Source organism: Rhizobium viscosum, from assembly GCF_014873945.1.
Classification (GTDB): domain Bacteria; phylum Pseudomonadota; class Alphaproteobacteria; order Rhizobiales; family Rhizobiaceae; genus Rhizobium; species Rhizobium viscosum.
Genome location: NZ_JADBEC010000002.1, coordinates 111,407 through 168,331 on the forward strand (window position 1 = coordinate 111,407; position 56,925 = coordinate 168,331).

General features: G+C 56.6%; 52 protein-coding genes and 2 pseudogenes (2 of these 54 only partly in view). 28 read left to right on the plus strand and 26 right to left on the minus strand.

What is annotated here, in order from left to right:
• The 3 genes in view from H4W29_RS21560 to H4W29_RS21570 are tightly spaced (at most 48 nt apart) and all read right to left on the minus strand, a layout consistent with a single transcriptional unit that may run on beyond the window.
• A protein-coding gene (locus H4W29_RS21560; protein WP_192730920.1) for a serine O-acetyltransferase crosses the window boundary here: on the minus strand, positions 1-93 show its start. The gene continues 459 nt to the left of window position 1, outside the view; 93 of the gene's 552 nt are visible here — the first part of the coding sequence; the start codon lies at positions 91-93; the stop codon falls past the left edge of the window.
• Between the two features lie 19 nt (positions 94-112).
• The gene (locus H4W29_RS21565; RefSeq protein ID WP_192730921.1) at positions 113-1,549 is read right to left on the minus strand and encodes an oligosaccharide flippase family protein; all 1,437 of its coding nucleotides are present in this window, start codon (positions 1,547-1,549) and stop codon (positions 113-115) included.
• Between the two features lie 48 nt (positions 1,550-1,597).
• Positions 1,598-2,605, minus strand: coding sequence for a glycosyltransferase family 2 protein (locus H4W29_RS21570; RefSeq protein WP_192730922.1), 1,008 nt, complete (start codon positions 2,603-2,605; stop codon positions 1,598-1,600).
• Between the two features lie 17 nt (positions 2,606-2,622).
• On the opposite strand from H4W29_RS21570, the gene H4W29_RS21575 reads away from it, so the two are divergent.
• Complete coding sequence (locus tag H4W29_RS21575; RefSeq protein WP_192730923.1) at positions 2,623-3,789, plus strand: alginate lyase family protein; 1,167 nt, start codon at positions 2,623-2,625, stop codon at positions 3,787-3,789.
• An 8-nt stretch (positions 3,790-3,797) separates the two neighbouring features.
• On the opposite strand, the gene H4W29_RS21580 is transcribed toward H4W29_RS21575, so the two are convergent.
• Positions 3,798-4,292 (minus strand): acyltransferase, encoded by a 495-nt coding sequence (locus H4W29_RS21580; RefSeq protein WP_192730924.1) that lies wholly within the window; start codon positions 4,290-4,292, stop codon positions 3,798-3,800.
• A 440-nt stretch (positions 4,293-4,732) separates the two neighbouring features.
• Here H4W29_RS21580 and H4W29_RS21585 point away from each other — a divergent pair, with 440 nt between their 5' ends.
• The 4 genes from H4W29_RS21585 to H4W29_RS21600 all read left to right on the plus strand — a co-directional run bounded on the left by H4W29_RS21585 (position 4,733) and on the right by H4W29_RS21600 (position 11,457).
• On the plus strand, positions 4,733-5,476 hold the full coding sequence (locus tag H4W29_RS21585) for an endonuclease/exonuclease/phosphatase family protein (protein WP_192730925.1): 744 nt from the start codon (positions 4,733-4,735) through the stop codon (positions 5,474-5,476).
• Between the two features lie 157 nt (positions 5,477-5,633).
• On the plus strand, positions 5,634-8,012 hold the full coding sequence (locus H4W29_RS21590) for a calcium-binding protein (RefSeq protein WP_192730926.1): 2,379 nt from the start codon (positions 5,634-5,636) through the stop codon (positions 8,010-8,012).
• 367 nt (positions 8,013-8,379) lie between these two features.
• Positions 8,380-10,152 (plus strand): type I secretion system permease/ATPase, encoded by a 1,773-nt coding sequence (locus H4W29_RS21595; RefSeq protein WP_246517397.1) that lies wholly within the window; start codon positions 8,380-8,382, stop codon positions 10,150-10,152.
• 45 nt (positions 10,153-10,197) lie between these two features.
• Positions 10,198-11,457 carry an HlyD family type I secretion periplasmic adaptor subunit gene (locus H4W29_RS21600; RefSeq protein ID WP_246517398.1) on the plus strand — a complete coding sequence of 420 codons (1,260 nt, stop codon included), beginning with the start codon at positions 10,198-10,200 and terminating at the stop codon, positions 11,455-11,457.
• 175 nt (positions 11,458-11,632) lie between these two features.
• Here H4W29_RS21600 and H4W29_RS21605 read toward each other — a convergent pair whose 3' ends face one another.
• Positions 11,633-12,886 (minus strand): glycosyltransferase family 4 protein, encoded by a 1,254-nt coding sequence (locus tag H4W29_RS21605; protein WP_192730929.1) that lies wholly within the window; start codon positions 12,884-12,886, stop codon positions 11,633-11,635.
• 71 nt (positions 12,887-12,957) lie between these two features.
• Positions 12,958-14,223 (minus strand): nucleotide sugar dehydrogenase, encoded by a 1,266-nt coding sequence (locus H4W29_RS21610; protein WP_192730930.1) that lies wholly within the window; start codon positions 14,221-14,223, stop codon positions 12,958-12,960.
• Between the two features lie 1,035 nt (positions 14,224-15,258).
• On the opposite strand from H4W29_RS21610, the gene H4W29_RS21615 reads away from it, so the two are divergent.
• From H4W29_RS21615 to H4W29_RS21625, 4 genes and pseudogenes are all read left to right on the plus strand, one after another.
• Complete coding sequence (locus tag H4W29_RS21615; protein ID WP_192730931.1) at positions 15,259-16,113, plus strand: calcium-binding protein; 855 nt, start codon at positions 15,259-15,261, stop codon at positions 16,111-16,113.
• A 659-nt stretch (positions 16,114-16,772) separates the two neighbouring features.
• Positions 16,773-17,972, plus strand: coding sequence for an O-antigen ligase family protein (locus H4W29_RS21620; RefSeq protein ID WP_192730932.1), 1,200 nt, complete (start codon positions 16,773-16,775; stop codon positions 17,970-17,972).
• 458 nt (positions 17,973-18,430) lie between these two features.
• Positions 18,431-18,532 (plus strand): annotated as a pseudogene (locus tag H4W29_RS34805) (twin-arginine translocation signal domain-containing protein); the annotation flags it as partial.
• A 57-nt stretch (positions 18,533-18,589) separates the two neighbouring features.
• A complete protein-coding gene (locus tag H4W29_RS21625) occupies positions 18,590-19,921 on the plus strand; it encodes an SGNH/GDSL hydrolase family protein (RefSeq protein ID WP_246517399.1) in 1,332 nt (443 codons plus the stop codon).
• Between the two features lie 254 nt (positions 19,922-20,175).
• Here the strand turns inward: H4W29_RS21625 and H4W29_RS21630 are convergent, their stop codons facing one another.
• The 3 genes from H4W29_RS21630 to H4W29_RS21640 form a co-directional block, all read right to left on the minus strand.
• Positions 20,176-21,492, minus strand: coding sequence for a UDP-glucose dehydrogenase family protein (locus H4W29_RS21630; RefSeq protein ID WP_192730934.1), 1,317 nt, complete (start codon positions 21,490-21,492; stop codon positions 20,176-20,178).
• A gap of 104 nt (positions 21,493-21,596) precedes the next feature.
• Positions 21,597-23,024 carry a mannose-1-phosphate guanylyltransferase/mannose-6-phosphate isomerase gene (locus H4W29_RS21635; RefSeq protein WP_192730935.1) on the minus strand — a complete coding sequence of 476 codons (1,428 nt, stop codon included), beginning with the start codon at positions 23,022-23,024 and terminating at the stop codon, positions 21,597-21,599.
• Between the two features lie 47 nt (positions 23,025-23,071).
• Positions 23,072-24,496: a phosphomannomutase gene (locus H4W29_RS21640; protein ID WP_192730936.1), complete on the minus strand. Its 1,425-nt coding sequence runs from the start codon at positions 24,494-24,496 to the stop codon at positions 23,072-23,074.
• A gap of 300 nt (positions 24,497-24,796) precedes the next feature.
• On the opposite strand from H4W29_RS21640, the gene ung reads away from it, so the two are divergent.
• From ung to H4W29_RS21655, 3 genes are all read left to right on the plus strand, one after another.
• The gene (gene ung / locus H4W29_RS21645) at positions 24,797-25,489 is read left to right on the plus strand and encodes a uracil-DNA glycosylase (protein ID WP_192730937.1); all 693 of its coding nucleotides are present in this window, start codon (positions 24,797-24,799) and stop codon (positions 25,487-25,489) included.
• Positions 25,490-25,618: 129 nt separating this feature from the next.
• Entirely contained in the window at positions 25,619-26,551 is a 933-nt protein-coding gene (locus H4W29_RS21650; protein WP_192730938.1) for a VOC family protein, read from the plus strand.
• 14 nt (positions 26,552-26,565) lie between these two features.
• The gene (locus H4W29_RS21655; RefSeq protein ID WP_192730939.1) at positions 26,566-27,174 is read left to right on the plus strand and encodes an alpha/beta hydrolase; all 609 of its coding nucleotides are present in this window, start codon (positions 26,566-26,568) and stop codon (positions 27,172-27,174) included.
• A 65-nt stretch (positions 27,175-27,239) separates the two neighbouring features.
• Here the strand turns inward: H4W29_RS21655 and H4W29_RS21660 are convergent, their stop codons facing one another.
• Positions 27,240-29,507, minus strand: a complete 2,268-nt coding sequence (locus tag H4W29_RS21660; RefSeq protein WP_192730940.1) for a polysaccharide biosynthesis tyrosine autokinase — start codon at positions 29,505-29,507, stop codon at positions 27,240-27,242.
• Between the two features lie 604 nt (positions 29,508-30,111).
• On the opposite strand from H4W29_RS21660, the gene H4W29_RS21665 reads away from it, so the two are divergent.
• A complete protein-coding gene (locus H4W29_RS21665) occupies positions 30,112-30,945 on the plus strand; it encodes a metallophosphoesterase (protein WP_192730941.1) in 834 nt (277 codons plus the stop codon).
• 9 nt (positions 30,946-30,954) lie between these two features.
• Here H4W29_RS21665 and H4W29_RS21670 read toward each other — a convergent pair whose 3' ends face one another.
• The 4 genes from H4W29_RS21670 to H4W29_RS21685 form a co-directional block, all read right to left on the minus strand.
• The gene (locus tag H4W29_RS21670; protein WP_192730942.1) at positions 30,955-31,725 is read right to left on the minus strand and encodes a hypothetical protein; all 771 of its coding nucleotides are present in this window, start codon (positions 31,723-31,725) and stop codon (positions 30,955-30,957) included.
• 150 nt (positions 31,726-31,875) lie between these two features.
• On the minus strand, positions 31,876-32,496 hold the full coding sequence (locus tag H4W29_RS21675; protein WP_246517400.1) for a hypothetical protein: 621 nt from the start codon (positions 32,494-32,496) through the stop codon (positions 31,876-31,878).
• A 118-nt stretch (positions 32,497-32,614) separates the two neighbouring features.
• Positions 32,615-33,823, minus strand: coding sequence for a polysaccharide biosynthesis/export family protein (locus H4W29_RS21680; protein ID WP_192730943.1), 1,209 nt, complete (start codon positions 33,821-33,823; stop codon positions 32,615-32,617).
• 255 nt (positions 33,824-34,078) lie between these two features.
• Positions 34,079-35,512 (minus strand): O-antigen ligase family protein, encoded by a 1,434-nt coding sequence (locus H4W29_RS21685; RefSeq protein WP_210332349.1) that lies wholly within the window; start codon positions 35,510-35,512, stop codon positions 34,079-34,081.
• Positions 35,513-35,837: 325 nt separating this feature from the next.
• On the opposite strand from H4W29_RS21685, the gene H4W29_RS21690 reads away from it, so the two are divergent.
• Positions 35,838-36,431, plus strand: coding sequence for a transglutaminase-like cysteine peptidase (locus H4W29_RS21690; RefSeq protein ID WP_192730944.1), 594 nt, complete (start codon positions 35,838-35,840; stop codon positions 36,429-36,431).
• A 99-nt stretch (positions 36,432-36,530) separates the two neighbouring features.
• On the opposite strand, the gene H4W29_RS21695 is transcribed toward H4W29_RS21690, so the two are convergent.
• Positions 36,531-37,577 (minus strand): substrate-binding domain-containing protein, encoded by a 1,047-nt coding sequence (locus H4W29_RS21695; RefSeq protein WP_192730945.1) that lies wholly within the window; start codon positions 37,575-37,577, stop codon positions 36,531-36,533.
• Positions 37,578-37,861: 284 nt separating this feature from the next.
• Here H4W29_RS21695 and H4W29_RS21700 point away from each other — a divergent pair, with 284 nt between their 5' ends.
• The 6 genes from H4W29_RS21700 to H4W29_RS21725 all read left to right on the plus strand — a co-directional run bounded on the left by H4W29_RS21700 (position 37,862) and on the right by H4W29_RS21725 (position 44,002).
• Positions 37,862-38,896 (plus strand): Gfo/Idh/MocA family protein, encoded by a 1,035-nt coding sequence (locus H4W29_RS21700; RefSeq protein ID WP_192730946.1) that lies wholly within the window; start codon positions 37,862-37,864, stop codon positions 38,894-38,896.
• 11 nt (positions 38,897-38,907) lie between these two features.
• On the plus strand, positions 38,908-39,810 hold the full coding sequence (locus tag H4W29_RS21705; protein ID WP_192730947.1) for a sugar phosphate isomerase/epimerase family protein: 903 nt from the start codon (positions 38,908-38,910) through the stop codon (positions 39,808-39,810).
• A 65-nt stretch (positions 39,811-39,875) separates the two neighbouring features.
• Positions 39,876-41,108 (plus strand): ABC transporter substrate-binding protein, encoded by a 1,233-nt coding sequence (locus H4W29_RS21710; protein WP_192730948.1) that lies wholly within the window; start codon positions 39,876-39,878, stop codon positions 41,106-41,108.
• Positions 41,109-41,208: 100 nt separating this feature from the next.
• The gene (locus H4W29_RS21715; RefSeq protein ID WP_183743004.1) at positions 41,209-42,111 is read left to right on the plus strand and encodes a carbohydrate ABC transporter permease; all 903 of its coding nucleotides are present in this window, start codon (positions 41,209-41,211) and stop codon (positions 42,109-42,111) included.
• A complete protein-coding gene (locus H4W29_RS21720; protein WP_192730949.1) occupies positions 42,108-42,935 on the plus strand; it encodes a carbohydrate ABC transporter permease in 828 nt (275 codons plus the stop codon). Before H4W29_RS21715 ends, H4W29_RS21720 begins: the two co-directional genes overlap by 4 nt.
• Positions 42,932-44,002: an ABC transporter ATP-binding protein gene (locus H4W29_RS21725; RefSeq protein ID WP_192730950.1), complete on the plus strand. Its 1,071-nt coding sequence runs from the start codon at positions 42,932-42,934 to the stop codon at positions 44,000-44,002. Before H4W29_RS21720 ends, H4W29_RS21725 begins: the two co-directional genes overlap by 4 nt.
• Positions 44,003-44,127: 125 nt before the next feature.
• Here the strand turns inward: H4W29_RS21725 and H4W29_RS21730 are convergent, their stop codons facing one another.
• The 3 genes from H4W29_RS21730 to H4W29_RS21740 form a co-directional block, all read right to left on the minus strand.
• Positions 44,128-44,319, minus strand: coding sequence for a hypothetical protein (locus H4W29_RS21730; protein WP_192730951.1), 192 nt, complete (start codon positions 44,317-44,319; stop codon positions 44,128-44,130).
• A gap of 106 nt (positions 44,320-44,425) precedes the next feature.
• Positions 44,426-46,036, minus strand: a complete 1,611-nt coding sequence (locus H4W29_RS21735) for a DHA2 family efflux MFS transporter permease subunit (RefSeq protein ID WP_192730952.1) — start codon at positions 46,034-46,036, stop codon at positions 44,426-44,428.
• Between the two features lies 1 nt (position 46,037).
• Positions 46,038-47,051 carry an HlyD family secretion protein gene (locus H4W29_RS21740; protein ID WP_246517401.1) on the minus strand — a complete coding sequence of 338 codons (1,014 nt, stop codon included), beginning with the start codon at positions 47,049-47,051 and terminating at the stop codon, positions 46,038-46,040.
• Positions 47,052-47,054: 3 nt separating this feature from the next.
• Between H4W29_RS21740 and H4W29_RS34430 the strand changes: the two genes are divergently transcribed.
• From H4W29_RS34430 to H4W29_RS21750, 3 genes are all read left to right on the plus strand, one after another.
• Positions 47,055-47,402 carry a hypothetical protein gene (locus tag H4W29_RS34430; protein WP_246517402.1) on the plus strand — a complete coding sequence of 116 codons (348 nt, stop codon included), beginning with the start codon at positions 47,055-47,057 and terminating at the stop codon, positions 47,400-47,402.
• 329 nt (positions 47,403-47,731) lie between these two features.
• Entirely contained in the window at positions 47,732-47,953 is a 222-nt protein-coding gene (locus tag H4W29_RS21745) for a hypothetical protein (RefSeq protein WP_192730954.1), read from the plus strand.
• Between the two features lie 137 nt (positions 47,954-48,090).
• Positions 48,091-48,393, plus strand: a complete 303-nt coding sequence (locus H4W29_RS21750; RefSeq protein WP_192730955.1) for a hypothetical protein — start codon at positions 48,091-48,093, stop codon at positions 48,391-48,393.
• A 6-nt stretch (positions 48,394-48,399) separates the two neighbouring features.
• Here H4W29_RS21750 and H4W29_RS21755 read toward each other — a convergent pair whose 3' ends face one another.
• A complete protein-coding gene (locus tag H4W29_RS21755; RefSeq protein ID WP_192730956.1) occupies positions 48,400-48,642 on the minus strand; it encodes a DUF6074 family protein in 243 nt (80 codons plus the stop codon).
• A 225-nt stretch (positions 48,643-48,867) separates the two neighbouring features.
• On the opposite strand from H4W29_RS21755, the gene H4W29_RS21760 reads away from it, so the two are divergent.
• On the plus strand, positions 48,868-49,647 hold the full coding sequence (locus H4W29_RS21760; RefSeq protein ID WP_192730957.1) for a DUF1194 domain-containing protein: 780 nt from the start codon (positions 48,868-48,870) through the stop codon (positions 49,645-49,647).
• A gap of 16 nt (positions 49,648-49,663) precedes the next feature.
• Here the strand turns inward: H4W29_RS21760 and H4W29_RS21765 are convergent, their stop codons facing one another.
• Positions 49,664-49,900, minus strand: coding sequence for an LLM class oxidoreductase (locus tag H4W29_RS21765; RefSeq protein WP_192730958.1), 237 nt, complete (start codon positions 49,898-49,900; stop codon positions 49,664-49,666).
• 109 nt (positions 49,901-50,009) lie between these two features.
• Positions 50,010-50,153: a hypothetical protein gene (locus H4W29_RS21770; RefSeq protein ID WP_192730959.1), complete on the minus strand. Its 144-nt coding sequence runs from the start codon at positions 50,151-50,153 to the stop codon at positions 50,010-50,012.
• Positions 50,154-50,575: 422 nt separating this feature from the next.
• Here H4W29_RS21770 and H4W29_RS21775 point away from each other — a divergent pair, with 422 nt between their 5' ends.
• On the plus strand, positions 50,576-50,722 hold the full coding sequence (locus tag H4W29_RS21775; protein WP_183725306.1) for a DUF1127 domain-containing protein: 147 nt from the start codon (positions 50,576-50,578) through the stop codon (positions 50,720-50,722).
• 565 nt (positions 50,723-51,287) lie between these two features.
• Here H4W29_RS21775 and H4W29_RS21780 read toward each other — a convergent pair.
• On the minus strand, positions 51,288-52,217 hold the full coding sequence (locus H4W29_RS21780) for a transglycosylase SLT domain-containing protein (RefSeq protein ID WP_376776586.1): 930 nt from the start codon (positions 52,215-52,217) through the stop codon (positions 51,288-51,290).
• A gap of 93 nt (positions 52,218-52,310) precedes the next feature.
• The gene (locus H4W29_RS21785) at positions 52,311-52,574 is read right to left on the minus strand and encodes a DUF982 domain-containing protein (RefSeq protein ID WP_007823346.1); all 264 of its coding nucleotides are present in this window, start codon (positions 52,572-52,574) and stop codon (positions 52,311-52,313) included.
• 317 nt (positions 52,575-52,891) lie between these two features.
• On the opposite strand from H4W29_RS21785, the gene H4W29_RS21790 reads away from it, so the two are divergent.
• From H4W29_RS21790 to H4W29_RS21800, 3 genes and pseudogenes are all read left to right on the plus strand, one after another.
• Positions 52,892-53,662, plus strand: a complete 771-nt coding sequence (locus H4W29_RS21790) for a siderophore-interacting protein (protein ID WP_192730960.1) — start codon at positions 52,892-52,894, stop codon at positions 53,660-53,662.
• Between the two features lie 133 nt (positions 53,663-53,795).
• Positions 53,796-53,978: a hypothetical protein gene (locus H4W29_RS21795; protein WP_192730961.1), complete on the plus strand. Its 183-nt coding sequence runs from the start codon at positions 53,796-53,798 to the stop codon at positions 53,976-53,978.
• Positions 53,979-54,019: 41 nt separating this feature from the next.
• Positions 54,020-54,244, plus strand: a pseudogene (locus H4W29_RS21800) (DUF2934 domain-containing protein); the annotation flags it as partial.
• Between the two features lie 18 nt (positions 54,245-54,262).
• Here H4W29_RS21800 and H4W29_RS21805 read toward each other — a convergent pair.
• The 3 genes from H4W29_RS21805 to H4W29_RS21815 form a co-directional block, all read right to left on the minus strand.
• On the minus strand, positions 54,263-54,637 hold the full coding sequence (locus H4W29_RS21805; RefSeq protein ID WP_192730963.1) for a hypothetical protein: 375 nt from the start codon (positions 54,635-54,637) through the stop codon (positions 54,263-54,265).
• A 66-nt stretch (positions 54,638-54,703) separates the two neighbouring features.
• Complete coding sequence (locus H4W29_RS21810; protein WP_192730964.1) at positions 54,704-54,922, minus strand: hypothetical protein; 219 nt, start codon at positions 54,920-54,922, stop codon at positions 54,704-54,706.
• Between the two features lie 170 nt (positions 54,923-55,092).
• Positions 55,093-56,925: the 3' portion of an aldo/keto reductase gene (locus H4W29_RS21815; RefSeq protein ID WP_192730965.1), read on the minus strand. 171 nt of this gene lie beyond the right edge of the window; 1,833 of the gene's 2,004 nt are visible here — the last part of the coding sequence; the start codon falls outside the window, past its right edge; its stop codon occupies positions 55,093-55,095.

Genomic DNA, 56,925 nt, shown 5'->3' on the forward strand with positions numbered 1-56,925 from the left:
GCTTCCATATCTGTGGAAAGCAAGTGCCCAAAAACCCTGTGCAATCAAGGCTCTCTTGTGGCTTCGATAATCTTGGGCAATTTCTCTAAACATGACGCGCTCTCCTCGGAAATTACGCTTGTTTCCAGGCTCTAATTTTTCTTGCCTTATTCAGCCAACTACGCAGCGCGTCTCGATCAAGCACCCCAATAGCTGCGACATAAACCATCACGAAGAGGGGTGCCAGGATTACCGCCCGCAGCAGTGCGGGCGAGGCGGGCATCGCATAGGCTCTTACCAAATAAACCACGGCCAGGCCGGCGAAGGATGCCAGGAAAAACGAGCCACACTTACCGAACATCGTCTTCAGTGAAACGTGGGTTTTTCGCGATCCGTAAAGAATACCTATCGATATGACGACGATGTGGCAGCAGACGTAAACTGTGACAAGCGTAAACACGGTGCTGTGCTGAAGCACCGTCAGCATGATCGCAATGAGCACTGCCGCGCAAACCTGCATGCGCAAAACGATACGTGGCAGGCCCCATGCGTTGAGCATGACCTCATTGCTATAACCGATCGACTGGGCAGCGCCCAGTATGGCGGCCGGGAACATAATGAGCTCTGAATCGATCCCGTTACTGCCAAAGCAAATTCGGGCAATTTCCGGAGAAAGCGCCGCAATGGAGATAAAAGCGGGAGCGGAAATCATCGAAAGCGAGCGTAAGCTTGAATAGAACGCTTCCTTCATTTGCGGAGGATTATCAACCAGACGCGATAAGTGAGGAAGGTTGACGTCCACCATCACGGCCGTCAGCATCTGCGCTACCACAGCTGGAACGCGCGAGCCCATGATGTAGAGGGCAAGCGCCGCCGGCCCGAAGAAGATCGGAATAACGATCTCGATCATTCGCAGGGAAGCATAATTCAGAACCCGCGACCCAAAGACGCCGAAGGCAAAATGTAGAATATGACCGATTCCGGTGAACTGGGGAGATGCTGGCCGCAAGACCACAGGGTACCACAGGAAGACGACGTTTATCACCGTCGTTGCCAGCAGCTGGCCAACCATGCTGTAGACGCCGAACCCCAGGAACGCCATTGCCAGCCCAGTCAGCGCACCGATGACGGTTGATGCCAAAGAGCGAAAGGCGAGGCGTTTGAATTGAAATTCCTTGCGTAGCAAGGCCTGCGGGACATAGCCGAAGCTGTTCAGGATCAGCGACAGCCCCACGAGCTGCAACACCGGTTCAATGCCGGTAACGCCAAGAATATCGCCGATTTCGGTCGAGAAAACTGTCAGCAGGACATAAATGGCGAGGGCAAGGACGAAGTTCAGGATCAGAATGCTCGTGGCAATTCCGCGTGTGACGTCCTGCGTGCGGACGATAGCATCACCAAAACCGTTATCGGCAAATAATTCGGTAAGCGACACAAGCGCATACGCGGCCGCAAACATGCCGATTTCGGTCTTGTCGAGAATACGTGCCAGCACGAAAAATGTGATAATCGTGCCGAAGCGTGGTCCCCAGTTGCGGACAGCCGACCATATAACCGAACTGCGATTCATCGGCGCCTCGTTTTGCCAGCGAACGGAGACGAAAGCCTTCCCCTGCGACTATGCATTCCGCACCGCAGCAATATAGCCTGACAACGTCAGCTTGCCGCTCGCGACCAAGGACGCCCCGACAAGAAGTTTGCGTACAAACGCGATGATGCCGGGGATGCTTCGCGTCTTGTGGGCCGCAATGGCGTAAAGCGTGCCAGGGAAATATTTGGGCTTAAGGCTCGAATCGTGATCACGATGTCCGACGAGCGGAGCGTCGGTGAAAAGAGTGCTACGGGCAAGGTAGAAAGCGCGAATTGCGTAATCCGTGTCCTCGCCGCCGTTCAGACGCGCGCCGACCCCCAGTGCCTCGTCGAATGTCTGCAGTTCGGGCAGCAATCTCCCACGGAAGAAGAACGTGTTCGACGACGCTCGCGATATCACTTTCTGCAAAGCAGGTTTTTCCGTTGTCAATGCGCTCTTTGTCTCCGGGGTCGAGCTATAGCGGCAGAACCAGAAATCAATCTCCGGCTTATCGCGAAAGAGACCGGCGACCAGGGTCAGAAATTTCTCGGGATACCAGCAATCGTCATCGGGGAAGGCATATATGCCGTCGGCAGTGACGACGCCAGCTTTCACGACCTCTCGCATAAGCAGGTTGCGGGCCGCCGAGAGCGAAATCTGATGATTGATTCGCCGTGTGCTGATCCAGTCCGGAAATTCGGGATCGACGGCATCATCAGGAACATTCTGCAGAAGAAGATATAGATGGACGTCTATCGATGGATCTTCGACCTTGGCACGCGCAATCGAGTCAACCATCCTCTGGAGGTGCTCGGAGCGGCCTTGCCTCAGATTGCTTGTCGAGAAAAGCGTAATTTTCGGCATGACTACTCTATTGTTCGGGAACATGTCAGTGGAGCTGCGAGCCCTCAGCGAGCGGCTCGGCTGGCGAGCCCCATCTTGCGGTGCAACATAGACATTGAGATCTGGGTTGAAAAGTAGAAAATAACCCATACAGCTTAACTTCGCTGCAAACACACGTTTATGGATATTGCGACAACCGGCAGTTTCGATCACCGGAGTTGGAGAGTGATATGTCGATGGTTTCGCGGAAAGCTGGACCTTTTAATTTCACAGTTTCGTGGTTCTTTTCTGGCCTTCTCTTATTCGCAACGCCCGCGGCTGCCGAGCCGCCGCTCCGATACCTGTTCGAGAGCGTGCCCGCCAATACGCAGGAGGACGGTTCTGCCAAAGGAGCCCGACCGTTCGTCTGCTCAGTTCCAGTTGCTCCACTGGTCGATATGAGCAAGCTATTTGGTTTTTATAAACCAAGTCAGACCCAGTCAGAGGTCGACCCGGCTGCCATGAAGGCCTACGTGAAGCGTCTATGGCCGACAGGTGCCGTCACGAAAAAAATGCTGGAAATGATGGAGGCGGCGCTCGACATGCCTGGACAAGGCAGGAATGCCGCCAACTGCATCATCCGGCAGATGCGCGTCTGGGCTAGTGCAGATGCTTTGCTTGGCAGTGTCGAGGACAATGATCCGCTCGGGCATCGTCAGGCGGTTCTCGTCGGAGGCTGGACCAGCATTTCCTTCTCCAACGCTTATGCAGTGGCTGAAGAAGTCTCACCACCGGCCAGCTCTGCTGATGTTCCAATCAAAGCCTGGTTCGCCAAGCTTTCGGATATGATCGTAGCGGAATTCACGCCCGCCCCCCGTGAGCGCAAATATGCGTGGCTCGACGGCAACAGCAATCATCGATACTGGGCTGCTGCTGCCGTTGGTCTGATGGCGGTACATTTACAGGATCGCAAGCGGTTCAACTGGTCGATGGATATATTGAAGTCGGCGCTAGACGAGGTCCCGGAGGACGGCGGGTTGCCGCGTGAGCTTGCCCGCGGCGGACGCGCGCTGAAATATCAGAATTTTGCCATGGACGCGATTGCGATCCTCGTGCGGCTCGCCGATGCCAATGATATTGCGCTCGATGCCGATCAGGAGAAGAAGCTGCAATCGGCCGCCGGATTCGCTGCCACCATGTATCTCCACCCCGAGCAACTGGAGACGCGAACAGGATATCGCCAGGAAGTCGAGCCAGGGATGGTTACGTGGATCGATGTCCTGTTACCACATTTCAAGCATCGCGATCCGGAACTCGCCGAAAAGCTCGACGCTATAGCGAAGCCCTTGCGGCCGATGACCAATACGTTCATCGCCCTGCCTTCGACGCGTCTGATCGGGGACGAGGACACGAAGTAAGGCTGGCGTTATGCCTTCCGCACGATCGTGCCACTCTTTTTTTGATCTGCCGCTCTTTGGGCTTCAGGGATGTCAGCAAAAAGGAAGCGACCATACGGCCCGACTTCGATATTTTCGCGAATGACGGTTGCCGGATTGCCGGCTGCAATGCAGCGCGACGGAATGTTCTTGGTTACGACGCTGCCGGAGCCGATGACGCAATCGTCGCCAATCTCGACACCGGGCAGAATGATGCTCCTGGCCCCGATGAAGCAGTGCTTGCCGATCTTTGTGTTACGATAGACGCCGCGTGTTCTATCATGAGTCAGGATGGCAACGTCGAACGCGACATACGACTTCTCGCCCACATGGATGCCCTTGGGATATGTCTTGTCCAGGCGAACGCTCAACGAGAACGTAGCCGTCGGATGGATGTTCATCCCCCAGACCTTCGTGTAGTAATGGTACTTAGCTTTTACCAGAAGGGATCTCAGCCAGAGAAATTTGTTCAAGCTGCGTGCCATTAAACACCCTCTCCTTGTTGCGCGAACGTTTCAGTTCATCGGTGCCGAACGCGGGGCCTATAAAGCATGGACGACAGGTTAGTGGAAGCCGCTTTGTGTGCGGTGCAAGAAAAACCATTGGATTTTTGCTGCCATTTCGCATGATGCTAACGGCAATTTCTGCAAGCGCCTTGCTGCCGACAGAACGGGCGCTCTTATCGTCCTACCTGACCTCCTTCTATTTGAAGCATTTTCCGCATCGCAGGATTCAATGAATGAGACATATCGTCTTTTGCGTCGCATGCACCGTGGTTTCAATCGTACTGTTCATCGTTTGCCTTCGGTATGTGTACGATACGTGGCCTCTGGCAATCGTCGGCGCGTTGCAGATGCAGATCTGCGCGCTATGCCTGGCGATAGTTCTTCTCTCCAGTCTCTTCGTACGGCACTGGTATGGTCTGTTGCTCGGCATCGCTTCCGTCTTGTTCGCCGCTCACGCCATGTTCATGCTCGGGACGTTTGCTCGAGCGCCGGCACCGGACGCAGTGACTGCCCTGCGCCTGCTCTCGATCAACATCTTCGATGATGCGGCGGGAGATGCCGCGCTGAAGCAAACGATCGAAGAGGCGGATGCCGATGTCCTCGTCATGACCACCACAGGCTCGCTTGTCGGTCGGCGGGATCTGATGCGTCAATCCTATCCATTTCGCGTCGGTTGCGACGATTCAAATAATTCACGCTGCTCCGTCATGCTTCTGGCGCGTCGACCGCTTTCGGATATCCGCTTTCAGCAGTTGAGTCCGGTAGGAAGCGAATTGATCGCCGCTACTCTTTCGATTGAAGGCCGGCGTGTGCGTGTTTTTGCAACCCGGCTTTCGAAGACATGGTTCGATACGTTTCACAGTTTCGAACTCTTCAACATCACTCGTATCCTGCGGGCGACGAATGAACCTGTGCTGCTTGCCGGAGATTTCAGTGCGCCCGTCATCGTCGCAGACATGCGCTGGTTCCTTGGCAACAACAGGTTGAGCAGCGTCTATCCTGAGCCGGCGACATGGCCGGCCTGGCTCGGACCTCTCGGCGTCAGCAACGATCATGTCTTTTTCAAAGCGCCGCTGTCTGTTCTGTCCGTCAACCGAACCGACAGGACTGGTCGGTCGGGGTATGTTTCCCTTATTTCTAATATTGCGATTAAATTAAAATAGCTCGCGCATAGAGAGCATTTCGCCCGGTTTAGATGTGTTTTGTGAAGATAATTCAGAAAAATCTCAGTTGATTAAACCTTTAACGATTTTTGAATGCTGATCTTAACCCTGCTCCTGAAGGCTGTCCCCTGCCGTTCAGTTGATGCAGGAGTTTCAAATGCCCACGACAATCTATCTCGATGCCACAGCCGGTGAAACCGAATTGCGCAAAGCGCTTGCAACCGTTGCCAACGGGGGTGGAACAGTTGTCCTTGCGAAGGACGCTGACATCACCGTCAGCAAGGCGATTTACGCTTCGGTTGGAGCAGACGACGTTACCATAGATCTCAACGGCGGCACGCTGCATCAAGCTACAAGCTCCGAACGGGTTCTCGGTGTCTTCGGCGCGGAATCGCCACTGCAAACTGTCGCGCTCGGATCTGACGCGATGAACAATGCGACGGTCACCTACGCATCCTTGCCGCAGAACGTTACGGTAGGCAGTTGGATAAAGGTAACCGCCGACGACAATCTGCCTGGAGACCATATCGACCCGGGCGACGCCGGCCAGACGACCAAGCTTGGCCAGGCAGCCAAGGTAATCGCCATTAATGGCAACACCGTCACCCTGGAGGGCTCGCTGGTAGAGCAGAACCTCTATGCGACGAATGTCCGCGCCACGGTCTATGCCGAGGGAAAATTTACGATCAAGAACGGTACGATAGATGGGGCAGCAGCCGAATATAACTCAGCGACTGCCGATCTTCTTCATCTACGCAATCTGGTTGATGCCGTCGTGGAAAATGTCAACGTGAAAGACGGCGGCTTCGGCATCAACGTCGTCAACAACGTAAACGCCGCTCTGACCGACATTAAGGCCACCAATCTCTACTGTGGCATTCATACAGGTTCGTCGCTCAGCACCCAGATCGATGGCCTTTTTGCCGAACATGTCGGCCAGGGCGTTGTCGTCCAGGGAATAGGAACGGCTCTGAATGCCTCAAGTGCGGCGAGCTATGGCGCTGAGATCGGTTTCCTCGCCAAAAATTCGGTCGTCTACGACGGGGCGAATTCAGCGTACGATTTCCATTCCGAAAGCCGAAACGGGGTCTATACGGACGATCTCTCCTTCAACTCCAGAATGTTCGGAGATTTTCGCGGCATAGGAAACGCCTTTACAAACAGCGGAAGTGCTGGGGATGCCTACGGCATACAGTTCTATGAATATGGCGACGGAGATGGTCGCAACTCGCTTGTCGACAACCTGATATTGCGGGAAATCAAGAACTACGCGTTCATGATATCGAATTCGCCGGAGGCGAATATTGTCCAGAACAGCACCTTCGAGAGTTATCTCGAGGGATATAACATCCCCGAATCCATGGTTAAATTCATCAACACGCTGATTCTGACCAACGTGGTGCCTGGCGACGATACGCTCGTCGGCACGGCGGCCGCGGACAAACTTCTCGGTGGCCTCGGCGCTGACAATCTGTCCGGCGGCGGCGGCGATGATTATCTGTGGGGCGGCGACAAGGCTGATGTTCTGACCGGTGGTGCCGGACATGACCGCTTTGCTTATCATGCGCTGAGTGAAGGCGGCGATATCATCAGCGACTTTCAAGTTGGCGGTAATGGCGATGTTATCGATGTTTCGGTGCTCGCCGCCCGACTGGGCTGGGGCAGCGGAAGCGACCTTATTGCCGACGGCCATATCCGCGTCATCCAGAGTGGGACATCTGCCGTCGTGCAGGCCAATGATGGCCAAGGCTGGTCGACGCTGGCCACGCTTCAGAATGCAAGTGCGTCGGGCTTCGATACGCGCAATCTCCAGACGTCACTTTCGGCGACGACGCAATGGAACGCTGACGATCCTTCGGCGTCGTTACCAACTCCTACGCCACACACGGGTACGGATAAAGCTGACAGCTTTGCCGCGGCCAAGGGTGCCGATATCTATTACGGTTCTGCCGGTGATGACACCTATGTCTTCAACGACGCGCGAGATCACGTCACGGGGGAACTGGCAGATGGTGGCAAAGACTCGATATGGTCAAGTGTCAGCGTGGATCTTCGCAATGAATCCTTCGTTGAGAACCTGCGGCTTAGCGGAAGCGCTGAAATCAACGGGATCGGCAACGCTCTTTCCAATCTGATCACCGGTAACGCGCAAAGCAACACCATTGCCGGCGCCGGAGGCATCGACTCTCTTTATGGAGGTGGTGGGGCCGACACCTTCTATTTCTCCGAGATGGGTGCCGCGAACAAAGATTCGGTCTGGGATTTCAGCGATGACGACAAGATAGCCTTGTCGCAGTCAATATTTGCAGGCCTCGACGCGAACGGCGACCATGTTCTCGATCCCTCTGCGTTTTTAGTGGTCGGCAAACTTGGCGCGTTGGCGACGGGCGCCGGCCCGCAGATAATCTATAATTCGGCAAGCGGTGTCGTATCCTATGATGCAGATGGCTCCGGTGAAAAAGCTGCACAGGACATAGCCTTTATCGGGGCCAACAAAGCGTTCTTCAGCTATGATGACGTGCTGCTGTCTTATTGACGAAATCGGTTGTTTTAGTCAGGCGCCGGATTCCGCGGCTGATAGCCGCGGCGGTCGTGAGAGGTGGCTTCGTCGTCACAGCAACTGGTTCGTCTGGCAGCATATTTCAGCCCAAAAGGCCGCGGTAAAATGGTTTCTTATCTCTTTCGAGCCCTCTCAAGGCCAGCGGAATACTGACCGATGAGAGTATCGGCGTTAACTTACGGAGCAATTTTACGTCACTGTCTATTTATTTCACGGTAATTTCTGTGGCATGAGATGTAACTCCAGTAACGTCGTATCGTATGTCTTCAGAGACGTTCTGAGGGCGAGTGAGAGTAAATCGCCTGCTGGGTCTCGGAAGGCGCTATTTAGAGGGTGTCGAAGGTTGAATAATGTTGTAGCAGGCTTCATCCGGCAGCCGAAGAAGGATACGGGGGCTGAGGCCTTTTCGCGTTGCAAAAGCGCTCTGGTGGCAGTCGCGCTGGCAAGCGCGCTGATCAACATTCTCTATCTCACAGGTTCGTTCTTCATGCTGCAGGTCTACGACCGGGTTATTCCCAGCCGTAGCATCCCGTCGCTGATTGCCCTTTCGCTGCTGGCGCTGCTTCTCTATATTTTTCAGGGCGTCTTTGAAGTCATGCGCAGCCGCATGCTGATCCGCATCTCCGGTGTCTTCGATGAAGTGCTGGGCTCGCGTGTTTTCAAGGCCGTCATGAAGGCACCCGTCAAAACAAAAGTCGAAGGCGACGGATTGCAGATGCTCCGCGATTTCGACCAGATCCGCAGCTTTCTCTCCAGCGCGGGCCCGGCGGCATTTTTGGACCTGCCGTGGATGCCGCTCTATATTGCGATCTGCTTCATGTTTCATCCGATCATAGGCTTCATTGCCATTGGCGGTGCGCTTGTTTTGATCGCTCTGACATTCCTGACACATAGAAGCGCTCAGTCCTCGTCAAAGCAGGCGACGGAACTTGGCAACCGGCGGAATACATTCCTGCAGGCTGCCCAGCGAAACGCTGAAGTCGTCCAGGCCATGGGCATGAGAAAGGATCTGGCTGGGCGATGGCTGGATCAGAACGATGCCTATCGGATGACATCGCGGGCGGCGTCCGATACAGGCAACGTCTATTCGACCATCTCGAAGATTTTCCGCGCGGTGCTCCAATCGGCGGTCCTTGCGACCGGGGCAGTTCTGGTCATTGAAAATCAGGCCTCTGGCGGCATCATCATCGCGTCATCGATCCTGACCTCCCGGTCCCTCGCGCCGGTGGAGCAGGCAATCGCCAACTGGCGCGGATTTGTTTCGGCCCAGCAAGCGTGGAAACGGCTTAGGGACGCCTTTCGCGATCTGCCTGAGAACGAAGCCCCGCTCAAGTTACGCGCTCCTTACCGTCAGTTGGCCGTTGAACAGCTTATCAGCGGGCCTCCCGGCAGGCAGGAGATTACTATTTCCGGCGTCAGTTTCTCGATCAACGCGGGCAGCGCGGTAGGTGTGATCGGCCCCAGTGCCTCCGGCAAGTCGTCGCTTGCACGCGCCGTTACGGGTATCTGGCCCTCTTACCGTGGGGCCGTTCGCCTCGACGGCGCCACACTCGACCAGTGGGATGACGACGATCTCGGCACGCATATCGGTTATCTCCCACAGGATATCGAGCTTTTCTCCGGCACGGTTGCCGAAAACATTTCGCGCTTTCAGCCGGCGCCTGAGCCAGCAGCGGTGATTGCTGCGGCTGAAATCGCAGGCGTGCATGAGATGATCCTGCGATTTCCAAAGGGCTATGAAACTCAGATCGGCCCGAGCGGCTCGATGCTGTCTGCCGGTCAGCGGCAGCGCATCGCGCTGGCGCGAGCGCTTTACAAGGATCCTTTTCTTGTCGTTCTGGATGAGCCGAATTCAAATCTGGACGGAGAGGGCGAGGCGGCGCTGGCCGAAGCCATCCTTTCGGTAAGGCGGCGCGGTGGCATCGTCTTCATCGTGGCGCATCGCCCGAGCGCACTTGAAGGCTGCGATCTGGTGCTGATGATGAATGAAGGAAAGCTCGTAGCATTTGGACCGAAGGACGAGGTGCTCGCGCGCATTTTGCGCCGCGACGTCAAGCCAATCCATGCAGAACGATCGCCGACGCTCAAGGTCGTCGGCGACTCGCAGGAGCAGTAGGCCGTGGTGATGTCGCAATCTCAACGTTCGCTTCGACGCCATGCCATGACTGTCATCGCAATGGCATTCGTGCTTGTCGGAAGCATCGGCGGCTGGGCCGCCACGACGACGCTTTCGAATGCCGTCGTCGGTGACGCGACTGTCATCATCGATGACAACGTCAAGAAGATCCAGCACCTTGTCGGCGGTATCGTTTCGGAGATCTCCGTCAGCGAAGGCGAGCATGTGGAAGCCGGCGATGTATTGCTGCGTCTCGACGGGACGTCGGTGAAGGCCAATCTCGGTATCATCAACAGCAGCCTTGCCCAGCTTTATGTTCGCCGAAGCCGACTTCAGGCAGAGCGTCTTGGGGCTTCCAGTTTTTCGCTGGATGAGCTGGAGGCAAAGGGCGTTGATCTGGAGGCAAACAAGCTGCTGATCGACGGCGAAATGCAGCTGTTCAAGACACGCCAGTCTTCGATGGTGGGGCGCAAGAAGCAGCTTGACGAGAAAACGGCTCAGCTCGCCGAAGAGATCAAGGGCGACACCATACAATTGCAGGCGATTGATGATGCCACAGCGCTCGTCGATGAGGAACTCGCTGCAACGGAAGAGCTTTATGCGAGAAAGCTTGTCACCATGCAGAAGATCAACAGCCTGAAACGTGAGAAAGCCGATCTCGACGGCAATCGCGGCGGCCGGGTCGCTGCCCGTGCGCAGGCCGAAGGCAAGATTGCCGAGATCAGCCTGCAGATACTGCAACTCGATGCTGATCAAAGTGCCGACAATTCCAAGGATCTGACGGATGTCGAGGGGAAGATCGCGGAGATGGAGGAGCGGCGGATTGCAGCTCTCGACCAGCTCCAGCGATTGGATGTAAAGGCGCCGCTGACCGGCAGGGTCTACCAGCTTTCTGTCCATACGGTTGGCGGCGTCGTTAATCCGGGTGAACCACTCATGCTGCTGGCGCCGGACAATCGCGCGCTGACAGTGGAGGGCAAGATCGCGACGCGCAATATTGATCAGGTGCATGTCGATCAGGATGTTGATGTCCGATTTACCGCTTTTGATCAGCGCACCACACCTGAAGTTCAGGGCAAGGTTCTTTCGATATCTCCCGACGTGGTTACCGACGAACGCACGGGCGCAAAATTTTATCCGGTGCGCATCAAACCGGAACCGGAGAGCCTCGCGAAACTGCAGGGCATGGCGCTTTATCCCGGCATGCCGGCCGAAATCTTCATCAAGGTGGCCGACCGCTCGGTCATATCCTATTTGACCAAGCCATTGACGGACCAAATGAACCACACGTTCCGTGAGGAATAGCCGACGCGGTATTTGAAAGCTAATCGGTCTCAATCCGGAAAGTATTTGAGATTGCTGCGGTGGAGCAGGGAACACGCCGCTTGAGCGGCTTTCCCACACCAGTTCGGAGACCAACAACAAAAAAGCCGCATGGGTAGGTAACTCATGCGGCTTTTCTTTGTGTTTGTTAAAAGGCTCAGGCCTGACGCTTTACCTTCTTGTAGGCAGCGATCAGGTTGGGGATCTGATAAGGCCAGGCAAGGCTGCTTGCGACGCGCTCCCTACCGATAGCGCCCATTCGCGCACGCTCTTCCGGATTCTCAAGGAGGGCTACGATTTTCTCAGCGAAATCCTTCGCATCGTTGGCCTTTGCGTAAAGCGAGGCCTCTTCGGCACTGCGCCTGCCTTCCGTTACGTCGAACTGAACGATCGGTTTGCCGAGTGCCATATATTCGATGATCTTGTTCATCGTCGACTTATCGTTCATCGGGTTGACGCGATCGGGATTGACGCAGACATCCGCCGTTGAAAGCACTTCGAGAAGATCGTGGTCGGAGACGCGTCCGGTGAAGGTTACGCATTCCGAAAGGCCCATCCTTTCGGCATCGGCCGCCAAGCCCTTGGCGCTTGGGCCGCCGCCGACCAGAACGAACTGAATGTCATCGCGGCCCATCTGGTTTTTAATGTGCGCAACGGCATCGAGAAGAATGTCGACGCCTTCCTGGGCCCCCATGACGCCAACGTAACCGACCAGATATTTCCGGCCCTTCTTGAGCGACTGGTTGGGTTCGACGGCGACGAAACGAGAAAGGTCGGGACCACTTCTGACAACGTAAATGTCGTCGGCTTTCTTGCCCCCGCGGACCTGGGCGATTTCCCGGTAGCTCTCATTTGTCGAGATGACGACACGCGCGCTTTTAAACGTGATCCATTCGAAGCAGCACATCAGCCTCCAGAAGAAGCCGCGCTTTTCGTACTTTGCCTCGTAGAGTTCGGGATTGATGTCGTGGTGATCAAAGATATAGGGGACGCCAAAAAGCCGGAACTGCAAGGCAACCAGAAAAATAAGATCCGGCGGATTGCAGCCGTGAACAGTATCGAAGCCGTGACGGAAGAAAATCTTCCAAGCCAGAACAGTTTCCCAAAAGAGGGCAACTCCATACTCCAGCAGGTAGCCCAGCGCACCGCTTGCATCAAGCGGAAGAGGGTGCCGGTAAACGTGGATGCCTTCGATGCATTCGTAGCGTTCCGTGAAGCCTTTTCCTGTCGGGCAGATGACGCAAACCTGTGCACCGGCGGCCGTCAAAGTTCGGGCCTCCTGCCAGACGCGACGGTCGAAGGGAACTGGCAAGTTCTCCACGATGATCAGCACTTTTCGGCCTTTCAGGGGCAAAGCGCTGACGTCTGCTGCGTCATCAAGGGCTGTATCGAATGTTTCTTGAATTGCCATCGATTGCCTACTCTTGGTATTTCTCAAAGAGTCGGCCTCCGAAGAGGCCGATGAGGTTTTCTGTTTTTTCTCTAGTGCAAGGTATTTGTGTCAACCGTCCTTGCGGCTTTCACGTCTATCTTTGCCAAACTGCCGTTTGTATCGATCACCAGGTCGTATTCGGTGCCCTCTGCGTCCTCCTTCGAAACCATGATCTCGGAGATGGACGGAAGATGGGAGAAAGCATAGCCCATATTTTGACCTAGCAATTGCGTCGGTTTGACGGCTGGATCGTAAATGCTGAGCTTGTAGCCGGCTGTGATCAACTTATGCGCAAGGTTAAGCTGAGGACTTTCGCGCAGGTCGTCGCTTTCCGCCTTGAAGGCCAGTCCAAGCATGAGGATGTTTGCCTTCGGAGCAATATCGCGCGTAACATAGTCGAAGATAAAGCGCTTATGCGCTTCGTTCGAACGCAGCAGTGAATCGACCAGGTGATTGAACGCGCCTACTTCCTCGGAGATATGCGCCAAGGCTCTGACGTCCTTGGGAAGGCAGGAGCCGCCAAACGGGCCGCCAGGACGCATGTAGTAAGGCGAGATGTTCAGCTTTGTATCCGAGACGAATATCTTGTGTACTGTCTGCGGGTCGATGTCGAGTTGAACGCAAACGCGCCCGATTTCGTTTGCAAACGCAACCTTGACGGCGTGCCAGGTGTTGTCGACGAATTTGGTAAATTCGGCTTCGCGATAGCCGGTGACGAACATCGGCGCATCGATGTTCTTATAGAGTTCGGTCATGCGGTCCGACGGCTGGCCATTTTGGGTGCCGACAACGATCTTCGGCGGATTGAAGTAATCCTTGATCGCAACGGATTCACGCAGGAATTCCGGATTGTAGACAATTTCTACCGCCCTGGCGAAGTCCTTGCCGAGATGGGCCCTGAAGATCGGCGCGATCAGCCCGTCAATGGATCCCGGCCGGATCGTGCTGCGGAAAACGACCGTTAGCGGCTTTTCGCGGGAGGGATCTACGCCAAGAGCGATCTGGCGCGAGACCTCTGCGATGAACGTCATATTGTGCGAGCCGTCTGCTGCGCTCGGCGTGCCAACGCAAACAATCGCCAGGTCGCATTCCGAGAGCAATTTGCCCACCTGCGAAACAACAGTCAGGCGATTATCGGCCAGACCCATCGCCAAGAGGTCGTCAAGCCCTGGCTCATAAATTGGAGAATGGCCTGAAAGGATGAGTTTTACCTTGTCTTCGTGAGGTTCCACGCCGACGATTGAATGACCTTCTTTGAGCAGGCATCCGGCACCTGTGAGGCCGACATAGCCAAGGCCAAAGATTGCAATTTTCATTCGCACGCTCCTGCTGTTTGTGACTTTGCGGCGATAGTCAAAAATTTACATCGATTACGCAACCGCAAAAAAATGAACGTTCCGTCGATGACCAATTTCGATCATGTTTGTATAGGGCATATGACATTTTCGAAATACCCCACCAAGGGATTTTTTTAAGGAAGCGCTGGGATTGGGGCCACTCGTCCGCAAAAAACCCTTTATATTCAGAGGCTTAATGTACGCTTTTGCGTTGAGTTGAATTAATTTTTACACGTTTGCCGTATCGATTCGAGATGGTTCCGAGCGCGCCGAATTCTCCAGGATGGGAAGTGTGCGGTGCAGCAAATGGACGGCTGGCTGCCTGCAAAACTACCCGCAATAGTTCCGAAGGAGGCAAGCATCGGGAGGATGCACCCAAAAAAGGCTGCACAAGGGTAGTCGTGTTTTGAACTCAACTTTCAGGGTGGGTGCGTGCAGACGTCAAAGCAGCCTTCTGCCTATTTTAAACCTTTAAAAGTCGGGGGAATCGGAGCCGATTCCGGTGATGACCACCTGGGCTGGCCGATGGCTTCTGGCGCGGAAAAATGAACGCCTTCCTTCTGATGTTATGGTCAGCAGCGTCCCGAGATCTGTCGCCCGGTCTTTTCTCAATCGCTTGCTGCTGCAACGGCAGAGTCCTCCGCTTGCGGTCAATTCCTTGGGTATGGTGCCTATTTCCCTAAGCCGCGGCTAGTCGATGGGCGCCTAATATTAGGGATTCCTTCAATTAAAGCCGTGCCGGCTCAATGGGAGCATTGGGAAATACAAGGTGAATCGTAAGACCTCGCATGTGCGACACTATCATGAAAGTATTTCATGGGCTCTAAGGCCTTTAAATGCAGTGTTTTTGCATGCAATTTTAACGGGAGAACATGAGTTAAGTATATTTTTGCAATAGGCATTTTTGCTCGCCGTCAGGGTTTACAATATATTAAATATCCAATACTCAAGTCGGCGAAAGCGAGTAGCGCTTCAATATAAATGTGTTGATTTTGTTTCAAAGGGAGAATTGAAATGGCATACGTTCTGGGTACCAGTTCAGACGACACTCTCAAAGGTTCTGCTTTAGCCGATGAGATCCGTGGACGTGACGGTGCGGACGTTATCTATTCTGGCAACGGTGGTGATAAGATACTCGGGGGCGACGGCAACGATTCTATCACCAGCGGCAACGGTTCAGACCACATTTACGGTGGTGCCGGCGACGATGCTATCAATTCCGGACAGGGCGACGACGTTATCTACGGCGGCGACGGCAATGATGTCGTTGTCTCCGGCGAGGGTAACGACGTCGTTTTCGGCGGTACTGGTGCCGACAAGCTTTATGGCGGCGCTGGCAATGATTATCTGAGCGGCGGCGACGACAATGACACCGTCCGTGGCGGCATCGGCGATGACCGTATCAACGGTGACGCGGGCAACGACCGTGTCTATGGCGATGAAGGCAACGACATCGTCCACGGCGGCGACGGCAACGACTACGTCTACGGCGGCGTCGGTAACGATAAGGTCCTTGGCGACGCCGGCAATGATTTCGTCTACGGCGGCGATGGCGATGACAGCGTCTATGGTGGCGCTGGCGACGACTTCCTTTTTGGCGGCGCAGGTAACAATTATCTCGTTGGCGGCTCGGGCAACGACACCTTCGTTTTCGAAAATGGCTCGGATCGAATCGCAGACTTCACCGTTGGTGAGGACAAGCTGAAGTTCGGTGCCTTCGGCGTCAGCCAGTATAACTATGCCTTCATCCACGATCATATGGATCAGGTCGGTGCAAACACGGTCATCACCCTTGATCCCGATCACGTGATAACGCTCGAAAACGTTAACATGGCGGATCTTCACGCCTCCGACTTCCTGTTCGCATAATCACTGATCGGCACCCTTGTGCCGGTTTGTATGGTTTATGCTCCAACGTCTTCCTCAAGTCTGACGTTTTTCTGGAAGCAGCATTTGCAATAAGGGCATATCCCGAGATATGCCCTTTTTTATTGTCATGAGATGTTTGTTGCCAGTCTATGGTGGCTTCGCGAACCGGGATTGCCTCAGCAGGTGCCGCGGCATACATCTGACAGGAGCTGCAGCGCGCGAAGCGTCTTCAGCCATCACGCTGACATATATTTCTTCGATATTGCGCCAGCGTTCGGATGCGACGTGCCCTGTTTCGAACTCTTGACGGCATGGAACAAACCATGGAGGATCGCGGGACGTGCTAGGGCAACTTCAGCAAAAGTGCGCAGCGGTTTTGCGTCCGGAATTGCATGAAAAACAAGAGATGGAGCATTTCCGCGGCTCGGAGAAAAACGGAAATGCTCCGGCGTCAAGCATGACGATCCATCAAATGTTTCGACCTTGCTGCAGCAATTCAAGGCGTCATCACTCGACATTTGGCGGACAGGAAAACGGGGTCTTCCGGCAGCTGGATCCGGTCGTTGAATGCCAGGTCTGAGACTGATTTTTCAGATTCAATAGGAAGGTGCGCGTGATTTTCGCGGAGATTGGACTCGCGGTTAAAGTGGAAGCGGTGAATGGCATTTAGAGCAATTTATATAGCGTCGTTGGTATTGTTGGTCTTCAATATCGGTGGAGCGCTGCACTTCTCAGGTAGCAATGCGGTCGAAAAGACTGCTTTTTTGCTGGCCGCTTTGGCGATTCTTTTGCGAAAAGGAGCGGATAAGAGCATCCTATTCCTTCTTTTCGGACAGATATTTCTTGTTTTTGTTCTTGCCGTCGCAACTCCCTATAAGGGTTTCAGCTGGTCGATCTTTTTTGCCTCTCTCAATCAGATCATAATTTTGTTTGCACTATTGGCAGGCAAAACGGGATTTAAGGATCAACAAGCGATTTGGAAGGCGACCGCATATCTACCCCTCTTATGCGCGGTCTTGGGATTTGCCTATCATTTTACGGGCATGAAGCCGATGACCGCGATCGAGTTCGCGACAGGTCTCTCCCGGTATTTGGGCTCCTTGTCTGCGGCCGCCTTCACGTCGGCGTTGGGTATGTGCGGCGTATTTGCGGCGGTGCAGCTCATTCTCTCGGGCCGGAAAGCTTACGCGATACTGGTTGTCGTCAATCTGCTGGTTCTGCTTGCGGCTGGCGGCAGAGCGACCTTGGCTGTCTGCGTCGTGGTGACAGGGGCTTCAGTTCTCATCCAGCGAGGAATCACCATTACGACCAAATTGTCGTTAGTCGTTTTAGGCTCGGTAGGCGGGCTCGCTATATTGGCTATTTTCTGGAAGAGTTTCGCGACCCGACTTACCCAAAGTGGCGATAACGGTCGATTTATCATGTGGGACTACCTGCGAACCGTCATTGCCGAATTTCCGTATACGGGTATTGGCTTCGGACATCAGTTTTTCATAACGCCACACGAAGTTGAGATCCTCACCGGTTCTGCCGCTGCTCATAATGATTACATTCGACTGTCTGTCGAACTCGGCACTCCTGGCATGATCATCTTTTATGTGCTGCTTACTGCCGCAGTGCTCAAGGCAAGTTTCCGAGGCCGGCGACCGAATGTCGTTGCCATCTTGGCGTATGCAGGGTTCCTGTTTTTGTCCAACTCCGACAATGCTCTGTCATCACCGCTGGAATTTCCTCTGATATTCTTGGCGTTGCTTTCGAGGCATGAAAAACCCTATCCGCGAAAGCTTATCCAAACTCGAAGTTTGCCGCAAATGCGAAGAGGCAGTCGTCCAACTGCGACGGTTTCGCAAGGGGGATGATCAAAGGAAATCTGGCAATCTGCGGTCTGCTAGAGGCTGTTTTGCGGTGGCTTGAAAGAGGTGGCTGAGACCGACTGCGTGCTTCAGCCTGGAGCGTTAGGAGACGACGGGGTTCGACCCGCGGCGGCACTCTTATATGGAAATGCTCTCATCCGGTCGATGACATTTTACTTGGCGAGCAGCATGTGACCATTGAAGCGGCCACACGGAACGCAGTGCGGTTTGTTCATCCTCCCGATGTTCAAAGTTGGTTCAACGGCGAGAAATATCTGTCCTAGGCGTGAATGCAAACATCATCCTTCAGCACGGTGATTCGCGCCCCGCATACTTGCACTTTCCTGGTAGCAGAGATTTTTTCGCCGGTCGTTTCAGAGAGATCCCGATCCTCGGTCATAGAAATGTCGAGCTTGCGGTGATCTCTCGTGCGTCGATCAGTTAAGAGTAAAAGGTGTTTTGCTGTGAATTTGCGATCATATCTTACGTCAATCACTCGCCGTCGCTTTTTGACTGGAACATTGGCCGCAACCGGCGCCTGTCTCGTCGGAAACTCTTATGCACTACCCTCGTCCTCATCTCGTGCGCTACCGTCTCTGCCGCTCAAGACCGGCGCGAAGGTCATGGCAATAGGACATAGCTTCGTCGCCAACAGCGGCTATACCGTAATCTATCCCGGAAGCCCGACGCCGCGCATCGATACTGTCACCGCAAACTGGCTCGGAACCATCGGGCCGCTTCGCAACATAGATAACCGTTTCGACCTCGATTGCTGGTACGATCCTAAAGTTCCGACTGCGGCCGCCCCGACTGCAAGGCTCGCTGGGGCGATATCGGGGCGTGGCGGGGAGCACATGCCGCAGACTTTGGCGCGATTGCCGTGGTGCCTCGAGCGGAAGCCGGATATCGTTCTCCTGGATATTGCGACCAATGATATCGCAAGCGATAACCTCACCCTGGAAGAGGCAATCGAACGTTACGAGGCCTTGTTGAAGCCTCTCCGGGACGCAGGGGTATGGGTTATCTGCCTGTTGCCCGTCGATAGAATAGGCAAGACAAAAGGGACTTGGACGGCAGACGACGCTCGGCACGTGCTTAACAGCGGCCTTGCCGAATATCTGGTTTCGATTGGCAGCCGTGAAGGTATCAGGGTTGTGGATGATCGTGACGTGCTCGCGAAGGCAATTCAGCAAGGTGTCGCCATTACGGAAGACGGCGTTCACCTGAATACCGACGGGCAATGGCTGCGCTACTCCGTGCTCCTGCCAATATTGCGCGATATGGTGACGGAAGGCGACTTTTATAGCAGGGATGTGAAGTTGGCCAACCTGTCGCCACTTGGTGGTTTTTCGGGAGGTGCTGGAAAACGGTCAGGCGTGACTGGCGTCGTTGCAGATGGCCTTGTGGCAAGACGCGGCAGCGGTCAGAATGACGCGATCATCGGATCAAAGGAGCCTCTAGCTGACGGTATCGAGAGGCAGGTATTCACGATCAACCCGGCAGATAACGCCAACGACTCTCGCGTGTGTACTTTGACGCTGTCTTGGGCCGATATGGATCTTGAGAAACTTGGTCTCCATGAGGGGGATTGGGTCGAGGCGGGATTCGATTATGAATTATCGTCGAGCAATAGCTGGCTCGGGCTGGAGTTTAGCCTTGAGGCCAATAGCCGCCCGGCCATATGCCGTTATTCGGTCGTTGGCGGTATGGTCGTGCGTCTCAACACCACGCAAGATGGCCCGCGATTGACGGCGCCATTGTCCGGGCGGGCAACGATACCGCGGTTTAAATTGCTTGGAACTGACGACGTCGCAGCGCCGGCGGATTATTTCCGAAGCTCGCTGCGGCCGATCCGCCTTCACTGGAACAAGAACGCGACAGAGACGCTTGTCGCGAAATTCTCTCCAATCATCATCCGCAAAAGTACCGATCCCCGTCCGGCTTGGAATCTGTGAAACGCGTCAGCCGTTCGCAAAAGAACGCTGTGGGATTGGCAGGTCGAAGAGCGGCCAACCCCATGTAACTTACCGGCCTCAGCAGAGCGGCGGATTTTCAAGATTGTAGATACTAGCTTGAACAGCCGTATTCATCACCCTTGCAGCCTGGCAAAGGGGAGGGCGTATCATGCATCTTCTGCAGATTGCGATATAGCGTGACAGGCTCATTTTACGCCTGCCAGCTCGCCTTCCAGTGGTGAACTGGAGCCGCCTTAAACTTTTTCGGGTTTCCTGCCGACAGCAAAATAGCCGAAGCCATACTTGGTCACTTCGTTGACCGGATAAATGTTTCGGAGGTCCACGATAACTGGCTTTTTCATGATGGTCTTGAGGCGCTTGAGGTCGAGCGCGCGGAATTCGTCCCATTCGGTGACGATGACGATTGCATCGGCACCCGCGGCGATCTCGTATGGATCGTTGCCATAGATGACCGGGCCGAGCATATCCTTTGCCGCATCCATGCCCTCCGGGTCGTAGGCATGCACCGTTGCGCCACCATCGAGCAGAGCCTGGATGATCGTGAGCGACGGCGCATCGCGCATGTCGTCAGTGTTCGGCTTGAAGGTAAGGCCGAGGACAGCAATCTTCTTGCCGCGCACGTCGCCATCGCAGGCGGCGATGACCTTGCGGCCCATCGCGCGCTTGCGATTGTCGTTGATCGCAACGGTCGTCTCGATCAGGCGTACCGGGCTGTCAAAATCCTGCGCGGTCTTGACGAGAGCGAGCGTATCCTTGGGGAAGCATGAGCCGCCGTAGCCGGGTCCTGCATGCAGAAACTTGTCACCGATACGCTTGTCCATGCCGATGCCTTTGGCAACCTTCTGGACGTCGGCACCGATCTTCTCGGATAGGTCGGCAATCTCGTTGATGAAGGTGATCTTCATCGCCAGGAAAGCGTTGGCGGCGTATTTGATAAGTTCGGAGGTGCGGCGTTCGCAGAAATAAAGCGGCGCTTCATTGAGGTAAAGCGGGCGGTAAACCTCGCGCATAACCTCTACAGCACGCGTATCCTCGGTGCCGATCACGATACGATCGGGGCGTTTAAAGTCGGTAATAGCCGCGCCCTCGCGCAGGAATTCAGGATTGGAGACGACGGAAATATCCTTTTCCGGAAATTCATCTCGAAAGATACGTTCGATTTCGTCTCCGGTACCGACCGGCACGGTGGATTTAGTCACGACCACCGTGAAGCCCCTGACGGCGGCGGCGATTTCTCGCGCCGCTGCATAGACATAGCTCAGGTCCGCATGGCCGTCTCCGCGGCGAGACGGCGTGCCGACGGCGATGAAAACCACGTCGGCTTCGCCAACAGAAGGGGCGAGGTTCTTCGAGAAATCGAGGCGACCGGCGCTGCGATTCTGCTGGATAATGGCTTCGAGGCCGGGCTCATAGATCGGCACTTCGCCTGCTTCGAGAGCGTTGATCTTCGCTTCGGATTTGTCGACGCAGGTAACGTGGTGGCCGAAATCTGCAAAGCAGGCGCCCGAGACGAGCCCAACATAACCCGAACCAATCATCACAATGCGCATGGCGTAACCTTCATTCAACAAAAAGTGGTCCGGCCATCAAGGCGGACCACTATCCGTGTTACAGGGGCGGAGAACCAAGTTCAATACCGCCAAAAAGCTTAGGCTCAGGTTCTGCCGAACTCGTCAACGATACGGATGATATCGTCTTCGCCGAGATAGGAGCCTGTCTGAACTTCGATGAGTTCCAGCAGAATCTTGCCGGGATTTGCGAGGCGATGGACCTCACCGAGCGGGATATAGACCGACTCGTTTTCGCGCAGCATCTGCACATTGTCGCCGATCGTAACTTCGGCGGTTCCCTTCACCACGATCCAGTGCTCGGAGCGATGATGGTGCTTCTGCAGCGACAGCTTCTTGCCGGGCGTTACGAAGATACGCTTCACCTGGAACCGATCGCCATTGAAGATGGAGGTGTAGCCGCCCCACGGACGATAGGACGTGGGGTGCGTCTCGGTCAGCTTCGACGTCTTCTTCTGGCCGGCAAGCAGCTTGACGAGCTTGCCGACTTCCTGGCTCTCCTTCAACGGTCCGACATAAACAGCATCCTCGCTGGCGATGACGGCGACATCGTCCATGCCTTGGACGGCAAGATGAACGCCATGGGTCATGACGAGCGAGTTGCGGGTGTTGACAACAGTCGTGTTGGCGGCGGCAATATTGCCGTTTTCATCCTGAACGCCGGTTTTCCATACTGCATCCCAGCTGCCCATGTCCGACCACCTGAAGGCGGAGGGCACGACCGCCGCCTTGGACGTCTTTTCCATGACAGCATAATCGATGGAGATGTCGGGGCTCTTTGCGAAGTGTTCGGCATCGAGACGCGTAAAATCGAGATCACGCATCGCTTTGGAAAGTGCCTTTTCCGCTGCTTTCAGCACATCAGGTGCATAATCCTGCATTTCGGAAAGCAGTTCGGCAACCGGGAACATGAAGATGCCAGAGTTCCAGTAAAAGCCACCTGCAGCCAGCATTTGCTCGGCCTTCTCGCGTGCCGGCTTTTCGACGAAGCGCTTGACCTCATGCGCGCCGCTCGGCAGCTGCTTGCCGATCTCAATGTAACCATAACCGGTCGCCGGCTCCGTCGGCGTGATGCCGAAAGTGACGAGCTTGCCCTTGAGAGCCGCATCCCGTGCCGTGCGGATGGCGTCGAAATAGGCTTGGTCTGCCAGGATTTCATGATCGGACGCCAGCATCTGGATGATAGCTTCCTTGCCGAATTGTTCGGAGGCCAGGCTTGCAGCCGCTGCCACTGCCGCAGCTGTGTTACGGGCTACAGGCTCCAACAATACCGCAGCGAGCGGAATATCGAGTTCGCGGGCCTGTTCCGCAACGAGGAAGCGAAAGTCCTCATTCGTCACAACAACAGGGGCTTCGTAAAGCGCCGGATCGGAAACGCGGACCAAGGTTTCCTGAAACAGCGTCTTGTCCCCAACAAATTGGATGAACTGCTTCGGCGCGGTTGCGCGCGAGAGGGGCCAAAGGCGCGTGCCCTTGCCGCCAGCCATGATCACGGGGACGATTTTCTGTGTCATCGGATACTCTTCCTTGAAATGAACGGCCAGGTTTGTCGCATGGTTGGTTACCGGGCTTCTGCCCAGCGCTTAATTCGGGTCAATCCCGCATTCAAAAGTTCTAAGGCGGCGGCCTCTCCTTCGGCTTCCACGTAGCAGCGCATTTCCGGCGCATTGCCGGACGGACGAAAATGAATGATACGGCCATCGCGCAACGTCACGCGCAAGCCGTCAATATCGCTTTTCGAACCGACCTCGCCAATAGGCCGCAGGAATTCTGTGAGATTGGCGTCGGATCCACGCAGGTAGGTCATCAAGGCTGCGCTCGTTTCGACCGGGAAATTCTCAAGACGGTCGGCCGCCGCAAAGGGCAGTTTATATGAGGCCGCAACGATCGAAAGCGGCTCCTTGCGGATTGCGGCGAGTGAAAGCGTTGCCAGCATCGGCAAGAAGCAATCGCGCGTGGGCAGTGCTCGCACGCTGCGGCCGTTGATATCGAAGGGCGTTGCCGTCAGGAGCCCACCATTCGCCTCGAAGCCCATCACGAGATCCTTGCCTGCGGCAACGGCCTCTTCCATGCCCGCGATAACGTAGGGAGAGCCGACGCGGGTGCGAATGACTCTGAAAGATCCTGCCGCTTCAATTCCTGAATTGGAAGTGACCGGCGTGACGACGGTGCCGGCACCGAGGAAATTGGCTGATATCAATCCCAGAAGGTCTCCGCGCAATGGCGTCCCGGTTTCGTCGGCAACCAGCGGACGGTCGCCGTCGCCATCGGTGGAAACAATCGCATCAAGGCCATGGGTGGAGGCCCAGCTCTTTAAAAGGGCGATCGTCTCTTCGGAAACGGCTTCGGTATCGACGGGAATGAAGGTTTCGGACCGACCAAGGGCGACGACCTCGGCGCCATAATGGGCGAGAATATCGACCATCAGGTCACGGGCGACCGTGCTGTGCTGATAGATGCCGATCTTCATACCTAGAAATGCGCTTGTCGGCAGGAGAGCAGCATTGCGCTCAAAGAAGAGCTGCAAGCACGGGGCAGAGTGATCTTCCATTGCAGCCGGTGCGCTCACCACAGCCTCGCCGGAAGCTTCGATTTCGGCGGCAAAGTGCGTAATAGCGGCTTCGTCCGTCTTGTCGATCTCGCCGTCGGGACGGTAGAATTTGATGCCGTTGCGGTCCGCCGGGATATGCGAACCCGTTATCATCAGGCAAGCGGCCTTTCTTTCCAGGCCATAAAGCGCAAGCGCCGGTGTCGGGACGGTGCCGCAGTCGAGAACTTTGAAGCCGAGACTCGCAAGGGCGCCGGCGCAGTTGCCGGCAATCTCCGGGCTGGACTCCCGAAAATCACGGCCAATCAGGATGACATCGCCCTTCGCAGCTTTGTTGCTCTGCAGCAAATATTTGCCGAAGGCCACGGCATAAAGCGCCGATGCGCGTCCCGTGAGATCCACCGAGAGGCCGCGAAGGCCGCTTGTCCCAAACTTCATACGAAACACCCTCGCGCTGTGAGCAACCGATTTCTACTGTGCTGATTTGCTTAGGTAAACAGCAAAATTAGGGCATAGTTAAAACGGCAGACGGCATAGCAAAGTATTGCCATCATTTGCGTATCGTTACCAGCACTTTTGGTAATGGTAGAGAATTTCCAATTTATGACAGCCGGAACACTCTTCGCATCTGCGAGATGGCGAGGCATAGCGGCCGCAACCGTCGCGTATTGTGGCCCTGCATAATTTTGCTAGAACGGCTTCCGTACATAGGCTGCACCGATCCGAGAGGTTTGCGTCGTGAACGACACATCAGTCACACTTGAAGAGAGTTGGAAAGCGGCGCTCGCCGGCGAGTTTGCAAGTCCCTACATGCAGCAGCTCAAGATCTTTCTCGTGGAGCAGAAGCAGCTTGGCAGACGAATTTTCCCGAAGGGCGGGGAGTATTTTCGCGCTCTGGATCTGACGCCGCTTGCGAAAGTTAAGGTCGTGATTCTCGGACAGGATCCCTATCATGGCATCGGCCAAGCTCACGGGCTCTGCTTCAGCGTCCGCCCCGGCGTGCGTATTCCGCCGTCGCTCGTCAACATTTACAAGGAGATGGAGACGGATCTGGGAATTTCGCCAGCACGGCACGGCTTCCTGGAACATTGGGCACAACAGGGCGTGCTTCTCCTCAACAGCGTGCTGACGGTGGAGGAATCTCAGGCCGCCTCGCATCAGGGCAAAGGCTGGGAGCGGTTTACCGATGCCGTGATTCGCAATGTGAACGACGAATGCGAAGCCGTCGTTTTCATGCTCTGGGGCTCCTATGCTCAAAAGAAGGCGGCCTTTGTCGATGCAAGGCGGCATCTGGTGCTGAAGGCGCCACATCCGTCGCCGCTTTCGGCCCATAACGGTTTTTTCGGATCCCGGCATTTCTCCAAGGCAAACGCGTTTTTGCAATCGCATGGCCGTGAACCTATTGATTGGCGGCTTCCCGTCAATCCTTGAACGCTGTCGCATTGTCGTTCACAAAACAGAGACAATGCGTGTCGGCTTGCCGGACTATGAGAACCGGCTCGAAAAGCTCATCTATGACCCATCGAAAGCCCGCCTGATGCGGGCAGAAAGAGGTCTCAAATGCTCGATCAAATCAAGGGTCTGCACCACGTTACATCGATGGCGGAGGACGCCCGGACCAACAACCAGTTCTTCACCAATGCGCTGGGCCTGCGCCGCGTCAAGAAGACCGTCAATTTCGACGCTCCCGACGTCTATCACCTCTACTATGGTGACGAAACCGGCTCCCCGGGCACGATCATGACCTATTTCCCGTTCCCGAAGATGGCGCAAGGGCGTCCGGGCACAGGTGAAGTCGGCACCACGGTCTACTCGGTTCCGCAGGGCTCGCTCGGCTTCTGGAGTGATCGCCTGACGAAGCTCAATGTCACCGGCCTGAAGGCGGAAGAATCGTTTGGTGAAAAGCGCCTGAATTTTGCTGGTCCCGACGGCGACGGCTTCGCGCTCGTCGAGGTCAAGGACGATACCCGCGCTCCCTGGACGCATGGCGGTGTCAGTGAGGATCATGCCATCCGAGGGTTCCACTCCGTTGCCATGCGGCTGAGAGATGACGGCGCCACGGCCGAACTTCTGAAGTTCATGGGTTATGAGGTTCAGGAAGAGCGTGACGGCGTCAAGCGTCTCATCATTCCCGGCGGCAACGGCGCGCATCTCGTCGATCTCGAAACCATGCCCAACATTGCCCGTGCGCTCCCAGGCGCCGGTTCCGTCCACCATGTCGCTTTCGCCGTCGAGAATCGCGAGAAACAGCTCGAGGTGCGCAAGGCCTTGATGGACACAGGCTATCAGGTCACCCCGGTCATCGACCGCGATTACTTCTGGGCAATCTATTTCCGCACGCCTGGCGGCGTGTTGTTCGAGATCGCTACCAACGAACCCGGCTTCGATCGCGATGAGGATACGGCTCATCTCGGCGAAGCATTGAAGCTGCCGCAGCAGCATGCCCATCTGCGTGCTCTCATCGAGCAGCACCTGCAGCCGCTCGAAGCCTAAGCGGAGGTAAGACGATGACGAACAACGGCTATGTGCACCGGCTGCATGCCGGTGCACCCGGAAAGCCCATCCTTTTCGTGTTTCACGGGACGGGTGGCGACGAGAACCAGTTCTTCGATTTCGGCAGGCGGTTGCTACCGGAGGCAACGATCGTTTCGCCGCGCGGCGATGTTTCCGAATATGGGGCGGCGCGCTTTTTCAAGCGAACCGGTGAGGGGGTCTATGACATGGCTGACCTTGCTCGGGCGACGGATAAGATGAGTGGTTACGTCCAGGATCTGGCGTCGGCACATGGCGCATCCAGAATTCTCGGGTTAGGATTTTCAAACGGCGCCAACATTCTGGCGAACTTGCTTATCGAGAAGGGCCTGTTCGACGCGGCAGCTCTGCTCCATCCGCTCATCCCTTTCCGGCCGCATGCCAATCCAGATCTCAGCGGCCGCAGGATATTGATTACGGCGGGCCAGCGCGATCCAATCTCGCCCGTCGCGCTAACCGAAGCACTTTCCGCCTATTTCGAGGGGCAGAAGGCACAGGTGCAGACGGAATGGCACTCCGGCGGGCATGACATCCGGCCGAATGAGATCGAGGCCATCGGCAGGTTCTTTTCGGAACCGATGTGACTAAAAAAAATTATGCGGCGAAATTCGCCGCATAATCCATTTCAGGCTCTGCTCGAAAGGCGTTCTTACGATTCGTGATAGTAGGCGGAGTAGCGGTTGTAATAGTACTCGCCGGAACCATAGGAACGATAAAGCTTCAGCTTTTCCGTATCGACCTTGTTCAGCACGACACCGATGCACTTTTGCATGAGTTCGGGCTGAACTGCGAAGGTTGTGCGAACAACACGCCGCGATGTACGGCCCCATTCAATGACAGCCAGCGAAGCATCGAGCATCGGGCTGATCGCGCGGGCATCGACGACCGGACCAAGCGGAGGCAAGTCGAGAACGATATAGTCGAAGTGTGCCTTCAGCTCATCCAGCATGTTGGCCATGATGGACGAGGAAAGCAGATCGGAGGAGTGCGGTACACGGCGCTTGACGACGGCCGGCAGGAAGGCGAGCCTGGTCTTGCTGTCGAGCAGCAGCACGTCCTTCAGCGGCCTGCCTTCCAGCAATGCTTCCAGAATGCCCTGTTCCGCATGGCGTCCGATGGCGCGTGTTGCACCCGGGTTGCGAAGGTCGGCGTCGATCAGCAGTGTGCGTGAACCCTGCATTGCAAGGAGCTGCGCAAGGTTGATGGCGATGGTCGACTTGCCTTCGCCAGGGAGGCTGGAGATGACGCCGATGACCTTGCTGCGTGAGCTCGGATTTTCCATGTCGACAGCGATCTTCGCGCTACGCATCGTTTCGGCGAAGGCCGACAGCGGGTGATTGACCACGTAATTGGTGATCCCGTTGCCGGTTTGCAGCCCGCGGGTCGACTCCACCTCGCTGGCTCCGTTGGCGGCTTCCTTCGCGTCGACAGCAGGCACATGGCCGATATATTCCAGCGACAATACATCGCGAACCTGATCACCCGTCCGGAAGAAGCGGTCGCGAAACTCGCGGTAGGCTCCGATGCCACCGCCGAAGAGTGAGCCAAGTACCAGCGCAAGGGCAAGCACCAGGGGCTTTTTCGGTGCGCTGGCGGACGTCGGCACCTGCGGTTTGGTAATGATGCGCGCTTCCGTGATGGGGAAGGACTGCTGTTGGGTTGCCTCTTGGTAGCGGGCGAGGAAGGTTTGATAAAGATTCCGATACGTATCGGCGGTGCGTTCGAGTTCACGCAACTGAACTTGCGTTTCGCCTGCGGCGGCCGTCACGCTTGTCGCTTGCGTAACGTTGTCCTGAAGCGATTTTTCACGTGTTTGCGCAACCTGAAGTTCGCTTTGATAGCTTTCCGCGATTCGATTTAATTCTTCGAACATCAACCGTTGATATTCGGCCATTTCGCTTCGCAAACGGACTGCTTGAATGTGATCTGGTCCCAAGCGGGCAGATATGTCCGCCTCGACCTTTGATGCCTCGAGATACTTTTTACGCAGGTCGTTGGAAATCGAATTATCAAGGACGTCGGTTACGATTGCATCCGTACGCTTGTTGTCGATGATTGATTTGACCCGGTCATATTTTGCTTGCGCCTTTGCTGTTTCGGCTTGCGCGGAGATAAGTTGGGTCGTCAATTCCGAAAGCTGTTGGTCGCTGAGAAGCTGGTATTGGCCGCCAGTGTTGAACAAGCCGTTTGCGGTACGGAATTTCTGGACTGCAAGATCTGACTCGAGTGCCTTTTGTCGCAGTTCGTCTATGCGTTCCTGAAGCCAATTACTCGCGCGTCGTGTCGCTTCGTATTTCGAGTTCAGCTTATCCACGAGGTAGGCATCAGCAATTGAGCCTGCAATCTTGGCCGCCAAATCTGGCGAGGTCGAGGTGTAACTTACCGAAAGAGCATAGGTGCGACCGATACGTTCGACGTCCATATTGTCGGTAAGCTTTTGCGCCGCGTCACGCCGCTTGGAATCGACATCATCGGCGTCCTCGCTTGCAAACCAACTGCGGAACTTGAGCAGTGAACGAAGCATGCTGATCGGCGAGTTATCCGGCGAGGTAAATTCCGGGTTATCCAGCAGCTTCAACTTGTCGATAACTGCCGAGCTTATTGTGTCGGAGTTGAAAAGCTCGACTTCGCTCAACACAGACGAGTCATCCTCCACTGGGACGCCAGCGTTGGAAAGTTGGCTCAGGAGTTCGCTATTGCCGCGGTCGATGAGCACGCTTGATGAAGCAGTATATTTCGGAACTGCGGTTACAATGTAGATAATTCCCAATACGAGAAACAGAAATGCAGAGATTGCAACAGGACGCCATTGACGTGCCGCGATCGCTATCAACTTTTCAACATCGATAGCGTCCCGCGATTCAGAGTGCTCCCACTCTTCGTTCGCATGTTCCGTGACCTTATCTGGTGAAAGCAATCCGAGGCCTCCGTTGAGTTGAGTCATATCGGTGAAAGGTCTGTAGGTGCACTTAATCAAATGCTTCCAGGAAGCCAATCGAAAGTGGGCGCACGCTACATGAAGGAGTAGTGTCAATCAATGTTTAAGCTCGAGCCGAGACAAAGCGCCCGGCTTCAATACCGTCAACTCGCATCAGGCCGCATTGACACCGTGTCTTCGCGGCTGCGATTTCTAATGACTATCTTAGCATTCGGCAACGCCACTGTGACACCCCAACTTGCCTGAATTTTGTGAGAGGAATTTAGCTTTTTCTCACAGTCTGTGCGTAGGATAGGCGTGTATTGATGGTCGGGCAGCGGATCCTATATCAATGAAAGCCTGTACTCATCAGTAATTTTTGGGAAATATTTGGATATATAGAGACAATACGCAAGACAGTGGTAGTTATTGATAGTATTTTTCGATGAATCATAGCTAATTATTCATATTGACTGCAAAATATATTTTAACTTTGTGTTAATTTATATCTGCCGTCTGCGAAAGTTGTGAGGTTGTTTTATGCGCGCTATAGGCTCCAACTGACGCGCATAGTACGGCACGAGGCCTTGAGGATCAAAATAGAATGTCGAATTCTCACGTGAAGCGCCATCAAAGCTTTATAAAGCCAACCTTATTTGGGGTGTTCCAGAAGCTCATAGGTAAGGGCAGGGCTCTGCCGGCGGTCCGCGAGCAAACCCGGCAAAGGCTCCATTTCGATCCGGCCGATTTCTCTGTTATCTACGCTATAGGTGACGTGCATGGCTGTCACAGCAGCCTTCTTGAAGCAAAGCAGAAGATATTCGATGATTTTTCGAGATATACGGGCACTGCACTAATAGTAATGCTTGGGGATTATGTAGACCGCGGCTTATCCTCTAAAGATGTTATCGAGCACCTTAGCAATCCAACCCCAGCCAATATCATGCAAGTCGCCTTGTGCGGTAATCACGACGACGCATTTCTGCGATTGCTTGAGGAGCCGGATCTGCTTCCGAGCTGGCATCGCTTCGCTGGCTCGGAAACGCTGAAATCATACGGGATCGACGTCGCCTATTTGCTGAAGCATGGCAACAATGGGGCGGTAGAGCGCGCAATCAACGATGCCGTTCCAGCTCACCACAGAAAATTATTAGCTGAAATGCCGTCAATGGTCACAGTGGGGGATATCGTTTTCGTGCATGCCGGGATTAGGCCGGGTATTGCTCTACCTGAACAAAGAGACCGTGATCTATTCTGGATTCGCGAGCCCTTTCTAACGCGAGGCCCTGAGCTGCCTTTGCTTGTGGTGCATGGTCATACGCCGGTTGCTCGACCGTTTTTTGGTAATGGCCGTATTGCAATCGACACCGGCGCGTTCGCCACGGGTAGGTTGACGGTGCTGCGCATCGTGAACCGACAAGCGGTCGTGCTCAGCTGAAGCGACTGCTTACGGCTGTTTGTCAGGATTGAAGCCGAACCAGGTGAGTGAGCCCTTCTTGTTGGCCGGCAATTGTGTGGCGGCCTGCTTCACATAGGGCAGCAGGGCGGCGCTGATTCTGGTCAATGCCGGCGCGACTTTCCGTGAATCTCCAAGCTTCAGGAGAAGGCTGACGTCGCCTTCGACCGTGGTTCGTGCATTTTCAAGTGTTGCTACGTTCAGATGATTCCAGAAATAGACGCGGGCGAGAAGGGCGAGTTCGTCCGAAGGAGCGAGCCGGGCTGACATCGTCATCAGCCGGGCAATGGATTTTGGCTCCTGAGCGATCACAGCACGAACGATCGCAAGCCTGAGCCAGAGATTGCTTTCGCTCGGCATGCAGGAGACAGCATGGCGCATATATCGCTCGGCGTCGTCCGCAGCCTTGGCCCAGGCCTCGTAACCCGTGATCTCGTTGGCCGTATCCAGTCTGTTCAGCACGAGTGTCGTGCCTGCCATGACGATATCCGAGCGGCAATAGTCGCCGGAGACGATCATGTCGGTGTCGGCTGCCGTCCTTGCGAGCGTTTCAGGGCTGATCTGTCCGGATTGTTCAAGCCTTTCGGCGACGAGAAAGATATCAGCAAAGCGCGCTGACTGCCTGATATTGGTAACGGCGAAGGCCAGTAATGCAATGACCGTCAGACTAAAAAGAACAGCTAGGGGAGAGAGAAGTGACAGCGCAACCGGGGCCGTGGCCCTTCGCCGTGTTTGTCCGCTTGCCTTGGCGCGCTGAGGCATGTCCTACCGGTCCGACCTGCTGCAGGAACGATCGGCTCCACTGCCGGCAACAACTCGCGCGAGATAGGAGCTTTTCTTTAAATGTTGAAGGGAGAAGAAGGGAGGCCGAACGGCCTCTCCTGATAGCATTACATGAATTTAGAAAGCGGATTAGATGCTGCCGCTGACAGAGTTGTTGATGATAGTCGTAAAATTGCCGCCGCCTGAAGCGCCCGTCTGGAGCGAACCCCCGCTCTGGATGGCGCCGCCGCCATCCGCGCCATCAGCGGGTCCACCCAAACCTGACGCACCAGGGCCGCTGATATCACCGCCACCTGCAGGGCCCGCACCGCCGAGAGCCGCAACAGCGGTCTGGCCAGTCAGCGAAGCTTCAAATGCTGTGCGGAAGCTACCGAGCGCAGGGTTGCTGACGATTGCTGCTGCTACAGCTGCCGCAATCTCGTCGGCGAGATCGGAGTGCTGCGGACGGCAAACGTTGACGGCGCGCCCAAGGCCGGCGCCGATAGCTGCTCTTTGAGCATCCGTTGTTGCTGGATCGGCTGCCAGCGTCAACAGCGTTGCCGTGACGTTCGTTTCGGTTGCGGCAAGATCGCGAACCGAGCCACTGAGCACGCTGTCGGACGGATTGCCCGCGAGAATGCTTGCCGGCGTCGCATTGAAGGCGTCCATCTGCGAGCCACTTGCTGCGCCCGGACCTGAAAAGCAGTTGCCTGCAAAGGACGACGTCGCAAAGCAAAGGGCGCCGAATGCAAAGACAGCCGTACCTTTCAATATATTTTTCCCTGCCTTTACCATTCCCAGCCTCCAAAAGATAACGGAGCTTATAACATAAGCTCCGATGAGCGCCAGTCCGTTCAACGTCAGGTGCTCAAAGTATCGTTTAATATATTTAATCCCCAAGATCTCGGACTGCATCGCGCGTATCGAGGGCATCGTTAGAAACGCCCCTCACGGTGGATGTAACCGAGTTCAGGATATCGAGGAACTTCACGAGCTCAACAGTGTGAGCGTTGGAGATGTACATGACGTCCTTGTCGGCCATGCGGAACTCCTGAACCGCGAAAAGGGTCGCCGGATCGCGCAGGTTCGCTCGGAAGATGACCGGTACCTGGTCGCTCTTAAAGCGGCTGGTGTCGATATTTAGGCGTTGAAGAGTGCTGCGGTCGACCTTGCGATAAACTACGACTTCACGCGGATCGGCACGGCTATCGAGGAGGCCACCGGCCTTTGCCATGGCTTCGCCAAGGGTGAGGTTCGAATCCTCGAAGTCGATGCGGTTGTTCGTGCCGGAGGCGCCAAGCGCGATGAATGTGCGGCGCTCGTGCTCGACTGAAACCGTGTCGCCCGGCGCAAGGTAGATGTTTTCGGACGGGTTCTTCAGTAGAGTTTCGTAAGCGATGGTTGCCGTTTTACCGCGACGCTGCAGCGTGACGTTGGTCTCGATATTCGGAGTCGTAAGGCCACCTGCCTGGGAAATCGCATCGAGAATGCGATCACCGGCCGGCGAGAGAACGACCTTTTGCGGATTGTTAACGTCACCGACGACTGCCACTTCCGAAGAGCGGCTCGTAATGGTCGTGAGAACGACCTGAGGCTCGATCGCACGGCTCGCCAGCTTGTCTTCGATATCCTGTTCGACTTCCTCCTTCATGCGGCCGGCAGCGGGAACGCGGCCTGCATAGGGAATGCTGATCGTGCCGGCCTTGTCGATCGTCTGCTGAGGCAGAGTGATGTAGTTGCCCGGACGGCTGCCCGCGTCGGACGGGATGAAGAGACCGCCGGACTGAGCTTCGAAAATTGAAACCTGCACGACATCGCCAAAACCGATTGGGATGTCCGGAGCACCCCCGCGGCCACCGCCGAACCCACCCCGCAAAGTGCTTGACGGGATCTTGTCGAAATAGGGCAGAATCCCCTTGTTGAGATCGATCAGAGCATAGTCGATTCCAACCTTGCGCTCGGGTGTCGTGACCTTAATTGCTGCATCGCGGTCAATATCCGTATGGTCCGGACCGGACCTAGGGAGAGAAGTGCAGCTGGAAAGCGCGATCAGCATCGATACAATGATGCTGCCGCGTCGAGTTACAGGAATGCCCATCGTGACCCTACTTGGTAATAGCACTAGCACCGTCTAGCCCGGTGGCAACTTAAATGACAAGTAAATATCGGACTCTGTCAGATACTGCATACCTAACAGAAGGTTATTGTGGCAATAGGGCAACATGGTTTGTTCCAGTTATGGTAAATTAGAGAGAGTTGATACGTTAAGATTCTGTGGTAATTCGCATGCAACTCAAACGAATATTCTGATCTTCTTTAGTGGCGATTTTATGTGCAGCCGGCCTTTAAATCGTCATATTCCAAGGATCTCCGCTGGGCGCTCGATTCTCACGCCGGATGGCAGGTCCTTCTTGTTTTCACTGGCCCTTTCTTCGCGCCCGCAGCAAATGGAGATAATCGTCGCGAGAAATGCGGAGAAGAATACGGCAAAACCGGGTATCTGAATCGAAAAGTCGACGGCGGAATGAACCGCCGTCAGCAAAGTGCCTGAGCAACCCAAAATTGAGTAATGTCTGAGCCGACGGCGGGCCTGATAACCGCTCCAGAAGGCGCGCATGAGCACAAAAAAGATCAGGCAGACGACGACAGGGAATATTATTCCCAATGTCAGAAAGCCCTCGAGGTAGGAGCTGTGCGCCCTGTCGACAATGCCGCCAATTCCGCAATCGGGCGTTCGATAGGCTGAAAAAACCGTGCGGAATGTGCCGAATCCGGTTCCCTGCAGCCAGTTCTGCGAGAGGGCGTGTATCGTATCGGACCAGACGCAGAAGCGATCGTCATCAGTGCCTCGCTGATCTGCACGCAGGATGGCTCTACCGCCGAAAATAGTCGCGAAAACGAGAACAAGGGCGATCGCTCCGGCCACCGTGAACCATCTTCGGGTCACCGAGGTGCCCGCTTGAGGGGACAGCCTGGAGCGTCTGCTTTTCCACTGGCCGGCGAGATAAGGGAGGTAAAAGATCGAGCCGAGGCCTGTTGCAAACAGTCCGGCACGGGACTGTGTGAGCATGAGCGCGGTCAGGCAGGAAAGGCCGAGGCCGGCGAAAATCCAGAAACGGAGGCCCTCGTTGAAACTGCCTGATGGCGCGGATGAAAAGCCGAAATAGGCGCGGCCGTTTTCCGAGGCAAATGTCGCGAGTATCAGAAAACTCAGCCCCAGGAAGGTCGCCGCCGTGTTGCGGTTGACGAAGACTGCAGTAAGGCTGTCGAGATAATAGCGCTTGCTTTCGGTCAGCAGCATCTTCGGAAAGAGCAGAAACTGGCCAAGTCCGAAGAGCGAGATCAAACCTGCGCCAACGGCGAGCATCATTAGAATACGCCGCGCCCGCCTGTCCGTATCGGCGATGATGAGCCCGGTCAAAAAAGTCATGACGGGCAGCGCTATATACAGAAGCGACGCGAGTGTGTCGGCCGGCGCGACTGATATCGTGTCTCTCGAGGTGCCGGCGAGCGCGTCAGCATCCTTCCAGATCGGATTGACGAGGGATGGCCACGGGATGCGGACAGTCTGGATGACGATCCAGGCCGAGGTGATGATGAAAAGAAGCAGCGCCGAGACGAAGACCCAGCGAGCACGCCGGGGCTCACCGAAAAGCAGGAGTGCCGCAAGACCCAGCGCGAACATGCAGATTGCGACGGCTGCGAAAGGCTTTGCGTCGACCAGGCCGAACGGAATGACAGCAGCCAACACTACCGTGCTGTAGAGGCCGGCAATTATGGTCTTCAATCTATCCGTCACAGACACGGCCAAACTTTGAAAGGTCGGCCGCCCCTCCGGCGCCGCTGTGCTTGTGTCTGCAAGAATTACGCGACCTTTGCAATCCCGTGCGGCGCTGGTGCGACAATCACACCAGAATTGGCCACAACATTCGATCGCTTCAAAAAACGCACTTCGTTAAAATTGTTGAGAACGATTTAAAGCGATCGAGAGCGCTGCCTCTGTATGGTCCCCGTCATTGGCTGGAGTTGGATAGAGCTTCGACCAATGGAAGCCGGATTTCAACCGGCATGGACATTCGACCGCAAAGCGGTCGTCGAAACGGGGTAAGAAAATGCTTAAGCACGCATTGGTTGCTGCGGTGACGCTTGCATCTCTGTTTGCGGTTCAGACCGCGCAGGCGGCCGGTCCCGGCGGTATTGCCCGCGGATTGAAGGCAGCGCCGGCATTCAGCTATATTTCTGAAAAGCGCCGAACTACAGCACCTTTCGCGCATGTGATGTTCTGCGCGCAAAATCCCAATGAGTGCGTGGCACGCGGCGGAGCTTCTGAGGTTTCGCTAAGCGCGTTCGCAAGCAAGCAGCTTCGATCGGTCAATGCCTCGGTCAACGGCTCGATCCGCCCGATCAACGACCGCCCGGATCAGGGCGATGTTTGGCAGGTGAATGTGAAATCCGGCGATTGCGAGGATTTCGCGCTGACGAAGCGTGATCATCTCATCGCCATGGGCTGGTCGCCGAAGGCGCTGCGTATTGCCGTTACCAAGACACCCTATGGCGAAGGCCATGCCGTTCTCGTCGTCAAGACCGATCAAGGCGATCTGGTACTCGACAACCGCTCAAACGCGATCAAGGGCTGGAAGGATACGGATCTGCGCTGGCTGATGATCCAGTCCGGCGACAACCCGAGAGTATGGTACGAACTTTGATCGAAATCGGCCAGTGCGGATGAAACGGGCCGCACAGACGGTTTTCAGTTGCCGCGTTAGTTTCTAATCAAGAACGCGGATGGCGTGACGCGCATTGCGTCACGTTTTGGATCCCAGGAAAAAGGCATCACTTTCCGCGGGCACAAGCTCCAACGGCCAGATGCGGTTACGCACTCCATCGCGGTAGGTTTCCGAATAGGCAGGCATCCCCGCAAGCAGGGTTTCGGCAAGTGCTGCGCCGAGGTCGGGCAACGACATGCGGAAGCAGGTGAGGGTCGGCTGTAGGAACTTGGCGCGGGGTTCCTCGCGGAAGCCGATGACGGCGAGATCGCGGCCGGGGACGATGCCGGCTTCGACCAGGCGGCGGTAGAGGCCGATCGCCATCAGTTCGTAGATCAGAATGATCGCTGTCGGTTTGTCCTCGATCCGCAGCAGTTCGTCGCCGGCCTGATAGCCGCCCTGTTCACTGGATTTCACGCGGATCACCAGCTTCGGATCATAGGCAATTCCGTGCTTCTCCAGAGCCTTCCGGTAAGCATCGACAAAGATATAGCCGAGATTGATCTCCCCTGACGGTGCGGCAATCGCAATGCGGCGATGCCCCTTCGCGACCAGCCGGTCGACGGCGCAGGTCGCGACGCCTTCGAAATCAAGGTCGATCCAGGTGAAGTTGCCGCCGCCGGAAGAGCTGCGACCGAGTGCGACGAAGGGAATCTTCGCCTTGACGAGCAGATCGATACGTTTGTCGATGCGTTGGGTGGCGGAAATGATCATGGCATCGACGACACGGCGCGCCACCATGCGCTTCAGATATTCATAAGGGTCTTCGTCGCTGGGGCAGGGGAGCATGACGAGATCGAGCTTATGTCGCGAGAGCACGCTCTGCAGCCCACCGGTGACGCCGAGGAAGAAGTTGTCGCTGTTTTCGACCGTCTCCTTGCTGGATTCAATCATCAGGCCGATGACGTTGGTTGTTCCCTGACGCAGGCTGCGGCCGGATTGATTGGCCACGTAACCGAATTCTTCGGCAGCAGCCAGCACGCGTTTGCGGGTCTCCTCGTTGACATCGGCCTTGCCGTTCAGCGCGCGCGAAACCGTCCCGATCGATATATCGAGATGTTCTGCGAGCTGGCGGATACCCTTCATCTGGCGATCTTTCTTCCGGGCGGATCATCTCCTCTTATTGCCATGGGAAAACGTTTACGGAAAGCATTTGCCGTCAAGACGGAATGTATTTTTGCGGGGTTTGAAAAAAATTTTGTTGCTGCATCGCCGAAGGTTTTGCCTAAGCGCCCGTTCGCATTGTGATTTTCCGCAGCATTTTGACGAACCATGCTGGCATTGACAGCAGCAAACGTTTCCGCTTAGTATCGTAAACGTTTACGGAAGGCGTTTCGGGAGGAATCTGAAGCGCACCGCTGGAGGAAATCGTGAAATTGAATGCCGTTCTGTGCGGGTGCGGAGCTATGTCCAAAGGCTGGCTGCGCGCTATCAAGGAAACACCTGATCTTGCCGAGGCAATCGAGGTCGTCGGCCTCGTCGACGTCAATCCGGCCGCTGCCGAAAAGCTCGCCGAGGAATTCGGCTTGAGCGCGGCTCGCATCGGCACCGATCTTGCTGCTGTTATCGCCGAGACTAAAGCAGATATCGTCTTCGATGTCGTCATTCCGACTGCTCGCTTTAATGTCGTCTCAACGGCTATGAAGGCCGGCTGCCATGTGCTCAGCGAAAAGCCAATGGCGACTTCGCTCGTCGAAGGCACAGCACTCATCGATCTCGCAGCCGAAACCGGCAAGATTCATGCGATCATTCAGAACCGTCGCTTCATTTCCGGTGTGCGCCGCCTGCGTCGCTTCGTCGAAAGCGGTGCAATCGGCGAGCTGACCGGCATTCATTGCGACTTCTTCATCGCTCCGCATTTTGGCGGCTTCCGTGAAGAGATGGACAATGTCCTGCTCCTTGACATGGCGATCCATACTTTCGATGCCGCCCGCTACGTGGCCGGCAAGAAGCCGCTCGCCGTCTATTGTGTTGAGCGTAATCCCAAAGGATCCTGGTATCGGCATGGCGCTTCGGCCAATGCGACCTTCGAATTCTCTGACGATGTGGTCTTCACCTATCGCGGCTCCTGGTGTGCGGAGGGCGAGCGCACGAGTTGGGAAAGCCAGTGGCGGATCGTCGGCTCGAAGGGCATGCTGACCTGGGACGGCGAGGACGGGTTCAAGGCGGCAACCTCTGGCGACGAGACGGGCCTGCTTCATGGCTTTTCACCCGTCGAAGTTCCCGCGCCCGAGCGTGTGGAAGAAACACATGGCCATGCCAGCGTGATTGCAAGCTTCGTCGAGGCGATCCGTACCGGCAAACGGCCGGAGACGGCCAGTTCCGACAATATCAGAAGCCTCGCCATGGTCTTCGGTGCGATCGAAAGCGCCAAGACCGGACGACGTGTTGAAATTTCAGCATAAGGATAGATGACGTGAGCAACCCCGCCAAAGCCATTCGTATAGGTACTATGGTCAGCGCCTCAAAGGGCGGTGCCGACAAGCGCATTGCCCAGATTGCCGACATGGGTTTCGAAAGCTTCGAGCCCTTCTTCTGGCAGACCACCAACGGCCAGGATCTTGCAGAACTCGGCAAGCGCAGCGTGGAAGCGATCGGTGATCGCGACATCACCATCTCGACGCTTGGCATGTTCGGCAATCCGCTGGAGGAGACGGATATGGACCTGCAGACGCTGCAGGGATGGAAGGATTGCATCGATAACGCCCATCACTTCGGCGCCACCTGCGTCGCGGGCTTTACCGGCCGCATCCGCAACAAGCCGCTGACTGAGAGCCTGCCGCGTTACAAGCAGGTCTGGAGCGAACTCGCCAAGCGCGCCGCCGACAAGGGGATCAAGATCGCCTTCGAAAATTGCGCCATGGATGGCAACTGGGCGACCGGCGACTGGAACATTGCCCATAATCCCGATGCCTGGGAGCTGATCTTCAACGAGACGCCCGACGATAATATCGGCCTGGAATGGGAGCCGTGCCATCAGATGGTCTATCTGATCGAGCCGCTGCCGCAGATCCGCAAATGGGCGAGCAAGATCTTCCACGTCCACGGCAAGGACGCGACCATCCGCTGGGATGTGATCAAGGAACACGGCATCTTCGGCAAGGAAAAGTTCGTCTTCATGCGCACGCCGGGCTTCGGCGACAGCAACTGGACCGACATCATTTCCGAGCTGCGGCTTGCCGGCTGGTCCGGCTCCATCGATATCGAAGGCTGGCATGACCCAGTCTATCGTGACGCCCTGGAAATGACCGGCCAGGTCTATGCATTCAATCATCTGAAGCATGCCCGGGGCGGCGATTTCGTCGTCGATCCGGTGTGAGGAAACATGGCCGGCACGGAGGACATGCCGGCCATTTCAAAGGATAACCACAAAGGAGGAGAACCATGGCTATCCGCAAATTTGCAGTTCTGGGCGCGCTGGCGCTTGCTGGCGTTTCGCTCTTCGGCTTGTCCGCCAAGGCGGAAGACGTCAAACTGACGCTCTGGTCGCTGGACAAGGACACTCAGCCGGCGCCGAACCTGGTCAAGGAATTCAACGACCAGCATAACGGCATCACCATCGAATATCGCCTGATCCAGTTCGACGACGTCGTTACCGAAGCGATGCGCGCCTATGCTACCGGCCAGGCGCCCGACATCATCGCTGTCGACAATCCCGAGCACGCGCTGTTTTCCTCGCGCGGCGCCTTCCTTGATATCTCCGACATGATCAAGAATTCGAAGGTCATCAAGCCTGAGAATTATTTCCCGGGACCGCTGAAATCGGTCGAGTGGGACGGCAAATATTTCGGCGTGCCGAAGGCGACAAACACGATTGCGCTCTATTACAACAAGGACATGTTCAAGGCGAAAGGCCTCGATCCGAACAAGCCGCCTCAGACCTGGGACGAACTTGTCGAGGATGCACGCAAGCTGACCGATCCGGCCAAGAACGTCTACGGTCTTGCCTTCTCGGCAAAGGCAAATGAGGAAGGCACTTTCCAGTTTCTGCCCTGGGCGCAGATGGGCGGCGGCAGCTACGAGCACATCAATGCCGATGGCGCGGTCAAGGCGCTCGAAGTCTGGAAGACGATCATGGACGAGAAGCTCGCCTCGCCTGATACGCTGACCCGCGGCCAGTGGGATTCGACCGGCACGTTCAATTCCGGCAATGCCGCCATGGCAATCTCCGGCCCCTGGGAGCTGGACCGCATGGTGCAGGAAGCCAAGTTCGACTGGGGTGTAACGCTGCTGCCGATTCCGAAGGAAGGTGCGGAGCGCTCTTCGGCAATGGGTGACTTCAACTGGGCGATCTTCTCGACCAGCAAGCATCCGGCCGAAGCCTTCAAGGCGCTCGAATATTTCGCATCCCAGGATGACAAGATGTTCAAGAACTTCGGCCAACTGCCGGCCCGTTCCGACATCTCCATCCCTGAGACCGGCCAGCCGCTGAAGGATGCCGCGCTGAAGGTCTTCCTCGAGCAGCTGAAATACGCCAAGCCGCGCGGTCCGCATCCGCAGTGGCCGAAGATCTCCAAGGCTATCCAGGATGCCATCCAGGCAGCACTCACCGGCCAGATGAGCGCCAAGGACGCGCTGGATCAGGCTGCTGACAAGATCAAGGCAGTCCTCGGCTAACTGGCATCACCGGATGGCCGTCGGCCATCCCATCTTTTCCTCCCGGCAGGGGCTGCTGCGGCATCAGCTAGGCAGCCCCGTTCGGAGCATCGGAGGACCCATGAGAAGGATCCTTTCCAGCGTCAGGGATGGCCGCGGTTTCGATATCGTGCTTGTCGCCTTTCCGCTTGGCTTTCTGTTTCTGATGGCAGGTCTGCCACTCATCTACAATGTCGTGATGAGCTTTCAGGAGGTTGATATGTTCAGCCTCGGCACCTTCTCGCGCCCCTGGGTGGGCTTCAAGAACTACACGGATCTTTTCGCGCAACCGGAAACGCTGCCGATCCTCTACAATACGGCGATCTTCGTCGTCGGTTCGATCGCCGGCCAGTTCCTGATCGGCTTCGGCCTGGCGCTGTTCTTTTGGGTCAATTTCCCCGGTGCATCCTGGCTGCGTGGCCTGTTCCTCGTCTCCTGGGTGATGCCCGGTCTTGTCGTCGGCGCGATCTGGAACTGGATCCTCTCGGGCGATTTCGGCGTGCTGAATTTCATCCTGAAGGAAAGCGGCATCATCTCCGGCAATATCTTCTGGCGTTCAGACCCGCATTATTCGCTTTACGCCGTCATCATCGCCAATATCTGGCTTGGCACGTCCTTCAACATGATCCTGCTTTCCGTCGGCCTTTCCGGCATTCCGGGCGATCTCTATGAGGCCGCCGAACTTGACGGCGCCACGGCGTGGCAGCGCTTCTGGACGATCACGCTGCCGATGATGCGCTCGACGATCGGCGCCATCATCGCGCTCGGCCTGATCTTTACGCTGCAGCAGTTCGACCTCTTTGCCGCCATCACCTCGGGTGGACCGAACAATTCCTCCAACGTCACGCAATACTGGGCCTGGGATTTGTCTTTCCGCCAATATGATTTCGCCAAGGGCGCGACCATTTCCGTCATCATGATCGTCTTCGTGATGTTTGCCTCTGTCGTCTACGTGCGCTCAACCCGCCATGAGGTGCGCGGATGAGCGAGACTGCACGCAATCGATTGATGCTCGTGATCGCCATTATCATGGCGGCGATCTATCTTTTCCCGCTCTATTGGATGTACATCACTGCGCTGAAAAGCGGCTCGGAGATGTTTGCCACACCCCCGAGCTTCTGGCCGGCCTCGCCGCAGTGGGGCACCTATACCTATGTCTGGGAAAGCCGGAACATGGGGCTCTATCTCTGGAACTCGCTGGTGATTGCGATCGGCGCGGTCGTCATCATTACGGTGCTCGGTGTCGGCTGCGCCTATGTGCTGGCGCGCTATCGCAATATCTGGGTGGATATAGGTCTCTTCCTGATCCTTATGCTGCAGGTCCTGCCGGCTTCGCTGATGATCACGCCGATCTTCGTCGGCTTCTCCCAGATTGGCATGCTGAATTATCCAAGGCTCGCCGTCATCATTGCCATCGCCGCAAAGAGCATGCCGTTCTTCGTGGTGCTGGTACGCGCTACCTTCATGGCGGTTCCGATGGAGCTCGAAGAGGCGGCCCTCGTCGACGGCAATTCGCGTGTCGGCGCCTTCTTCAACATCGTGCTGCCGCTTGCCCGCAACGGCATTCTGGTCAGCGCCATTCTCATCTTCATGCAAGCCTTTGGCGAGTTCGTCTATTCCAAGTCGATGATCCAGGCGGCCGAGCTTCAGCCGGCGAGCGTCGGGCTCAACTCCTTCATGGGGCCGAACACCAATGAATGGAACAACATCATGGCCTACGCCACGATGTATGTGACGCCGATCCTTGCCATCTTTGTTCTTTTGCAGCGCCGCATCGTATCCGGCCTCACCTCGGGAGCCCTCAAATGACCCCTCAGATCGAGCTTGCCGGCGTCAACAAATATTACGGCGCCTTCCATGCCTTGAAGAATATCGACCTCTCCATCGCCAAGGGGACCTTCGTCGCGCTTGTAGGCCCTTCCGGCTGCGGCAAGTCGACGCTGCTGCGCTCGCTCGCCGGGCTGGAAACCATCTCCGATGGCAGCCTGAAGATTGCCGGCGAGCTGATGAACGGAGTGCCGCCGCGTAAACGCGATGTCGCCATGGTATTCCAGTCCTATGCGCTCTATCCGCATATGACCGTTGAGGAAAACCTCACCTACAGCCTGCGCATGCGCGGCGTTGCAAAGGCGGAGGCGAAGAAGGCAGCCGAGGAGGTCGCAGCCACCACAGGCCTTTCGCATCTGCTGAAGCGCTATCCGCGTGAGCTTTCCGGTGGTCAACGCCAGCGCGTCGCCATGAGCCGCGCCATCATCCGCCACCCGAAGGCCTTCCTCTTCGACGAGCCGCTGTCCAATCTCGATGCGGCCCTGCGCGTCCATATGCGCAAAGAGATCCGCGCGCTGCACGATCGTCTGCATGCGACCTCGGTCTATGTGACGCATGACCAGATCGAGGCGATGACCATGGCGGATCACGTCGTCGTCATGCGCGATGGCATCATCGAGCAGCAGGGCAGGCCGCTCGATCTTTACGACAAGCCTGCCAACAAATTCGTCGCCGGTTTCATCGGCTCGCCCGCGATGAACTTCATTCCGGCGATTGCCGGCGAGGATGGAAAAAGCCTCACGCTCGATCTCGGGGCGCTCAGGCAGCAGATCGCCATCGACCATCAGATACAGCCAGGTCGCAGGGTCACCGCCGGAATCCGCCCCGAGCATATAGGCATCACCAATCAGGGGCAGGGGAGTTTTGACGTACCGGTCGCAGTCGTCGAATCCACGGGTTCCTCGACCTTCATCACCGCTGCAACGACGCCCGAAATGACGATTGTTGAAACGGGCAGGGGATCGGTTCAGCCGGGCCAGACGATCGGCGTCACCGTCGATCCGGCGCAAGTGCATCTCTTTGATGAGACGAGTGGCATCAGAATTTGAGATCTGGTTTCGGCTGATCGGGTTCCCGCAGTAACCCACAGCGGGACACGGCTCGACCATCACGCACCAGCGATAGATCTGATTGCTATATTCTCGGCCGCTCGTCGGCCGAGCCGTCGCCGTGCTTATCGGGCGAGCGAAGCCGGTGCAGCTTGCTTGGCTGCCACTTCCGTATCGTGCGGTCGTTCGTCAGAGTTTGCCCACACGGCCACAGCAAGTCCTGCGACGATAAAGTAGGGCAGTTTGCTTGAAAGCTTGAGCTTGCCGGAAACGGCATTGCCGCGAGTGCATTCAAAGCCGGACATTTCTGGGGTCATCAGTACCTGTCTCGTGTGAATATCACGTCGCATACATAGTACATGCGGCGATTCGAATGAACCCCCAGATTGGGGGATATACAAGAAGTTGCTGACATCAGGCAGATCAATGTCCGCCCTGATGGCCCGAACCCTCGCCAAGGTCGATTTTGCGCAGGATGAAAGCGAGCGGCAGAACCGCGAGCGATAGCCACATCAGCGTGTGGAAAACATCGATATAGGCGAGATAGCTTGCCTGGATCTGCACCTGCTGGCCGATCCAGGCCATGGCCTGCGATTGCGCATCGATCGCTCCGGTCCCTCTATCGGCAAAATATTGGGTCGCGCCCTGCAGGGCTTGGTTGTAGGTGGGATCGGAGGGGATGATGTGCTCGACCAATCGGCTCTGATGCCACTGTTCCCGGTGGGCGAGCACGTTTGATGCGATCGCAACGCCGATCGAACCACCTGTGTTGCGCGCTGCATTGATGAGGGCCGATGCCTGGTCCGTCTGGTCCGGCCTCAGGCCATCATAGGAGGCTGCGGTCATCGGGATGAAGATCAGCGGCAGGCCGAAGCCGAGATAGATGCGCGACCAGACGAAGAAACCGAAGTTCAGGTCGGCGTTGAGGCGTGTCATGTCATACATGGCGGCGGCAATGATCGCGGTGCCGATGGCGATCAGATATTTCGGCTGGATTTTGTTGGAGATCCGTCCCGCCACGAACATCATGAACATCGTGACCAGGCCGCCGGGCGAAAGCGCAAGCCCGGCCCAGGTCGCCGTATAGCCGAAATTCTGCTGCAGGACCTGCGGGATGAACTGGGTCGTGGCGATTAGGATCGCCCCCGTCGCCAGCATGACAATGAAACAGGAACCGAATTGTCGGCTTGCAAGCAAGCGCACGTCGACAACAGGATTGGCCGTTTTCATCAGCCATGGGATCGCAAGAAGAAAAGCTGAGATGCAGATTGCCGTGGCGGCAATGATGAAGTTCGAGCCGAACCAGTCTTCCGTCTGGCCACGGTCGAGAACCAGTTCGAGCGCCCCGAGAAAGGTCGCGACCAGCAGGAAGCCGACAATATCGAAACGCACGCCTTGCCGGCGCATCCGTGCGCGTTCCTGGCGCAGTGAATCCGGTTCGTCCACGAGAAAGTAGACAAGGATGAAGGCGAAAAGGCCGACCGGTCCGTTGATTAGGAAGCACCAGTGCCAGGAGAAATTGTCAGAGAGGTAGCCGCCGAGCGTCGGGCCGACCACGGGAGCGACGACCACGGCGACGCCGAACAGGGCAAAAGCCTGGCTGCGCTTCGATGGCGGGAAGGAATCGGCGAGGATCGATTGGGAGATCGGCACCATGCCGCCGCCCGCAAAACCCTGGATCATGCGGAAAATCAGCAGGGATTCCAGGTTCCACGCAAGGCCGCAGCAGAGAGAGGCAATGGTGAAGGTCGCAAGGCACATAAGGTAGAAGCGCCGTCTTCCGTAACGTTTGGCAATGAAGCTGCTGGCGACGAGAATGATGGCGTTGGAAACGAGATAGGTCGTGACGACCCATGACGCCTCGTCGGCGCTTACGGCAAGACCGCCGGAGATGTAGCGCAGTGCCACATTGGCAATCGTCGTATCCAGGACCTCCATGAAGGTCGCGAGCGAAACGACCAGCGCGATCAGCCACGGATTGGCAACTCTTGCACCGGATGCGGGCGTGCCATCCGCCGTTGTGGCATTACTCATGTCAGTTCCTCGGACGCACGGTTACCGTCGGCACTACGGACATGCCAGGACCGATCGCCACATCCTTCGGCCAGTTATCGACGACGATCTTGACCGGCACACGCTGTATGACCTTCACATAGTTGCCGGTGGCGTTTTCAGCTGGAAGCAGTGAAAAGGCGGTGCCCGATCCGGGCTGGACGGAATCGATCCGGCCACGAAGGACATGATCCGGATAGGCGTCGATCGTCACATCGACAGGTTGGCCCGGCCGCATGTCCGTCAGCTGTGTTTCCTTGAAATTGGCCGTTACCCAGATCTCGTCGGGCACGAACATGGAGACAGCCTGTCCAGCCTGGACATATTGCCCTTTCGAGCCGCTGAGCTTGACGACACGGCCGGGCTGCGCAGCCGTGATCGTTGTATAGCTGAGATTCTGTTCGGCCGCTTCGACCTGCGCTTCTGCCTGATGCAGACTGGCAACGGCACTTGCTCGTTGTGCTTCGGCGGCCGCTTTGTTCTTGATGGCCGAGATGACACTTGCCTGCGCCTGAGCGGTACTTGCTCTATCCTGCCTCAACGTGGACGCTGCCTGCTGTGCGGCCTGTTCTGAGCCGGCACCGCTTTTTACCAGTTGCTGCTGCCGGTCGCTTTCATCCTGCGCATACTGAAGGGCGGCTTCCGCCGAGGTCTGCTGCGCCTTGGCTTCGTCGATCGCTGCGGCTGCGGCGGCAATCTGCGCTTCGGCGCTGGAAATCGCTGCCTTTGCGACATCGACCTGGCCGTGCGCCTGGTCCAGTGCGATCTGGTAGTCGCGGGGATCGATTTTGGCAATGACTGCGCCGACGTCGACATGCTTGTTATCGGAGAGGGGAACATCCGAGACATAACCCGACACCTTGGCAGCGACCGAGAAGCTGCGGGCATCGACGAAGGCGTCGTCCGTCGTCTCATAGGGATGGAAATAGATCAGCCAGATGAAATAGCCGGCGACAGCAACAACAACAAGCACAAGAACGACGAGCAGGGTCGCCATCGGATGACGCCTGACAATGGAGGGGCGCTTCTCGGCTTCGGCGTTCTTTTCAACCTCTTTGGTCAGGGCTTCGTTTTTTGCAGGATCGGAGAGCTGATCTTGCCCGGCGGCGGCGGGCTGGTTCTGGGGCACGGCAATGTCTTTCATTTTGAAAACCTGAAACCAACGCCGGATCATCGGCTTCGGTTCCGGTCAAAAATGCCGCACGGATGGAAGGAGGGCGAAACGCCGAAAGTCGCCGACGGCTGCAGATCAAGGCGTTGGCGGGGATTGAAGCATCCGTGCTTAGTCTATGTGCTGCCGAAAGGTGATGTGCCGATGGTCGAATCCATCGCGCCGCCGGCGAAGTAAGCCGCATACGTCAACCTTCCTCTCTGTGGCCCGGCCTCGCCGCGCACAAGGTCGGCGGCATTCGAGAATAATCCCTCAGATCGCGGTGCACCCCCCAGGAGATAATCCAGTCCAATGCGTTCGGTCGAGGAAGCCGTCTGCAGACATCTCGAAGCGGCAGCCGGTTGTGTCATTTTTAAATGCTGGCAAATAGACTGACAGTTATGGTCCCTTCAGGGGCAAGCTGCGGAAGATTGTCGGCTTCGACGCTGGATATCTGTCGCTGTCGATCGAAGCGCGATAGTAATGTCTGTGATGGGAAGATGTCAGACCCAACAAGCGAGCGCATTATGACCAACTGTTACATCAAACCTCGGGACGAAGCGCTGACATCGGATGACCTCGCCACATGCCAGAATGTGCTGGATTTGCTGAAGGCCGCGTTCGGTCTTGCCGATGACGACGAGGAGGTGAGCCGGTCGGCTGCAATCATTATCGAACTCTACCGTCAGGGCGTTCACGACGAAGAACAACTGAAGACGCTGGTCTTTGCCACGCGCGGCAAGATCTGAGGCCGGCACGTCTTCAATGTGGATGGATCGATCTGATTTGCCATCCCAAATCCTACCTTTATCGCGCGACATCAGCGCCTGCTGTTGCGATCGAAGCCGCAGGTGCTGTTGCTAAACCGCCCGCATCAGGAGGTCTTATGAGAAGTTTGATTTTAGTGGCTGCCCTCTTGCTCCCTACAGCTGCCTTTGCGCTCGACGCGGTGGAGGTCAATGCGCGCGACCATTCCTGCCGCGAGCTCGCACAGATTATCCAGCAGAAAAAGGCTGTCTTCGTTCGCATGGGCATTGGAGGCCGGAGCTTCCGTTACCCGCCGGCGCGATGCCGGCTGGGCGACAAATACAGCGTGGCCAGAGTACGAGCGGCCAATGGGGAAATGTGCGTGCTCGACTACGAGTGCGTTTACGACCCGCAATCCTTCTACAACCGCATTCCCAAATAATAGTTCTTATCGCTCTGCTGCTGCGGCGTAGACGACTTGAAGTTCCATCTGCACCGCATCCATGAACAGGGCGGCCTGCCGCGAGAGTTCGTGATCGCTGCAGCCCTGGTCTCTCAAATTGGCTGCGAACCCGGCCATCTCCGACCGCCAGAAGCGGTTGGCGGCCTCGCCGTGAAGGTTCTGAAGGGCCTCGGCACAGCGCCTGATATCGGCTGCGCGTCGGTCGGCGGGAAACTGCAGAAGCGGCATGCTATCTCCGTCATTGCTGGGCGAATCGCCAAGTGTCCCGCAGAATGGCTGTGAGTTCTTCACAAGTGGTGAAGCCGATCGCACAGACATGACACCACAAATACTGCCTGATTGTCGGATGGCACCCGACATCACTGAAAATTGACAGAATGCAATCTGGCAGCAGTCGCCGTCACGCCAGGCTATGCTAGAATCTTCAGCTGAACGCAGTGATGGGAAGTGATGATGCTGACGACACTTGCGATGCTCGCGAGCCTGTCTGGCGCTGCCGCCACGATCGCGCAATCAAGCCAAAATGAAGTCGACGTCGAGCTAGTGCTGGCCGTCGATACGTCCCGCTCGATGGATTTTGAAGAGGTCCGCATCCAGCGCGAGGGCTATGTCCAGGCGTTGCGGCACAAGGAGTTCTTCGACGCGGTGAAGGGAGGCCTGATCGGGCGGATCACCGTCAGCTATTTCGAATGGGCCGGCTATGTCGTGCCCGGTTCCGTCATCGATTGGCAGGTAATCGAGACGGAAAAGGATGCGATGGATTTTGCTGACAAACTGGAGGCGCGACCAATTGCCACCCAGCGCCGCACATCCATATCCGCAGCGATCGTTCAAGGCGCATCGATGCTTGCCGCAAGCCCCTATAAGGGAAATCGTGAGGTGATCGACGTTTCCGGCGACGGTCCCAACAATTCTGGCGATCCTGTCACACCTGCACGCGATGCGGCTCTGGAGGCGGGCATCGTCATCAACGGACTGGCCATCATGCTGCGGCCATCCGATGTGCCCGAGGGGCTCGACAAGTATTACGGAGATTGCGTGATCGGCGGCCCCGGCTCCTTCGTTTTGCCGGTCCACAAGATCGAGGATTTCGCCGTTGCCGTCCGCCGGAAGCTCGTCTGGGAAATCAGCGGACTCGAGCCGCCGGTACAGATCCGAAAAATTGCGACGAACCAGCCGACAACGGATTGCCTTATTGGCGAGAAGACTTGGCAGAATTTCTTCGACCGCTAACCGCGTACCTCAGAGACTATCGAGACGCCTGCGGTTCTGCGGCCTGGTTCAGCCGTGGCAAAACTTCCCGTGCGATGATCTCAAGATCGGCTATCGCCTTGCGTCCGTCGACGAGCAGGTTGAAAGCAACGTGGTGAATGCCGAGATTGCGGAAGGCAGAGAGAATGTCGAGCAATCCCTCTGGTCCGGTTTGATATCCGAGATTGATCTCGTCGATACGGTCCGATGGCGTATCCAGGAGATTGAGAGCCATGGCCTGACCCATGCAGCGGAATCGGAGGGGCCGGTGGTAGGTCATCTAGGGCTGCCCAAATTCACTTGGGTGATCCGGACAAGCTTTGCAATAGGATAAGATGTTGCCGCTACCAGAGGGCGACCGGTGCACTTGCGAGAAACTGCTCGAGAGCGGAGGCGACCGCGGGGGCGACGGCCACGATCTCTTCATGGGCGGCGAAGACGAGCAGCCCTAGCAGCGAAATCACCGATCCGACTTCCAGGGCAGACATCGGTCTGGCTTCGGACGCGGGAAGGCTGGTGGATAGAATGACGATGGGTGGCCGGATCGTATTTTGTCCGTTGTCGTTTGCGGGATGGAACAGGCGGACGGGACGAGGGTAAGCGAGACGGGATTTACTGCATATTCCAGGATAGGTTTCGCAGACTGAGTTAGACATCGAATTGCCCCTGATCGGCTTTGGAGGATCGGGATCACGTGGGGCTTCGGCGGGCCTTCTTCAACTATACTCACGGATAGGAAAGCTGCCTAAGAAGAGGGCCATTAGTCCGCCTTGCCATGCGTCTCATGCATGGGTGAGCTGTAGTCTGAACGCTACTCATTTCTGTAGACCGATATTATATGTTCCTCATCAAAGCGAACGAAGCGCCGCTATCTGGCAGCTGTCGCTAGACCCACGGAAAGGGGATTACAATGAGCATCGCACGCACCTTCAACAACTGGCGCAAGTATCGTCAAACCGTTGCTGAGCTTGGCCGTATGTCGAGCCGTGAACTGAACGACCTCGGTATCGCTCGTGGCGATATTCGTGACGTCGCACGTGCAGCCATTGGCCGCTAAGACCAGTTTTCAATGAATGCCAGACGCGCTCGCCTGATGAAGGCGGGCGCGTTTTTGCATCATATGAGCTCTTCTTCTGACGCATAGCGCATGGCAGCCTTGCAAATATATGCCTAGAAGACCGGCAGCGATCGGCCTACATACCAGTTCAACGAAGCGATGAAACTCCTCCCTCGTCGCTTTGTCCGAGACGCGGCTTACCTCCTCCCAAGCCAGCGTCTACGTGGCGGCATCCTCCTCCCGGCGCCACGCGTGATGAGGGCGTCTGCTGGATCTCCTCCCCGGCAGACGCCTTACTCTTTTCGAGCGCCAACCTCAGTTACCAATAGTCTCGACAAGCTCTATCAGTGCTTTGAAGGAACATGTACGATCAGTGCAGCCGTAGCAGGCCACATCGCAGCAACTGAGAATGCAGTCTTTTTTGGCTTGGAAGCGGCTGGATCCTAGAGCGCTGTGCGTCCCTTCGGACGCACAAAGGACGCTCTAGCTCTTCACGAACATAGCAAGCCCGGCGGCAGATCGGCACTAAACTGTCGGATAGGGGCGAGCCGCGATGTGCTCCGGATCAGCGATTCCGGAAGACAGTGCAGGCAACACCGGCCGAGCGGATCGTGCTGCAGAGCTTGGTCGCTTCGGCCCGTGTCTCCCGGCCGATTCTCGCCGCATAGCGTGGACGATAGCCGAAGTTTCCGCCCCTCTGGCGCACGATCAGGGCGCGTTCGGCGTTCAGCGGTTCGGGAAGCTTTGTGAGCGATATGGTGAAGAGCCGGTCCGCCACGGACGGATTGTAATGGGCGGCAAGCTGTACGCCCCACGGTGCCCAGTCGGCTGATCCGGTCAGGACCGGCTCGTTCATCTGCCGCGTCTCGGCAAGCGCCACGCATGCCTGACGGAACGGCATGCCGTCACGCAACTCAGGCGCAGCGGCTTCCGGAGGGCTGTCCCGCCAAGTCTCGACGGTCTGCCGGGTAATTGCAAACACATAGTCGCGCGTCTCGATCGGCAGGCGGCCGGAGGAGAGAAACCGGCTGAGGCCGGATTCGCCGGCATTATAGGCGGCAGCGGCAAGTCCGAGATTGCCGAAACGAAGCCTGAGTTCGTCGAGGTAGGCGGACGACGCTTTGAGCGCCTGGACAACATCGAAGCTGTTTTCCAGGGCTCGCAGCCGGGCAGTGCCCGGCATGAATTGCGCAATGCCCTCCGCGCCCTTCGGGCTGACCGCTTCCGGGCGGAACAAGCTTTCGCGCCAGATCAGGCGGGCAAAGAAGGCAGGCGGAATGTTATGGGTTGCTGCGAAACGATCCATCACGGCGCAGAGATCGGTATTGAAATGATCTTTTCGAATGCAGAGCGTTTGCCCGTCATCAGCGTTGCCCTGGTAAAGGCAAGACGGTTCGGGAACGGATGGCTCTGCGGCCCTGACCGCGGGCGCCATGATAACCCACACGGCGGAAACCAGCGCCGTAGCCGTTAAGCCTATCCCGCATCTCATCATCGCCAAACCCTGCCTGACGAGATCGTCGCGGTTTTCAGGCGAGACGGCAAGCTTCCTTTGTCAGTCCGCAGCGTTAGCCACGGGCGGCGGGTTTCAGTGCACGACCGTCAAGATCGCAATGCCGGCTTCGGCTGCCGCACGGCGGATGGCGTCCTGCAATTCACCGACATCGATCTGTCCGCTGATCGCATCGACGCAGGCCTTGACGGCCACGACATATTCCTCGCCGTCCTCTGACGGCCAGTCCGTTATTAAAACCTCAGCGGCGTCTCGCAACGTTCTGAGGACCCTGTATTTTTCCCGGCCACCCAGCATCAGCACCAGAGGGGGGAAGCGCTCGTATGTGTTCCATTCCATTACACTTGGTCTCCCCAACGTAAGGATATTGGTAACGTTGCAAGAACCATACCGATCGCGTGTGAAAATCATGCATCCGACAGATTTAGGGTTGCGGGTCGAATTTGGCGTTCGGGCAATGTTCTAAAATGGAGCTAGATACTCAAGTTTTTATTGCATCTTGTTCCGGCCTTCGTTAAGGAAAGACCGTCATTGGCTGGAGATGCTCCTGCCACGTAAGCGTTAACGTCACTCAACGCGTATGATCGAACGGCTTTGCGGCTTCGATCTGCGCGACTATGTCCTGCGGATCGTTCCCGAAGCCCCGGAAGGACATGATGGATAACAATCAATCCACAATTCACCCGTTCCCTGCACCCATGATCGAGCGGGTTCGCCATGAATTGCGCCGTCGTTCGCTGACGGTCGAAAGCGTGACCGATATCACGCCCGGCATGCGGCGCATCGTGCTGAGGGGTGAAGACCTCGCCGATTTCACCAGCCTCGCACCTGATGATCACATCAAGATCATCGTACCCGGCGCCGGGGGCGTCGAGGAACGTCGGGACTACACGCCGCGCCGCTATGATAATGCTGCCCGCAGCCTGACGCTCGACTTCGCCCTGCACGAGGCCGGTCCGGTCACGCAATGGGCGATCGACGCCCAGCCCGGCATGCCTCTTGAGATTGGTGGCCCGCGCGGCTCAGCCGTGGTTGCCGGCAGCGTGAAGAGATGGCTTTTGATCGGCGATGAGACGGCTTTGCCCGCCATCGGGCGGCGCATCGAGGAGAGCGGCGCCGATACGACCATTGTGGCAATCGCCGCGGTCGCGGCCCCGGAGGAGGAGCAATCCTTCGAGACAGCTGCAGCACTTACAACGCGCTGGGTTTACCGTCCTCTCTCCGATGCGACGAACGCCGAACCGCTGGTTGCTGCCTTGGCTGGGATCGACATCGTTCCCCAGACATTCGTCTGGATTGCAGCCGAGGCGTCGGTGGTGCGGGCAATCCGTGCCTATCTCACTGAAGAACGCGGCTATCCGCTGAGCTGGATCAAGGCCTCAGGCTATTGGGTCAAGGGCAAGGCCGATACGAGCGAGAAGTTCTGATAGCCGAGAAAGTCCTCGGCTAAGCCATATCGCTCCTGCCAGTCGGCCGGAGCGGCCTGGCAAGACCCTCATTTGAACTCTGCGGCGGAACCTCGAACGAATGCCGGTGTTTCCTAAAAAAAGGAGATGCGTCATGGGCACGAAGGATACTAATGCCAAAGCCGAACAGCGCCGTCCCAGTGATGTCCGACCGATTGCCGAAGCGCCAGATCGTGCGGACAAGGAGTCTATTGCTCCTCCGACCGTCCAGCCGCCGGGCGTCAGGGATGAAAGCGAACGGCCGATCGTCGATCCGATCACCGGCGTCGCCCACTGACGAGAAACGCCGGCGGATTCGGGACGATTGGAGGTAACAGGATGGCCAAGGACAAGGAAGAAGCAATTCGGCAGCGCGCCTACGAGATTTGGGAGCAGGAGGGCCGTCCGGAAGGAGCGGCGCTTCGGCACTGGCTGCAGGCATCCGACGAGTTCAGCGAGGATGAGGAACACGAGACGATGCAGGAGTTGATCGATGAAGACGATCGCGACGATGCTGCTTTGCTCCAGGGCGCCGGTGAGAGCGGTGACATTCATACGCGCCGCTAATCGCGCATAGGTAGATTATTTCTCGGTTCGCTCCAGTAGAATTCGGGCTTCCTCGAAGCGGCGCTTTCGATCGGCATCATCCTCACCTGGTGAATAACAGGTATTCGAGACGCAGAACCGCGCAAGCTGACGCGGTTTGTCGACCTTGTCGAATTCGCATTCGAACGTATCGGTCATCTCCGCCGGTGCAGTTCCCGGTCGCGTCGAATAGGTCATGCGAACGCCCGGTGGCTTGAGTTCCGGGAAGGATTGAACCGTGCCGATCGAAAGCTGATCGCTCATGAAGAAACCTTTGGCGACTGATTGGCATGTCGCCTCCAGATCCGGGGATTGGGCGAAAGCTGTCGCTGGAAACAGGATAATGCCGAATAATACTAAATGTTTACGCAAGGGCCTCTCCTCCTGATATCGTTCAGAGTGAGGTAGCGCCAATACGGCAAAAACAAGTGGGGCGTCTTAGGCGGCGCCGGAAAAATCTTCCGACAGCAGACCAAGCAATTCGTCGCGATCCCGCACCCCGAATTCGAACCAGTCGACCAGCGCTTTCGCTTTTGCCATTCCGAGATCGCTGTCACGGCTGCAACGTGCGGCCGAGCACCAGTCCCGGTGAATGCCGTCGAGAAAGTTCATCGTGTCCGACGTCAGCACTTCCTTCGGCCAAACCGTTCGCGTCATTGCCTTGCTCCCTGGTACGGGCCTACACTAGATGACCTATGGTTGAGGGCAATGGCGAGAATGCAACACTAGTGGATTAGTTGTCATTGACCCCTGCATCGTCGCGCAACAGAAAAGCGGCAGGCGTTGAGGCCTGCCGCTTGTCGTCATACATTCTCTTAGAGGGGCAATCAGGCTTCCAGCCACTTCACCTGTTCGGGCGTCAGCTTGATGTCCAATGCCGAAAGGCTGTCTTCCAGTTCTGCGATCGTGCGCGGCCCGATCAGCGGAATGACCGGGAAGGGCTGGGCAATGACATAGGCAAGCGCGATATGGATCGGATGCCGTCCAAGCTCCTTGGCAAGCGCGATTGCCCGGTCACGCCGCTCGAAATTGCGATCCGAATACCAGCACCGCACGATCTCCTCGTCGTCGCGCTTGTCGCGGCCGGCCCGGTCGGTGAAGAAGCCACGCCCCTGGCTCGACCAGGCGAAGTTGGGGATCTGCTTTTCGTTCAGCCACTTCTTCCACCCGTCATCAGATGCGGCCACGCAGCCGGCCCAGATCGGATCGAGCATTTCGGCGAGCGAGAAGTTATTGGAAAGGGCAGCGGGCGCTGCCTTGCCGTTCTTCTTCGCATAGGCGGTCGCCTCGTCGAAACGTTCGCGCGTCCAGTTGGAGCCGCCGAAAATGCCGCGGATGCGGCCACGCTTGACCTCGGCATCCATGGCATCGACGAATTCGCCGACCGGCACGTCGATGTTATCGCGATGCATGAAGTAGATATCGACATAGTCTGTCTTCAGGCGGTTGAGAGACTGGTCGAGCTGCTTGCTGATGACATCAGGATAGCAGAGCGGCGAGTGGGCACCCTTGCCGATCAGCACGATCTCCTCGCGCGGCACCTGACGGCTCGTATGCCAGTCGCCAAAAATGCTCTCCGTCTTGCCGCCGCCATAGACGAAGGCAGTGTCGAAGACATTGCCGCCGGCTTCATAGAAGGTGTCGAGCGTCAGGGAGGCGGCTGCGAAATTCGGGAAGAATTCGAAACCGAGGGTGACGACCGAAGCCGGCTTGGAAATGCCGGGGACCTGGCGCTGCGGAATGGAGCTGCCGCGCCTGACGGCGTTGCCGGCAATGTTCAAGGTGCGCTTGGCGGCTTTCTCGACGCCATATTCGAGACCAACCGAAGCGCGCCATTGGTCGAGCACCTTCAGATTGTTGATCGAGTCCGCCCAATTCATGCCAGGGGAGCGGAATTCCTTCTCGCCGGCGCGGATCGCGTCACCGGCAGCATCCGCTTCGAAGGAGTAAAGCCAGCGGTCTTCCTTGACTTCGATTGTCTCCTGCTCGCCGTTCTTGAAGATCTCGATCTTGCCGATCCCGCCTTTGTGGCCGGAGGCGAACCAGAAATCCTTCACCTCGATACGGCCCTGCGAGCCGATGATGCGCAAGACATTGTCCTGTTGCGCCATGATCGAGCACGAGACTTCGGCGATGATCTCGTTCGGGAATTTGAGCACGGCCGAAGCCCACTCGTCGACGCCGGATTGGCCGAGATGGGCGACACCCGAAACCTTCTCCGGATCGAGGAAGGGCTTGCCGGCCGCCGCACCCGCGATCAGCCGCGCCATGGAAACCGGATAGCCGCCGACATCGAGAATGCCGCCGCCGGCCGTTTCATTGGCAAACAGGCGGTGTTCCGGTTTGTAGCTGCCCATGCTGAAGCCGAACGAGGAGCGGATGATGCGGATTTCACCGATCGTGCCGCTTTTGACGAGTTCGACCAGCTTTTCGGTCTGCGGATGGACACGATACATGAAGGCTTCGCCGGCAAAGACGCCTGCCTTCTTCGCCTCATAGTAAATCGCCTCGGCATCATAGGCAGAGAGAGCGATCGGCTTTTCGACCAGCACATGCTTGCCGGCGCGGATCGCCTTGATGGCCCATTCGGCATGGCCGGTATGAGGTGTGGCGATATAGATCGCATCGACCTCGTTGTCCTTCAGCAGTGCCTCGTAACC

What these genes read in the sequence shown, in the direction of transcription:
- H4W29_RS21565 (WP_192730921.1), bottom strand. Translation starts at nt 1,549, where the DNA reads ATGAATCGCAGTTCGGTTATATGGTCGGCTGTCCGCAACTGGGGACCA.
- H4W29_RS21575 (WP_192730923.1), top strand. Translation starts at nt 2,623, where the DNA reads ATGTCGATGGTTTCGCGGAAAGCTGGACCTTTTAATTTCACAGTTTCG.
- H4W29_RS21580 (WP_192730924.1), bottom strand. Translation starts at nt 4,292, where the DNA reads ATGGCACGCAGCTTGAACAAATTTCTCTGGCTGAGATCCCTTCTGGTA.
- H4W29_RS21590 (WP_192730926.1), top strand. Translation starts at nt 5,634, where the DNA reads ATGCCCACGACAATCTATCTCGATGCCACAGCCGGTGAAACCGAATTG.
- H4W29_RS21600 (WP_246517398.1), top strand. Translation starts at nt 10,198, where the DNA reads ATGACTGTCATCGCAATGGCATTCGTGCTTGTCGGAAGCATCGGCGGC.
- H4W29_RS21605 (WP_192730929.1), bottom strand. Translation starts at nt 12,886, where the DNA reads ATGGCAATTCAAGAAACATTCGATACAGCCCTTGATGACGCAGCAGAC.
- H4W29_RS21610 (WP_192730930.1), bottom strand. Translation starts at nt 14,223, where the DNA reads ATGAAAATTGCAATCTTTGGCCTTGGCTATGTCGGCCTCACAGGTGCC.
- H4W29_RS21615 (WP_192730931.1), top strand. Translation starts at nt 15,259, where the DNA reads ATGGCATACGTTCTGGGTACCAGTTCAGACGACACTCTCAAAGGTTCT.
- H4W29_RS21620 (WP_192730932.1), top strand. Translation starts at nt 16,773, where the DNA reads ATGGCATTTAGAGCAATTTATATAGCGTCGTTGGTATTGTTGGTCTTC.
- H4W29_RS21625 (WP_246517399.1), top strand. Translation starts at nt 18,590, where the DNA reads ATGGCAATAGGACATAGCTTCGTCGCCAACAGCGGCTATACCGTAATC.
- H4W29_RS21630 (WP_192730934.1), bottom strand. Translation starts at nt 21,492, where the DNA reads ATGCGCATTGTGATGATTGGTTCGGGTTATGTTGGGCTCGTCTCGGGC.
- H4W29_RS21635 (WP_192730935.1), bottom strand. Translation starts at nt 23,024, where the DNA reads ATGACACAGAAAATCGTCCCCGTGATCATGGCTGGCGGCAAGGGCACG.
- H4W29_RS21640 (WP_192730936.1), bottom strand. Translation starts at nt 24,496, where the DNA reads ATGAAGTTTGGGACAAGCGGCCTTCGCGGCCTCTCGGTGGATCTCACG.
- H4W29_RS21650 (WP_192730938.1), top strand. Translation starts at nt 25,619, where the DNA reads ATGCTCGATCAAATCAAGGGTCTGCACCACGTTACATCGATGGCGGAG.
- H4W29_RS21655 (WP_192730939.1), top strand. Translation starts at nt 26,566, where the DNA reads ATGACGAACAACGGCTATGTGCACCGGCTGCATGCCGGTGCACCCGGA.
- H4W29_RS21665 (WP_192730941.1), top strand. Translation starts at nt 30,112, where the DNA reads ATGTCGAATTCTCACGTGAAGCGCCATCAAAGCTTTATAAAGCCAACC.
- H4W29_RS21670 (WP_192730942.1), bottom strand. Translation starts at nt 31,725, where the DNA reads ATGCCTCAGCGCGCCAAGGCAAGCGGACAAACACGGCGAAGGGCCACG.
- H4W29_RS21680 (WP_192730943.1), bottom strand. Translation starts at nt 33,823, where the DNA reads ATGGGCATTCCTGTAACTCGACGCGGCAGCATCATTGTATCGATGCTG.
- H4W29_RS21690 (WP_192730944.1), top strand. Translation starts at nt 35,838, where the DNA reads ATGCTTAAGCACGCATTGGTTGCTGCGGTGACGCTTGCATCTCTGTTT.
- H4W29_RS21695 (WP_192730945.1), bottom strand. Translation starts at nt 37,577, where the DNA reads ATGAAGGGTATCCGCCAGCTCGCAGAACATCTCGATATATCGATCGGG.
- H4W29_RS21710 (WP_192730948.1), top strand. Translation starts at nt 39,876, where the DNA reads ATGGCTATCCGCAAATTTGCAGTTCTGGGCGCGCTGGCGCTTGCTGGC.
- H4W29_RS21715 (WP_183743004.1), top strand. Translation starts at nt 41,209, where the DNA reads ATGAGAAGGATCCTTTCCAGCGTCAGGGATGGCCGCGGTTTCGATATC.
- H4W29_RS21720 (WP_192730949.1), top strand. Translation starts at nt 42,108, where the DNA reads ATGAGCGAGACTGCACGCAATCGATTGATGCTCGTGATCGCCATTATC.
- H4W29_RS21725 (WP_192730950.1), top strand. Translation starts at nt 42,932, where the DNA reads ATGACCCCTCAGATCGAGCTTGCCGGCGTCAACAAATATTACGGCGCC.
- H4W29_RS21730 (WP_192730951.1), bottom strand. Translation starts at nt 44,319, where the DNA reads ATGACCCCAGAAATGTCCGGCTTTGAATGCACTCGCGGCAATGCCGTT.
- H4W29_RS21735 (WP_192730952.1), bottom strand. Translation starts at nt 46,036, where the DNA reads ATGAGTAATGCCACAACGGCGGATGGCACGCCCGCATCCGGTGCAAGA.
- H4W29_RS21740 (WP_246517401.1), bottom strand. Translation starts at nt 47,051, where the DNA reads ATGGCGACCCTGCTCGTCGTTCTTGTGCTTGTTGTTGTTGCTGTCGCC.
- H4W29_RS34430 (WP_246517402.1), top strand. Translation starts at nt 47,055, where the DNA reads ATGACGCCTGACAATGGAGGGGCGCTTCTCGGCTTCGGCGTTCTTTTC.
- H4W29_RS21745 (WP_192730954.1), top strand. Translation starts at nt 47,732, where the DNA reads ATGACCAACTGTTACATCAAACCTCGGGACGAAGCGCTGACATCGGAT.
- H4W29_RS21750 (WP_192730955.1), top strand. Translation starts at nt 48,091, where the DNA reads ATGAGAAGTTTGATTTTAGTGGCTGCCCTCTTGCTCCCTACAGCTGCC.
- H4W29_RS21755 (WP_192730956.1), bottom strand. Translation starts at nt 48,642, where the DNA reads ATGCCGCTTCTGCAGTTTCCCGCCGACCGACGCGCAGCCGATATCAGG.
- H4W29_RS21760 (WP_192730957.1), top strand. Translation starts at nt 48,868, where the DNA reads ATGCTGACGACACTTGCGATGCTCGCGAGCCTGTCTGGCGCTGCCGCC.
- H4W29_RS21765 (WP_192730958.1), bottom strand. Translation starts at nt 49,900, where the DNA reads ATGGCTCTCAATCTCCTGGATACGCCATCGGACCGTATCGACGAGATC.
- H4W29_RS21770 (WP_192730959.1), bottom strand. Translation starts at nt 50,153, where the DNA reads ATGTCTGCCCTGGAAGTCGGATCGGTGATTTCGCTGCTAGGGCTGCTC.
- H4W29_RS21775 (WP_183725306.1), top strand. Translation starts at nt 50,576, where the DNA reads ATGAGCATCGCACGCACCTTCAACAACTGGCGCAAGTATCGTCAAACC.
- H4W29_RS21780 (WP_376776586.1), bottom strand. Translation starts at nt 52,217, where the DNA reads ATGATGAGATGCGGGATAGGCTTAACGGCTACGGCGCTGGTTTCCGCC.
- H4W29_RS21785 (WP_007823346.1), bottom strand. Translation starts at nt 52,574, where the DNA reads ATGGAATGGAACACATACGAGCGCTTCCCCCCTCTGGTGCTGATGCTG.
- H4W29_RS21790 (WP_192730960.1), top strand. Translation starts at nt 52,892, where the DNA reads ATGGATAACAATCAATCCACAATTCACCCGTTCCCTGCACCCATGATC.
- H4W29_RS21795 (WP_192730961.1), top strand. Translation starts at nt 53,796, where the DNA reads ATGGGCACGAAGGATACTAATGCCAAAGCCGAACAGCGCCGTCCCAGT.
- H4W29_RS21810 (WP_192730964.1), bottom strand. Translation starts at nt 54,922, where the DNA reads ATGACGCGAACGGTTTGGCCGAAGGAAGTGCTGACGTCGGACACGATG.